Annotated in this window: 62 protein-coding genes and 1 riboswitch (2 of these 63 running past the window's edge); of the genes, 52 read left to right on the top strand and 10 right to left on the bottom strand. The window is 31.9% G+C overall.

Features of this window, described 5'->3' with window-relative positions:
• The 35 genes from DMR38_RS20210 to DMR38_RS20045 all read left to right on the top strand — a co-directional run.
• Positions 1-244 carry the final stretch of an adenylate kinase gene (locus DMR38_RS20210; RefSeq protein ID WP_127723391.1) on the top strand. The gene continues 410 nt to the left of window position 1, outside the view, so the window shows 244 of its 654 coding nt (coding positions 411-654); its start codon lies off the left edge, out of view; the stop codon is at positions 242-244.
• 308 nt (positions 245-552) lie between these two features.
• Positions 553-771, top strand: coding sequence for a translation initiation factor IF-1 (gene infA / locus DMR38_RS20205; protein ID WP_013240670.1), 219 nt, complete (start codon positions 553-555; stop codon positions 769-771).
• Between the two features lie 15 nt (positions 772-786).
• The gene (gene rpmJ / locus DMR38_RS20200) at positions 787-900 is read left to right on the top strand and encodes a 50S ribosomal protein L36 (protein ID WP_007062395.1); all 114 of its coding nucleotides are present in this window, start codon (positions 787-789) and stop codon (positions 898-900) included.
• A 188-nt stretch (positions 901-1,088) separates the two neighbouring features.
• Positions 1,089-1,466, top strand: a complete 378-nt coding sequence (rpsM, locus tag DMR38_RS20195) for a 30S ribosomal protein S13 (protein WP_127723389.1) — start codon at positions 1,089-1,091, stop codon at positions 1,464-1,466.
• A 17-nt stretch (positions 1,467-1,483) separates the two neighbouring features.
• Positions 1,484-1,882, top strand: a complete 399-nt coding sequence (gene rpsK / locus DMR38_RS20190; protein ID WP_013240668.1) for a 30S ribosomal protein S11 — start codon at positions 1,484-1,486, stop codon at positions 1,880-1,882.
• Between the two features lie 21 nt (positions 1,883-1,903).
• Positions 1,904-2,524, top strand: a complete 621-nt coding sequence (gene rpsD, locus DMR38_RS20185) for a 30S ribosomal protein S4 (RefSeq protein ID WP_063553720.1) — start codon at positions 1,904-1,906, stop codon at positions 2,522-2,524.
• 62 nt (positions 2,525-2,586) lie between these two features.
• The gene (locus tag DMR38_RS20180) at positions 2,587-3,534 is read left to right on the top strand and encodes a DNA-directed RNA polymerase subunit alpha (protein WP_127723387.1); all 948 of its coding nucleotides are present in this window, start codon (positions 2,587-2,589) and stop codon (positions 3,532-3,534) included.
• 56 nt (positions 3,535-3,590) lie between these two features.
• A complete protein-coding gene (rplQ, locus tag DMR38_RS20175) occupies positions 3,591-3,932 on the top strand; it encodes a 50S ribosomal protein L17 (RefSeq protein ID WP_127723385.1) in 342 nt (113 codons plus the stop codon).
• A 94-nt stretch (positions 3,933-4,026) separates the two neighbouring features.
• On the top strand, positions 4,027-4,872 hold the full coding sequence (locus DMR38_RS20170) for an energy-coupling factor transporter ATPase (protein ID WP_127723383.1): 846 nt from the start codon (positions 4,027-4,029) through the stop codon (positions 4,870-4,872).
• Complete coding sequence (locus tag DMR38_RS20165; protein WP_127723381.1) at positions 4,857-5,711, top strand: energy-coupling factor transporter ATPase; 855 nt, start codon at positions 4,857-4,859, stop codon at positions 5,709-5,711. Before DMR38_RS20170 ends, DMR38_RS20165 begins: the two co-directional genes overlap by 16 nt.
• A gap of 12 nt (positions 5,712-5,723) precedes the next feature.
• The gene (locus DMR38_RS20160) at positions 5,724-6,533 is read left to right on the top strand and encodes an energy-coupling factor transporter transmembrane component T (RefSeq protein ID WP_127723379.1); all 810 of its coding nucleotides are present in this window, start codon (positions 5,724-5,726) and stop codon (positions 6,531-6,533) included.
• Positions 6,533-7,267, top strand: a complete 735-nt coding sequence (gene truA, locus DMR38_RS20155) for a tRNA pseudouridine(38-40) synthase TruA (RefSeq protein WP_127723377.1) — start codon at positions 6,533-6,535, stop codon at positions 7,265-7,267. Before DMR38_RS20160 ends, truA begins: the two co-directional genes overlap by 1 nt.
• Positions 7,268-7,451: 184 nt before the next feature.
• Positions 7,452-7,886 (top strand): 50S ribosomal protein L13, encoded by a 435-nt coding sequence (gene rplM / locus DMR38_RS20150; protein WP_127723375.1) that lies wholly within the window; start codon positions 7,452-7,454, stop codon positions 7,884-7,886.
• Between the two features lie 25 nt (positions 7,887-7,911).
• Positions 7,912-8,304: a 30S ribosomal protein S9 gene (gene rpsI, locus DMR38_RS20145; RefSeq protein WP_127723373.1), complete on the top strand. Its 393-nt coding sequence runs from the start codon at positions 7,912-7,914 to the stop codon at positions 8,302-8,304.
• 196 nt (positions 8,305-8,500) lie between these two features.
• Positions 8,501-9,136, top strand: coding sequence for an N-acetylmuramoyl-L-alanine amidase CwlD (cwlD, locus tag DMR38_RS20140; RefSeq protein WP_243124614.1), 636 nt, complete (start codon positions 8,501-8,503; stop codon positions 9,134-9,136).
• A 503-nt stretch (positions 9,137-9,639) separates the two neighbouring features.
• On the top strand, positions 9,640-9,819 hold the full coding sequence (locus DMR38_RS22460) for a sigma 54-interacting transcriptional regulator (RefSeq protein WP_243124381.1): 180 nt from the start codon (positions 9,640-9,642) through the stop codon (positions 9,817-9,819).
• Positions 9,816-10,121 (top strand): hypothetical protein, encoded by a 306-nt coding sequence (locus DMR38_RS22455; protein ID WP_243124380.1) that lies wholly within the window; start codon positions 9,816-9,818, stop codon positions 10,119-10,121. The genes DMR38_RS22460 and DMR38_RS22455 overlap by 4 nt, the downstream gene beginning before the upstream one ends.
• 45 nt (positions 10,122-10,166) lie before the next feature.
• Positions 10,167-11,579 carry an amino acid permease gene (locus DMR38_RS20130; RefSeq protein ID WP_127723369.1) on the top strand — a complete coding sequence of 471 codons (1,413 nt, stop codon included), beginning with the start codon at positions 10,167-10,169 and terminating at the stop codon, positions 11,577-11,579.
• A gap of 397 nt (positions 11,580-11,976) precedes the next feature.
• Positions 11,977-12,954, top strand: coding sequence for a GntR family transcriptional regulator (locus DMR38_RS20125; protein ID WP_127723367.1), 978 nt, complete (start codon positions 11,977-11,979; stop codon positions 12,952-12,954).
• A gap of 105 nt (positions 12,955-13,059) precedes the next feature.
• The gene (gene glmS, locus DMR38_RS20120) at positions 13,060-13,464 is read left to right on the top strand and encodes a methylaspartate mutase subunit S (RefSeq protein WP_063553728.1); all 405 of its coding nucleotides are present in this window, start codon (positions 13,060-13,062) and stop codon (positions 13,462-13,464) included.
• A 60-nt stretch (positions 13,465-13,524) separates the two neighbouring features.
• A complete protein-coding gene (glmL, locus tag DMR38_RS20115; RefSeq protein WP_127723365.1) occupies positions 13,525-14,937 on the top strand; it encodes a methylaspartate mutase accessory protein GlmL in 1,413 nt (470 codons plus the stop codon).
• A 21-nt stretch (positions 14,938-14,958) separates the two neighbouring features.
• Positions 14,959-16,416 (top strand): methylaspartate mutase subunit E, encoded by a 1,458-nt coding sequence (locus DMR38_RS20110; protein ID WP_127723363.1) that lies wholly within the window; start codon positions 14,959-14,961, stop codon positions 16,414-16,416.
• Positions 16,417-16,450: 34 nt separating this feature from the next.
• Complete coding sequence (locus DMR38_RS20105; protein WP_127723361.1) at positions 16,451-17,692, top strand: methylaspartate ammonia-lyase; 1,242 nt, start codon at positions 16,451-16,453, stop codon at positions 17,690-17,692.
• A 160-nt stretch (positions 17,693-17,852) separates the two neighbouring features.
• Positions 17,853-18,695, top strand: coding sequence for a fumarate hydratase (locus DMR38_RS20100; RefSeq protein WP_127723359.1), 843 nt, complete (start codon positions 17,853-17,855; stop codon positions 18,693-18,695).
• A gap of 63 nt (positions 18,696-18,758) precedes the next feature.
• Complete coding sequence (locus tag DMR38_RS20095; protein ID WP_127723357.1) at positions 18,759-19,325, top strand: Fe-S-containing hydro-lyase; 567 nt, start codon at positions 18,759-18,761, stop codon at positions 19,323-19,325.
• 90 nt (positions 19,326-19,415) lie between these two features.
• The gene (gene citD / locus DMR38_RS20090; protein ID WP_127723355.1) at positions 19,416-19,679 is read left to right on the top strand and encodes a citrate lyase acyl carrier protein; all 264 of its coding nucleotides are present in this window, start codon (positions 19,416-19,418) and stop codon (positions 19,677-19,679) included.
• Positions 19,680-19,692: 13 nt separating this feature from the next.
• Positions 19,693-20,565 carry an aldolase/citrate lyase family protein gene (locus tag DMR38_RS20085; RefSeq protein ID WP_127723353.1) on the top strand — a complete coding sequence of 291 codons (873 nt, stop codon included), beginning with the start codon at positions 19,693-19,695 and terminating at the stop codon, positions 20,563-20,565.
• A 41-nt stretch (positions 20,566-20,606) separates the two neighbouring features.
• The gene (gene citF / locus DMR38_RS20080; RefSeq protein WP_127723351.1) at positions 20,607-22,148 is read left to right on the top strand and encodes a citrate lyase subunit alpha; all 1,542 of its coding nucleotides are present in this window, start codon (positions 20,607-20,609) and stop codon (positions 22,146-22,148) included.
• A 33-nt stretch (positions 22,149-22,181) separates the two neighbouring features.
• On the top strand, positions 22,182-23,222 hold the full coding sequence (citC, locus tag DMR38_RS20075) for a [citrate (pro-3S)-lyase] ligase (RefSeq protein ID WP_127723349.1): 1,041 nt from the start codon (positions 22,182-22,184) through the stop codon (positions 23,220-23,222).
• A 12-nt stretch (positions 23,223-23,234) separates the two neighbouring features.
• Positions 23,235-23,927, top strand: coding sequence for a tetratricopeptide repeat protein (locus DMR38_RS20070; RefSeq protein WP_127723347.1), 693 nt, complete (start codon positions 23,235-23,237; stop codon positions 23,925-23,927).
• A gap of 185 nt (positions 23,928-24,112) precedes the next feature.
• Positions 24,113-25,726 (top strand): phosphoenolpyruvate--protein phosphotransferase, encoded by a 1,614-nt coding sequence (ptsP, locus tag DMR38_RS20065; RefSeq protein WP_127723345.1) that lies wholly within the window; start codon positions 24,113-24,115, stop codon positions 25,724-25,726.
• Between the two features lie 195 nt (positions 25,727-25,921).
• Complete coding sequence (locus DMR38_RS20060) at positions 25,922-26,680, top strand: DUF4652 domain-containing protein (protein WP_127723343.1); 759 nt, start codon at positions 25,922-25,924, stop codon at positions 26,678-26,680.
• Complete coding sequence (locus tag DMR38_RS20055) at positions 26,673-27,905, top strand: tetratricopeptide repeat protein (protein WP_127723341.1); 1,233 nt, start codon at positions 26,673-26,675, stop codon at positions 27,903-27,905. Before DMR38_RS20060 ends, DMR38_RS20055 begins: the two co-directional genes overlap by 8 nt.
• A gap of 111 nt (positions 27,906-28,016) precedes the next feature.
• A complete protein-coding gene (gene trxA / locus DMR38_RS20050; RefSeq protein WP_127723339.1) occupies positions 28,017-28,334 on the top strand; it encodes a thioredoxin in 318 nt (105 codons plus the stop codon).
• Positions 28,335-28,595: 261 nt separating this feature from the next.
• Positions 28,596-29,453, top strand: coding sequence for an NAD(P)/FAD-dependent oxidoreductase (locus DMR38_RS20045; protein ID WP_127723337.1), 858 nt, complete (start codon positions 28,596-28,598; stop codon positions 29,451-29,453).
• 44 nt (positions 29,454-29,497) lie between these two features.
• Here DMR38_RS20045 and DMR38_RS20040 read toward each other — a convergent pair whose 3' ends face one another.
• Positions 29,498-30,022 (bottom strand): cell wall hydrolase, encoded by a 525-nt coding sequence (locus tag DMR38_RS20040; RefSeq protein ID WP_127723335.1) that lies wholly within the window; start codon positions 30,020-30,022, stop codon positions 29,498-29,500.
• Positions 30,023-30,024: 2 nt separating this feature from the next.
• Positions 30,025-30,152, bottom strand: a riboswitch (cyclic di-AMP (ydaO/yuaA leader).
• A gap of 134 nt (positions 30,153-30,286) precedes the next feature.
• Here DMR38_RS20040 and cdaA point away from each other — a divergent pair.
• From cdaA to DMR38_RS20005, 7 genes are all read left to right on the top strand, one after another.
• A complete protein-coding gene (gene cdaA, locus DMR38_RS20035) occupies positions 30,287-31,138 on the top strand; it encodes a diadenylate cyclase CdaA (protein ID WP_127723333.1) in 852 nt (283 codons plus the stop codon).
• Positions 31,105-32,361: a CdaR family protein gene (locus DMR38_RS20030; RefSeq protein ID WP_127723331.1), complete on the top strand. Its 1,257-nt coding sequence runs from the start codon at positions 31,105-31,107 to the stop codon at positions 32,359-32,361. The genes cdaA and DMR38_RS20030 overlap by 34 nt, the downstream gene beginning before the upstream one ends.
• Positions 32,351-33,949 (top strand): FAD-dependent protein, encoded by a 1,599-nt coding sequence (locus DMR38_RS20025; RefSeq protein ID WP_127723329.1) that lies wholly within the window; start codon positions 32,351-32,353, stop codon positions 33,947-33,949. Before DMR38_RS20030 ends, DMR38_RS20025 begins: the two co-directional genes overlap by 11 nt.
• Positions 33,950-34,178: 229 nt before the next feature.
• Positions 34,179-35,528 (top strand): phosphoglucosamine mutase, encoded by a 1,350-nt coding sequence (glmM, locus tag DMR38_RS20020; protein WP_127723327.1) that lies wholly within the window; start codon positions 34,179-34,181, stop codon positions 35,526-35,528.
• A 126-nt stretch (positions 35,529-35,654) separates the two neighbouring features.
• Positions 35,655-35,849, top strand: coding sequence for a DUF4177 domain-containing protein (locus tag DMR38_RS20015; protein WP_013240632.1), 195 nt, complete (start codon positions 35,655-35,657; stop codon positions 35,847-35,849).
• Positions 35,850-36,404: 555 nt separating this feature from the next.
• The gene (glmS, locus tag DMR38_RS20010) at positions 36,405-38,231 is read left to right on the top strand and encodes a glutamine--fructose-6-phosphate transaminase (isomerizing) (protein WP_127723325.1); all 1,827 of its coding nucleotides are present in this window, start codon (positions 36,405-36,407) and stop codon (positions 38,229-38,231) included.
• Positions 38,232-38,493: 262 nt separating this feature from the next.
• Entirely contained in the window at positions 38,494-38,790 is a 297-nt protein-coding gene (locus tag DMR38_RS20005; protein WP_243124378.1) for an MFS transporter, read from the top strand.
• 160 nt (positions 38,791-38,950) lie between these two features.
• On the opposite strand, the gene DMR38_RS20000 is transcribed toward DMR38_RS20005, so the two are convergent.
• From DMR38_RS20000 to DMR38_RS22035, 3 genes are all read right to left on the bottom strand, one after another.
• On the bottom strand, positions 38,951-39,535 hold the full coding sequence (locus DMR38_RS20000; RefSeq protein ID WP_127723323.1) for a DUF1062 domain-containing protein: 585 nt from the start codon (positions 39,533-39,535) through the stop codon (positions 38,951-38,953).
• A gap of 241 nt (positions 39,536-39,776) precedes the next feature.
• Positions 39,777-40,052: a CD3324 family protein gene (locus DMR38_RS19995; RefSeq protein ID WP_127723321.1), complete on the bottom strand. Its 276-nt coding sequence runs from the start codon at positions 40,050-40,052 to the stop codon at positions 39,777-39,779.
• Positions 40,053-40,288: 236 nt separating this feature from the next.
• Positions 40,289-40,441: a hypothetical protein gene (locus tag DMR38_RS22035; RefSeq protein WP_175413078.1), complete on the bottom strand. Its 153-nt coding sequence runs from the start codon at positions 40,439-40,441 to the stop codon at positions 40,289-40,291.
• A 168-nt stretch (positions 40,442-40,609) separates the two neighbouring features.
• Here DMR38_RS22035 and DMR38_RS19990 point away from each other — a divergent pair, with 168 nt between their 5' ends.
• From DMR38_RS19990 to DMR38_RS19965, 5 genes are all read left to right on the top strand, one after another.
• Complete coding sequence (locus tag DMR38_RS19990; RefSeq protein ID WP_127723319.1) at positions 40,610-41,305, top strand: response regulator transcription factor; 696 nt, start codon at positions 40,610-40,612, stop codon at positions 41,303-41,305.
• Positions 41,302-42,699, top strand: a complete 1,398-nt coding sequence (locus DMR38_RS19985; protein WP_127723317.1) for an ATP-binding protein — start codon at positions 41,302-41,304, stop codon at positions 42,697-42,699. Before DMR38_RS19990 ends, DMR38_RS19985 begins: the two co-directional genes overlap by 4 nt.
• A 132-nt stretch (positions 42,700-42,831) precedes the next feature.
• On the top strand, positions 42,832-43,293 hold the full coding sequence (locus tag DMR38_RS19980) for a DUF2680 domain-containing protein (RefSeq protein WP_127723315.1): 462 nt from the start codon (positions 42,832-42,834) through the stop codon (positions 43,291-43,293).
• Positions 43,294-43,400: 107 nt separating this feature from the next.
• Complete coding sequence (locus DMR38_RS19975; RefSeq protein WP_127723313.1) at positions 43,401-44,762, top strand: 4Fe-4S binding protein; 1,362 nt, start codon at positions 43,401-43,403, stop codon at positions 44,760-44,762.
• Positions 44,763-45,091: 329 nt separating this feature from the next.
• Positions 45,092-45,616: a flavoprotein gene (locus tag DMR38_RS19965; protein ID WP_127723311.1), complete on the top strand. Its 525-nt coding sequence runs from the start codon at positions 45,092-45,094 to the stop codon at positions 45,614-45,616.
• 157 nt (positions 45,617-45,773) lie between these two features.
• Here DMR38_RS19965 and DMR38_RS19960 read toward each other — a convergent pair whose 3' ends face one another.
• The 6 genes from DMR38_RS19960 to DMR38_RS22030 form a co-directional block, all read right to left on the bottom strand.
• Positions 45,774-46,889: a helix-turn-helix transcriptional regulator gene (locus DMR38_RS19960; RefSeq protein ID WP_127723309.1), complete on the bottom strand. Its 1,116-nt coding sequence runs from the start codon at positions 46,887-46,889 to the stop codon at positions 45,774-45,776.
• Between the two features lie 78 nt (positions 46,890-46,967).
• Positions 46,968-48,377 (bottom strand): MATE family efflux transporter, encoded by a 1,410-nt coding sequence (locus tag DMR38_RS19955; RefSeq protein WP_127723307.1) that lies wholly within the window; start codon positions 48,375-48,377, stop codon positions 46,968-46,970.
• A gap of 117 nt (positions 48,378-48,494) precedes the next feature.
• Entirely contained in the window at positions 48,495-49,331 is an 837-nt protein-coding gene (locus tag DMR38_RS19950) for a MerR family transcriptional regulator (RefSeq protein ID WP_127723305.1), read from the bottom strand.
• A gap of 125 nt (positions 49,332-49,456) precedes the next feature.
• On the bottom strand, positions 49,457-50,635 hold the full coding sequence (locus DMR38_RS19945) for a M28 family metallopeptidase (RefSeq protein WP_127723303.1): 1,179 nt from the start codon (positions 50,633-50,635) through the stop codon (positions 49,457-49,459).
• Positions 50,636-50,740: 105 nt separating this feature from the next.
• Positions 50,741-51,502, bottom strand: a complete 762-nt coding sequence (locus tag DMR38_RS19940) for a MerR family transcriptional regulator (RefSeq protein ID WP_127723301.1) — start codon at positions 51,500-51,502, stop codon at positions 50,741-50,743.
• A gap of 87 nt (positions 51,503-51,589) precedes the next feature.
• Positions 51,590-51,754, bottom strand: coding sequence for a hypothetical protein (locus DMR38_RS22030; protein ID WP_175413077.1), 165 nt, complete (start codon positions 51,752-51,754; stop codon positions 51,590-51,592).
• 322 nt (positions 51,755-52,076) lie between these two features.
• Here DMR38_RS22030 and DMR38_RS19935 point away from each other — a divergent pair, with 322 nt between their 5' ends.
• The 5 genes from DMR38_RS19935 to DMR38_RS19915 all read left to right on the top strand — a co-directional run.
• Positions 52,077-52,352 carry a CD3324 family protein gene (locus DMR38_RS19935; RefSeq protein ID WP_127723299.1) on the top strand — a complete coding sequence of 92 codons (276 nt, stop codon included), beginning with the start codon at positions 52,077-52,079 and terminating at the stop codon, positions 52,350-52,352.
• 172 nt (positions 52,353-52,524) lie between these two features.
• Positions 52,525-54,069, top strand: a complete 1,545-nt coding sequence (locus tag DMR38_RS19930; RefSeq protein WP_127724183.1) for an ABC-F family ATP-binding cassette domain-containing protein — start codon at positions 52,525-52,527, stop codon at positions 54,067-54,069.
• Positions 54,070-54,281: 212 nt separating this feature from the next.
• A complete protein-coding gene (locus DMR38_RS19925) occupies positions 54,282-55,436 on the top strand; it encodes an amidase domain-containing protein (RefSeq protein ID WP_243124377.1) in 1,155 nt (384 codons plus the stop codon).
• A 202-nt stretch (positions 55,437-55,638) separates the two neighbouring features.
• Entirely contained in the window at positions 55,639-56,406 is a 768-nt protein-coding gene (locus DMR38_RS19920; RefSeq protein ID WP_127723297.1) for an ABC transporter ATP-binding protein, read from the top strand.
• Positions 56,396-57,671, top strand: partial view of an ABC transporter permease gene (locus DMR38_RS19915; protein ID WP_127723295.1) — the 5' portion only. 716 nt of this gene lie beyond the right edge of the window; 1,276 of the gene's 1,992 nt are visible here — the first part of the coding sequence; its start codon is at positions 56,396-56,398; the stop codon falls past the right edge of the window. Before DMR38_RS19920 ends, DMR38_RS19915 begins: the two co-directional genes overlap by 11 nt.

The raw sequence follows: 57,671 nt of genomic DNA, 5'->3' as shown, positions 1-57,671 counted from the left end.
TCATGTAAAATTTAATCCTACTAAAACTGAGGGCAAGTGTGATGTGTGTAATAGTGATGTTATACAAAGAAAAGATGATACCGAGTCAACTGTTAAGGATAGGTTAGATGTATATGAGGAGCAAACTCAACCTCTGATTGGGTACTATAAAAAGCAGAAAGCACTTTCTATAGTAGATGGTACTGGAGAAATAAATGAGGTTTTTCAAAGAGTAAAAGAAAGTTTAAAATCTATTTGCAAATAATTTAGCACAAATAGAGATAGATATGCTGGAACCTGTAAGTTGAAAACCAAGCAAAAGCTGATGATACAGTAAAATCTAGAATAACTACTGAATAATTGGATAGAATTTCAGAGGAGTATATATTAAAACAATACTGTTTTAGAAAATACTTCGGAAATATTGACTTTAATTTGAAGTGTTAGTATTATGGATTAATATAGACTGTAAGTATATGAAGCATAATTTACTGGTACGTTGAAAGTGATTATAAGCTCGGTGCTAAACAGATTTTTGCAGTCAGCAATAACAAGGAGGTTTGATTATACCTTATGTCAAAAGATGATGTTATTGAAATTCAGGGTACTGTTTTAGAAGCTTTACCAAATGCTATGTTTCAGGTAGAATTAGAAAGCGGACATAAGATATTAGCACATATATCTGGTAAATTGAGAATGAATTTTATAAGAATATTACCAGGTGATAAAGTTACAGTAGAGCTTTCTCCTTACGATTTGACCCGTGGGAGAATAACTTGGAGAGCGAAGTAATAAGGAGGGTTAGCTATGAAAGTAAGGCCATCAGTTAAGCCTATGTGCGAAAAGTGCAAGATTATAAAGAGAAAAGGAAGAGTAATGGTTATCTGTGAAAATCCTAAGCACAAACAAAAGCAAGGCTAAACTAATAGAAAAGTAAGTATTAGTAAAACGCATTATTGATACTTAATGCATGATTTATGAGTTAATAATGTTTTAAGGTGCGGCTGCAGCAATGTAAAGTTATTTACTTTGCTGGCTTTAAAGCTTAATATAATATAAATAAAGTAAATTAATCCTTACCAATCAGATTTTAGGAGGTGTAAATTTTAATGGCAAGAATAGCAGGTATTGACCTACCAAAGGAAAAAAGAGTTGAAATAGGTCTAACTTATATATATGGCATAGGGTTATCAACTTCTCAAAAAATTCTAAAAGAAACTGGAGTAAATCCAGATACTAGAGTTAAAGACCTAACAGAAGAAGAAGTTAACTCTTTGAGAAATTGCATAAAGAATGTAACAATTGAGGGTGACTTGAGAAGAGAAATTGCTCTTAATATAAAGAGATTGATAGAGATAGGTTCATATAGAGGAATAAGACATAGAAAAGGTCTGCCAGTTAGAGGACAGAAAACAAAGACAAATGCAAGAACAAGAAAAGGACCTAAGAAAATGGTAGCAGGTAAGAAGAAAGTAGTAGGAAAATAATATAAGGAGGTAAAAAGATGGCAGCTGGAAAAGTTAGAAAGACAACTAAGAGAAAAAAAGAAAGAAAAAATGTTGAACATGGTTGTGCACATATAAGATCAACTTTTAATAATTCTATAGTTACAATTACCGATGCTGCGGGAAACACTTTGTCCTGGGCTAGTGCAGGTGGCTTAGGATTTAGAGGCTCTAGAAAGAGCACTCCATTTGCTGCACAAATGGCAGCTGAAACATCAGCTAAAGCAGCTATGGAACATGGATTAAAAAGCATCGAAGTATATGTTAAGGGACCTGGGGCTGGTAGAGAAGCCGCAATAAGGTCATTACAGGCAGCAGGACTTGAAGTTACATTGATCAAGGATGTTACTCCAATTCCACATAATGGATGCAGACCACCAAAAAGAAGAAGAGTTTAGTAACGGGAGGTGTAAGTTTTAATGGCAAGATATACTGGATCAGTATGCAGACTTTGCAGAAGAGAAGGCTTAAAATTATTCCTTAAAGGGGATAGATGTTATACAGATAAGTGTGCATTTTCAAGAAGAGGATATGCACCAGGACAACATGGTCAAAGAAGAAAAAAGGTATCAAACTATGGTTTACAGTTGAGAGAAAAGCAAAAGGCTAAGAGAATATATGGACTATTAGAAGGACAATTTAGAAAATATTATGAAACAGCTGATAGGAAAAAGGGAATAACAGGTGAAAATTTATTAGTTTTACTTGAAACAAGACTTGACAATGTAATTTATAGATTAGGATATGGACAGTCAAGAGCAGAAGCTAGACAATTGGTAACTCATGGCCATTTTTTAGTTAATGGTAGAAAAGTAGATATACCTTCTTTTAAGGTATCAATTAATGATAATATAACAGTAAGTGATAAGAGCAAGTCATCAGAGAAATTTAAAACTTTTGCAGAAAACCCAAAAACTTTACCAACTTGGTTAGAAGGAAATGTAGAAAATTTCCAAGCAAAAGTTCTTAGACAGCCAACAAGAGAGGATATAGATGTTCCTGTTAACGAAACATTAATCGTAGAGTTATACAGCAAGTAGTTAATATAGAATCAGTTGCCCTCAGAATACATTATTAGATAAATAGAAGGAGGGTTATATTCATGTTAGAAATAGAAAAACCCAAAATAGAATGTGTTGAAAATAGTGAAGATGGTAACTATGGAAAGTTTGTAGTGGAGCCCCTTGAAAGAGGCTATGGTATTACTCTTGGTAATGCACTTAGAAGGATTCTTCTTTCTTCCCTTCCAGGAGTTGCTGCTAATCATATAAAAATAGATGGTGTACTTCATGAATTTTCAACTATTCGTGGAGTAAAAGAGGATGTTGCAGAGCTAATTCTAAATATAAAAGAATTAGCTTTAAAGATGAATGGAGAAGGTCCTAAAACTATATATATAGATGCGCAAGGACCAGGAGAAGTTGTTGCAGGAGACATAAAAACAGATGGTGATGTTGAAATAATTAATAAAGACTTACATATAGCTACCTTAGATGATGATGGTAAACTCTATATGGAGATTGCTGTCAACGGAGGAAGAGGATATGTTTCTCAAAGAAAGAATAAGTCTGAAGACATGCCAATAGGTACTATTCCTGTAGATTCAATATATACTCCTATTAAAAGAGTTAATTTTGCTGTAGAGAATACAAGAGTTGGTCAAATAACTGATTATGATAAATTATCATTGGAAGTTTGGACTAATGGGACTATATTACCAGATGAAGCTGTAAGTTTATCAGCTAAAATTCTCATAGAACATTTTAAACTATTTATGACTCTTACTGATCATGCTAATAATGTAGAAATAATGGTTGAAAAGGAAGAGGATAAAAAGGAAAAAGTTCTTGAGATGACAATAGAAGAATTAGACCTTTCAGTGAGAAGTTATAATTGTCTAAAGAGGGCTGGAATAAATACAGTTCAAGAGTTAACAGAAAGAACAATGGATGATATGATGAAGGTAAGGAATTTGGGTAAAAAATCCTTAGAAGAAGTTGAGCAAAAGCTTGATGCCTTAGGATTATCATTAAAGCAAAGTGAAGACTAAAATTTGTTAAAATAACGAACGGATAAACTTATTACCTACAGTAAGGAGGGATATAAATGGCACAGTATCGTAAATTAGGACGTCCATCTGACCAAAGAAGAGCAATGCTTAGAAGTCTTGTTACTAACTTTTTAAAGCATGGCAAAATACAGACAACTGTAACTAGAGCAAAGGAAACAAGAAGTTTAGCAGAAAAGATGATTACTCTTGCAAAAAGAGGAGATCTTCATGCTAGAAGGCAAGTACTTTCTTTTGTGACTGAAGAAGAAGTTGTAAAAAATTTATTTGCAGATATAGCTCCTAAATATGCTGAAAGAAATGGTGGATACACTAGAATGTATAAAATGGGTCCAAGAAGAGGCGATGGAGCCGAATTAGTTATACTAGAGTTAGTATAAAATTAAAGGGATTAAGTAAAGACTAGCTTAATCCCTGTTTTTCTATAAAATGCTGTTTCAATTTTGTTGCTCATCAAATTAGTGAGGTGTTTCTATGGAAAAAAATATGGTAGTATGTGATAATGTAAGCTATAAATATAAGGACAATGATAATGAAAATGAAAAATTAGCTGTAGATCATGTGAATTTTCAGGTAAAAAAGGGAGAATTCCTTGTAGTGCTTGGAAGGAATGGATCTGGAAAATCTACTATGGCTAAACATATAAATGCTCTTTTAGTTCCAACTGATGGGAAAGTATATGTAGAAGATATAGATACATCAGATGAAAAAAATACCTGGAAGATAAGGAATAAAGCAGGAATGGTTTTCCAGAATCCAGATAACCAAATAGTTGCTACTATAGTAGAAGAAGATGTTGCTTTTGGTCCAGAAAACCTAGGGGTTCCATCAGAAGAAATAAGAGCAAGGGTTGATGAGTGCTTAAAAAGAGTAAATATGTATGAATATAGGAGACATGCACCTCATTTACTTTCAGGTGGACAAAAGCAAAGGGTAGCTATAGCAGGAGTACTTGCCATGAGACCTGATTGTATAATATTTGATGAATCAACTGCAATGCTTGATCCGTCTGGTAGGCGTGAAGTAATGAGTACAATAAAAGATATAAACAGCAAGTACAATATGACAGTAATTCTAATTACACATTATATGGAAGAAGCAGTAGAAGCAGATAGAATAATTGTTATGGATGAAGGTAAAATTATAATGGAAGGATCTCCTAGAAACATATTTAGTCAGGTATCTAAAATGAAAAAAATAGGACTTGATGTACCTCAAATGACAGAATTAGCCTATGAACTTAGGAATAGTGGTGTAGATATTAAACCTGATATACTAACTATAGATGAGATGGTGAGTGAATTATGTCGATTAAAATAGAAAATTTAACTCATATATATATGAAAGGTTCACCCTTTGAAAAAAAAGCACTAGATGACATAAATATTGAAATAGAAGATGGAGAATTTGTTGCTTTGATAGGACACACGGGTTCTGGAAAATCAACACTTATTCAACATATAAATGGACTTTTAAAACCAAGTGCAGGCAAGATAATAGTAGATGGAGTAGATATTACTGATAAAAAAATAAATTTAAATTTCATAAGAAAAAAAGTAGGACTTGTATTTCAGTATCCTGAATATCAGTTATTTGAGGAAACTATAGAAAAAGACATCGCTTTTGGTCCTAAAAATTTGGGCTTGAGTGATGATGATATAAATGAAAGAGTAAAGAGAGCCATGAATATGGTGGGATTAAAATATGAAGATTACAAGGATAAATCTCCTTTTGAATTAAGCGGAGGACAAAAGAGGAGAGTTGCTATAGCAGGAGTAGTTGCTATGGAACCTAAAGTACTCATATTAGATGAACCAACAGCAGGTCTTGATCCCAAGGGAAGAGATGACATCTTTTCAGAAATAAAAAATTTACATAGAGAATACAATATGACTATAATATTTGTATCTCATAGTATGGAAGATGTAGCTAAGCTGGCTGGCAGAATAATTGTAATGCATCAGGGAAAATGTATACTTGATGGCCCTCCTGAAAAAGTTTTTAATGAAGTTGACACTTTGGAAAGTGTAGGACTTGCAGTACCTCAAGTAACATATATGGTAAAAAAGCTTAGGGAAAAGGGTATAAATATATCAAAAGATGTATTTACAGTAAAGCAGGCAAAAGAAGAAATACTCAAAATATTAAGTAAAAGTTAGGAGAGCTAGTAAATGATTAAAGATATTACAATAGGTCAATATGTACCTGGGAATTCTTTTGTTCATAAGTTGGATCCAAGAGTTAAGATATTGATATCTTTAATATATATTGTAGATTTATTTATAGTAAACAGTTTTAAAGGCTATATATTTATAGTATTATTCACTATAATTTCAATACTTATATCTAAGATACAGTTTTCATACATTTATAAAGGACTTAAACCAATATTTATATTAGTTGTTATAACTGCAGTGCTGAATATATTTATGACAACGGGGATTAATCCACCTTTATTTAAGTGGAAGTTTTTAGTCGTCTATAAAGAAGGATTAGTTATGGCTGCATTTATGGCAATAAGACTTATATTTTTAATTATAGGAACTTCACTACTAACTTTGACTACATCTCCTATTGAACTCACAGATGCAATAGAAAAGCTTTTAAATCCAATGAAAAAAATAGGGGTACCTGCTCATGAACTTGCTATGATGATGACTATAGCACTTAGATTTATACCGACATTAATGGATGAAACAGATAAAATAATGAAAGCTCAGATGGCAAGAGGAGCGGATTTCCAATCTGGAAACATAATTCAGAGAGCTAAGAATCTTATCCCAATCCTAGTTCCACTTTTTATAAGCTCTTTTAGGCGTGCAGATGAACTGGCAATGGCAATGGAAGCTAGATGTTACACAGGTGGAGAAGGCAGAACTAGAATGAAGCAGCTTAAGTTAACTAATAAGGACTTTACGGCATCAGTGTGTACTTTTGCATTGGTGTGTGTGTCTATATTAAGTAGAATGTGGTGGCATTAATGAAAAATATAATGCTTACAATAGAATACGATGGTACAAATTATTCCGGATGGCAGAGACAGAATAATGCTATGACAATTCAGCAAAGATTAGAAGAAGCTATTAAAAAAATTACAGGGAACTTTTCTGAAGTTATAGGTGCAAGCAGAACTGATGCAGGAGTCCATGCGCGAGGGTTTGTGTGCAACTTTTTTACTAACAGTAAAATACCAAGTCCTAATTTTAAAATGGCACTAAATGGGGTATTACCTAAGGATATAGTTGTATTAAACGCCAGAAAAGTGGACGATAGTTTTCATTCTAGGTATTACAGTTTAGGTAAAAAATATGTTTATACAATAGTAACAGGAAATAATAGGCCTGTTATTGGAAGACAATATGTTTATTACTTTAGAAGAAAATTGGATATTGATAAAATGAAAAATGCATGTAAGTATTTTATAGGAACTCATGATTTTTCTGCTTTTAAGAAAAAGGGAAGTTCTGCTAAATCTTCTGTTAGGACAGTGAGAGAATTAACTATTATGCAAGAAGATAATTTGATTAAGTTTAGTATAGTTGGAGATGGATTCTTGTACAATATGGTAAGGATAATAGTAGGTACTTTATTAGAAGTAGGGTTAGGAAGGTTTACGCCAGAATATGTGAGAGATATTTTAGAGTCTAAGGATAGGTCAAAAGCCGGGAAGCCTGTACCAGCCTTAGGACTTTGTTTGGAAAAAATATTTTACTAGATTGACACACCAGGCACATTGTATTATAATATAAATTGTTTGTATTTTGGATATAAAGGATCCACCAGCCCCGGGTCTTTATATAGAGAATCGTTTATCAAAATTTAAAAATCTCTTTTTAGAGATTAAAAGAAACTAGAATGTGAGAGGAGTTGAAAACCGTTAGTAATATAACGGGAAAGCCATGAAATCATATATAGCAAAACCCCAAGAAATTGAAAGAAAATGGTATGTTATCGATGCTGCAGGAAAACCTCTTGGAAGAGTAGCAAGTCAAGTTGCTTCAATATTAAGAGGTAAAAATAAACCTATATATACACCGCATGTTGATACAGGAGATTTTGTAATAATAATAAATTCTGAAAAAGTAGTTCTAACTGGTAAAAAATTAGATCAAAAGATGTTGAGACATCATTCCTTATATCCAGGTGGATTAAAGGAAACTTCTTATAGAGATGCTTTAGCAAAGAAGCCAGAATTTGTATTCCAGGAAGCTGTAAGAAGAATGCTTCCAGATGGTCCACTAGGAAGACAAATGTTCAAAAAGTTAAAAGTATACAGAGGTTCTGAGCACAATCATGAAGCTCAAAAGCCAGAAGTATTAGAATTAAAATATTAGGTTAGAGCTGGAGGGAGGATAAAAAATGGCTAAGGTTCAGTATTTTGGAACAGGAAGAAGAAAAAAGTCAATAGCAAGAGTTAGACTTGTACCTGGAGAAGGTAAAGTAACTATAAATAAGAGAGATATGGATGATTACTTTGGATTGGATACTTTAAAGGTTATAGTTAACCAACCATTGGAATTGACTTCAACTAAAGGAAAATTTGATGTCCTTGTAAATGTTCATGGTGGAGGATTTACAGGTCAGGCTGGAGCTGTAAGACATGGAATATCAAGAGCTCTCTTAAAAGCAGATGAAAATTTAAGACCGGAACTTAAAAAAGCTGGTTTCTTAACAAGAGATCCAAGAATGAAAGAAAGAAAGAAATATGGTCTTAAAAAAGCAAGAAGAGCTCCACAATTTTCAAAGAGATAATATTAGAATTCAAAATAGTTTATACATACAAAATTTGTGTATGTATAAACTATTTTTTATTGAAAATAATTTAATAACTTTTTATGTTTTGGGTAAATATATATTAAGGCTCTAAATAATTATAAGGAGTTGGTGTATATTGAACATAAAAAAAGTAAAAGTTATATTGTTGATATTGATAATATGCAGCGTAAACATGGTATGTCCATATTTAGTATTAGGTAATGAAAATGTTACTAAAGAAAATAGCACTATACTTATAGATCCTGGTCATGGAGGAATAGACAGTGGAGCAATATCAAAAGATGGAATAATGGAAAAGGAAATAAATTTAAAAATAAGCAATAAACTTAAGGACAAGTTACTGAAAGAAAAATTTAAAGTTGTTATGACTAGAGAAAAAGATGAGGGACTGTATACAAATGATGGGAGAATAAGAAAAAAGAAAGTTGAAGATTTAAATAATAGATGTAAATTGAAGAAAAGTACAAATTGTAATATGTTTATAAGTATACACTTAAATATGTTTCCTCAGGCTAAATACTATGGAGCTCAGGTGTGGTACTCTAAAAATGATAATAGTAAAAAATTAGCTCATATTCTTCAAAAAAATTTAGTAAATGATCTAGACAAGAACAATAATAGAAAGGAAAAAGCAGCAAAAAATTGTTATAAGGTACTTAGATGTGAAGATACTATACCTTCTGTACTTGTAGAATGTGGATTCCTATCTAATGCTCAGGAAAAAAGTAAATTGATTACGGATGAGTATCAGAGTAAAATAGCGGATTCTATAGCTAGATCAGTGAAAGAATATTATTCTTCTAATTAAAAATCAACTAAAATGAAGTAGATTTTGCTGCAGCGGCAAAGTCTACTTCATTTTTGTGCAACTAGAGAAAACAAGATGTATAGAAAAAGTAAAGTTACTATGGCTTAATTGTATATTTTATGTATAAAGTATGTTTAAGTATAATTATATAGTTTTAGGTATATTTCAGTATAAAATGTAATTATGTCATATTGTAAAGCATTATGATAGGAGATATTTACTCATTACTATGTCATGCTAATTAATATAAAGTAGCATACAAGTTTAGGCAGGATAGTGAAATAATATGTATAGTTCAATGTATGAGATAAGAGAATTTATATAAAATTTAATAGAGACAACAAGTTCGGTTATTGAATTTGATATCTATGTTGTAGATAGCCATTTAGTAAGGGTTGCAGCAAGTGGATTATTCAAAAAATCAATTGGGCAAGCTCTTCCTAAGGGCTGTGCCAATGATTATGTTATTAAAAATGGTAAGCCATTAATCATTGACAGTCCTAATGGAAGTGAAATTTGTAAGACTTGCCCAATTACTGAATATGGGAAATGCTTCAATGAATATTCCATATATTATGAAAGATACAAAAGCTGCAGGATGTGAATCTAACATTTTAATTTTAGGTGAAAGTGGTACAGGAAAAGAGGTATTTGCTAGGGCGATTTGTAAGATGAGTAGATGAAAAATGGTGAATTTAGGGAAGATCTTTTCTATAGATTATGTGTGATACCGATAATGATACTACCTCTTAGAAAACGTCCCGAGGATATCATATTGTTAGCTGAATATTTCCTGGGGAAATATAACGAAAAATTTAAAAAAAATATTGTTAGTATATCAGAAGAAGTAAAAAAACATTTACTATTATATAATTGGCCGGGAAATGTAAGAGAATTAGAAAATGTTATCGAATACTCAGTTAATATGGCTAGTACTAATATATTGATACCAAAGTGTATTCCAGCAAAGCTTAACAATACTTAATGATAACAAGTTAAAAAACATACAAAATATAAGGAGGATTTTATAATGAATAATAAAAATTCTGATTTGCATGAAGATCTTGATCGTGGATTGGAAGAAAGGCATATTCAGTTAATAGCACTGGGTGGTGCTATTGGAGTTGGATTGTTTTTAGGATCTGCAAGTACAATTAGTATGGCAGGACCGTCGATTCTGCTGGATTATGCCATAGGCGGTACTATTTTATTTTTTATCATGCGTGCACTTGGTGAAATGTCAGTTGAACAGCCGCTTGCAGGCTCTTTTAGTGCTTATGCTAATGAGTATATAGGACCACTTGCTGGATATTTAACGGGATGGACTTATTGGCTGAATTGGATTTCATGTTGTATGGCAGAGATTACGGCTATTGGTATTTACATAAATTTTTGGTTTCCATCAGTTCCAAGGTGGGTATCTGCTTTTGCAGCACTTGCCTTAATGATAACTGTAAACTTAATTAATGTAAAAGCTTATGGAGAGTTTGAATTTTGGTTTGCAATAATAAAAGTTGTTGCTATTATTGTCATGATCATTTTAGGACTAATTGTTATATTTACTGGAATAGGAAATGGAGGAAAGATAGTAGGATTTACAAACTTGTGGAAAAATGGAGGATTTTTCCCTAATGGAATAAAAGGGTTACTAAAAGCATTACCACTAGTTACTTTTGCTTTTTTTGCTACTGAGCTTATAGGAATTACAGCAGGAGAAGCAAAAAATCCTGAAAAAACCATACCATCAGCTATTAATAAGGTTTTTTGGAGAATTTGCATATTTTATATTGGATCGTTAACAGTAATTATGTCGCTTTATCCCTGGAATAAAATAGGAGTTATAGGAAGCCCTTTTGTATTGACTTTTAATAAAATAGGAATTAAGGCTGCAGCTGGAATTATAAATTTTGTTGTACTTACTGCAGCACTGTCTTCATGTAATAGCGGTATTTATACGACAGGACGTATGGTATATAATTTATCGCTTCAAGGGGGAGCACCTAAAATATTTAGCAAGCTTAGTAGTACCAAAGTGCCTAAGAATGCAATAATAGGTTCTTCATCATGTATGCTTGTAGGTGTTATACTTAATTATTTTCTCCCAGCACGAGTATTTACATATATTGCATCTATTGCAACTTTTGCAGGACTTTTTGCCTGGTTTATGATTGTACTTGGACAAATGAAATTTAGAAAAACTCTCACACAAAAACAGATAGGAGAATTGAAATTTCCGACTAAAGGATATCCTTATGTAAGTTATATTAGTTTAGCATATTTAGTATTTGTATTTGTAATGATGGCATTTAACCCGGATACTGTAATAGCGGTTGTATTAGGACCTATTTGGATAGCAGCTTTAATTATCTGCTATTATGTATTTGGTGTTAATAAAAATGCAACTAAAAAAAAGAAAAGTGTTGTTCAGGAAAATCATAATTAAATAAAAAAATTTAACATATCTATACTGAAAAAATTGTATTCCCTAATATTTACATAAAAATAGTCCTTATAAGGGGGCAAATTTACGAATTGCATAGTAATATGCAATTCGTAAAGGGGAATTGTTCAAATCTTTTATTTTAGAAGACATTTCTCAAAATTGGACTTTAAGTTTGTGTTAAGTAAAATTGGACTAATTAATGGTAGCCATCCTTAAATTTAGGCTAATTGAAGAAGGAGTTTATTTAGTTCCTAACCCTTTAAAAGCACATTCTGAAAACAATTTCATAAGAATTTTCTGAAAATTGAAAGTTAACAAAAAGCTATTGATTTTAAACTTGCAATATGGTACCCTTTAGGTAAAGTAATGGATTAATCCATTAATCCAATGATTTGAGGTGATTGCCATAAACATTAAAATAAATAAAGATAGTGGAGTACCATTATATTTACAAGTAAAAAACCAAATAATGGATTTAGTTAAAGGTAACCTCATTAAGGTAGGCGAAAAAATGCCTACAGAAAGAGAATTATCTGAAAGACTTAATGTAAGTAGAAATACTATAAGCACAGCTTATAATGAATTAGAACAAGATGGCGTTTTAAAATCTTACCAGGGACGAGGAACTTTTGTAGCAGAAGAGGCAAATCCTTGGAAAGTTCAAAATACAAAGGAAAAAATAACAAAGTTTATAGATCTTGCGTTTGAAGAAGCTATTGAATCAGGCATAGATCCAGATGTGTTTTTAGAAATTGTAACTCAAAGAATAAGAGAAAAGAAAGAACTTATAAGTAAAATTAGTGGGGTATATGTGGAATGTAACATAGAGCAATCTAGAATGTTTAGCAAACAGCTTATGGAAAGCACGGACATGAATATAGTACCTTTTACTCTTGATGATATAAGAAATATAAGCAGTGAAACTAGGCAGATTATAGAAAAAAGCCAAGTTATAATAGCAACTTTTAACCATGTAAATGAAGTAATTAAACTAACGGAAGGATTACACAAAGAAGTAATAGGTGTAGCCATAAATGTAGATTTGGCAACAATAGTTAAAATTGCTAGATATCCTAGTGATACTAAATTTGCTTTTGTGTGCATTTCTAAGGAGTTTATGTTTAAAGCAAGAGGAGCACTTGAAAGAGCAGGATTAGGAGATATTGATATTGAGTTTAGTAATACGTTTAATGACCAGGAGCTTGAGAAAGTTATAAATAATGCAGATATATTGATAGTTTCACCAGGAAGATATAAAGATGTTGAATCACATAATGTGGACAAGAAACATATAATGAGATTCTTGTATAATCTCGATGATAGTTCAATTAAGGATTTAAAATCAAAAATAGTTGAACTCAACCAAAATAATTGAGCTAAAGTATGGAAATTGGAGTTAAATAAGATTGAAAATAAATAATATTATTTATTTTTTAATATATGATTAATTGGTATTTATGCAATTTGGAGGTGTTTTATAATGAAAACCATAGTTTTAGGAGTAATTGGCTCTGATTGTCATGCAGTTGGAAATAAAATATTAGATCATGCCATTACAGAAGCTGGATTTAACGTAATAAATATAGGAGTTCTTTCACCACAAGAAGATTTTATAAATGCTGCAATTGAAACTAAAGCAGATGCCATTTTAGTATCCTCACTTTATGGGCATGGAGAAATGGACTGCAGGGGACTTAGAGAAAAATGTGATGAGTCAGGTCTTAAAGGTATACTAATTTATGCAGGTGGAAATTTAGTGGTTGGAAAACAAAAGTGGGAAGATGTATATAATAAATTTAAGAGTATGGGATTTGATAGAATATATCCACCAGGAACATTACCTGAAATTACAATTGATGATTTGAAAAAAGATTTAAATGTATAAAAGTAATGGAAAAGTAATCTAATTATTGAATCCTCTTTATGAGAACAGAGGTGGTTAATTATGAAAGGATATTTGCTTATAGATTTTGGAAGTACCTATACAAAGTTGACAGCTGTGGATATAGAAAATGAAGAGATCTTAGGTACAGCTAAAGCTATAACTACAGTGGAAGATGACATAATGATAGGTTTTAACAAAGCCTATGCAGAACTACAAAGTAAATTAAGGAATAAAAAAGTTAATTTCATAAAGAAACTGGCTTGCTCATCTGCTGCAGGTGGACTAAAAATGGTTGCTATAGGCCTTGTACCAGAGCTTACTGCTGAAGCTGCTAAAAGAGCAGCACTTGGTGCTGGAGCAAGAGTTATGCATGTTTATAGTTATGATTTGAGTTCAAAGGAAATGGAAGAAATAAAAAATTCAAATCCAGACATGATACTTTTAGCCGGCGGAACAGATGGAGGAAATAAAGAGTGTATAATTGGCAATGCTAAGTTGCTAGCTAAAAGTGGAATGGATATTCCAATAGTTGTAGCAGGAAATAAAGTAGCAGAAGATGAAGTATCAAAAATATTAGAAGATGCAGGAATGTTTTATAAAGTAGCTGAAAATGTGATGCCTAAGCTAAATGTCTTAAATGTTGAACCAGCTAGGGAAGAAATAAGAAAAATATTCATGGAAAAAATAGTTGAAGCTAAGGGAATGAAAAATGCTGAAAAATATATAAATGGTATCCTTATGCCTACGCCAGCTGCTGTGTTAAAAGCTGCCAAAACTTTAAGTCTTGGAAGTGATAAAGAAGAGGGTATAGGTGATTTAGTAGTAGTAGATATAGGTGGAGCTACTACGGATGTACATTCTTTGGCTGATGGAGAGCCTACAAAACCAGCAGTAACTTTAAGAGGATTACAGGAGCCTTTTGCAAAGAGAACTGTAGAAGGAGATCTGGGAATGAGATATTCCGCAGTGTCCTTATGGGAAGCTGCCAGTACTAAAAGGGTACTCAAATATTTAGAAGATAAAAGCATAGATATAGAGGCTGGCTGTAAATATAGAAGTGAAAATATAAAAATGATTCCTGACAATGAAAGGGATATAAAATTTGATGAAGCAATGGCAAAGGTAGCTACGGAAATGGCTATGGAAAGACACGTTGGAGTTTTGACTAGTGTGTATACCCCTTGTGGAGTTGTATATTCTCAAATAGGAAAAGACCTTTTAAATACCAAATACCTCATAGGAACAGGTGGAGTATTGGTTCACAGTGAAGATCCTGAAGAAATATTAAAAGCAGGAATTTTTACTACAGAAGATCCTATGCATTTGAAACCAAAGGATCCAGAGTATTTAGTAGATAGAAGTTATATATTATCTGCTATGGGACTGCTTTCAGAAGAGTATCCGGACATAGCAGTTAGAATAATGAAAAAATATTTAGTTAACACTAAAAAAATATGTTGTATAACAAAATAGAAAATATAAGGGGGTAAAGATATGGAACTTAAAAATAAAAAATGGTCAGAAGAACAATTTTTTAAAGTTAGAGAAGAAGTTTTAAGTCAATGGCCAACAGGTAAGGAAGTTGATCTTAAGGAAGCAGTAGATTATTTAAAGAAGTTACCTGAGCATAAGAGTTTTCCTAAAAAGTTAATAAAGGCAAAAGAACAGGGAATTACTTTAGCCCAACCAAGAGCTGGAGTTGCACTTATAGATGATCATATTAAATTATTAAAACATTTACAAGATGAAGGTGGAGCTGATCTCCTTCCAACAACTATAGATAGTTATACGAGACAGAATAGATATGATGAATGTGAAGTAGGTATAAAAGAGAGTAAAGCTCAGGGAAGGTCACTTTTAAATGGATTTCCAGGAGTAAATCACGGAGTTAAGGGATGTAGACAAGTAGTAGAAGCATTGGATTTACCAGTACAGGCTAGACATGGTACTCCAGATTCAAGACTTTTAGCAGAAATAATTCATGCAGGTGGATTTACTTCAAATGAAGGAGGATGTATATCCTATAATGTACCTTATGCAAAGAATGTTTCAATAGCTAAGTCACTTGTAGATTGGCAGTATTGTGATAGATTAGTTGGATTTTATGAAGAAAATGGAGTATCTATAAATAGAGAACCGTTTGGACCGCTTACAGGAACATTAGTACCACCAAGTACTTCAAATGCAGTAGCTATAATAGAGGGGTTACTTGCAGCAGAACAGGGTGTTAAGAATATAACTGTAGGATATGGCGAGTGTGGTAATGTAGTTCAGGATGTAGCGGCTATGAGAGCATTAGAGCAGCAGATAGATGAATACTTGAAAAAGTATGGATACAATGATGTTTATATAACTACAGTATTTCATCAGTGGATGGGAGGATTCCCTGCAGATGAAGCAAAAGCTTTTGGAGTTATATCTACAGGAGCAGCTACAGCAGCCCTTGCAGGAGCAACAAAAGTTATAGTTAAGACACCTCATGAAGCTATAGGAATCCCTACTAAAGAAGCTAATGCAGCAGGAATAAAAGCAACAAAGATGGCTTTAAATATGTTAAGTGGACAGAGACTTCCTATGTCAAAAGATTTGGAAGATGAAATATCAGTAATTAAAGCAGAAGTAAAATGCATATTGGATAAAGTATTTGAACTTGGAAAGGGAGATTTAGCTGTAGGAACTGTAAAAGCATTTGAAACTGGAGTTATAGATGTACCATTTGCACCAAGTAAATATAATGCAGGCAAGATGATGCCAGCAAGAGATAATACAGGAGCAGTTAGATATTTGCACTTTGGCAACGTTCCTTTTAGCCAGGAATTAAAAGACTTTAATCAGAGAAAGTTACAGGAAAGAGGAAAATTTGAAAATAGAGAAGTAAGTTTTCAGATGACTATAGATGATATATTTGCAGTTGGACAGGGAGTACTTATAGGAAGACCAAAAGAAAAATAATTAAAAACAGTTTAATTTTCAAGGAGGACTTAAAATGAAAATAGTTGACGTAATTTGCTCAGAAGGAAAAACAGGATTTTATTTTGATGATCAGAGGGCTATAAAAAAAGGAGCTAAACATAATGGATTTACTTATGTAGGTGAACCTGTAACAGATGGATTTGCTAAAGTTAGACAGGCAGGGGAAGCTATATCCGTAATGCTAGTACTAGAAGATGGACAGGTAGCTTATGGTGATTGTGCCGCTGTTCAATATTCAGGTGCAGGTGGAAGAGATCCATTATTTTTAGCTAAAGATTTTATACCAGTTATAGAAAAGGAAATAGCTCCAAAATTAATAGGAAGAGAATTAAACGAGTTTAAGTCATTAGCAGAAGAATTTGATAGTATGAAGGTAAATGGTAAGAGACTTCATACAGCTATAAGATATGGTATAACACAAGCTATATTAGATGCTGTAGCAAAATCAAAGAAAATAACAATGGCAGAAGTTATAAGAAATGAATATAATCCAAAGGGTGAAATAAAGAGAGTCCCAATATTTGCACAATCCGGCGATGACAGATATGATAATGTAGATAAGATGATAATAAAAGGTGCAGATGTTATGCCACATGCCCTTATAAATAACGTAGAAGAAAAACTTGGAATGCATGGAGAAAAACTTTTAGAATATGTTAAGTGGCTTAGAAATAGAGTAATAGAACTTAGAACTTCTAAAGATTACAGCCCAATATTCCACATTGATGTATACGGAACTATAGGCATTGCCTTTAAATATGATACAAAAGCTATGGCTGACTATATAGCTTCACTTGCAGAAGCAGCAAATCCATTCCATTTGAGAATTGAAGGACCAATGGATGTAGAAGATAGACAAAAACAGATGGAAGCTCTGAGAGATTTGAGAGCAGAAATAGATAGTAGAAAAATAGATGCAGAATTAGTAGCAGATGAATGGTGTAATACAGTAGATGATGTTAAATTCTTTACAGACAATAAAGCAGGTCATATGGTTCAAATAAAAACTCCAGATTTAGGTGGAGTCAACAATATAGCTGATGCTATTATGTATTGTAAAGATCATGATATGGGAGCTTATTGTGGAGGAACTTGTAATGAAACAAACAGATCCGCAGAAGTTACAACCAATATAGGAATGGCCTGTGGTGCAAAACAAGTTCTTGCAAAACCAGGTATGGGTGTAGATGAAGGATATATGATAGTTAATAATGAAATGAATAGAGTAGTTGCATTAGTAAATAGAAGAAAATAGAAAATATATGAAAAGGCGGTTTTTTAAACTGCCTTTTCATATATGTATTTTAGTAATCAAAAATTAGTATGCGTAAAACGAGTTGATTTTTCGTTTTAAAACCTTATATAATGAGCTTGTTATACATTAAAAATACAATTGAGGAGAATGGTGTTAAATTATGAGAGAAGTAGATGTATCCACTATAACAAAAGCTGTTAGAAATCTCTGTATAGATGCCAATTATTATCTTTCGGAGGATGTTAAGAAAAAGATAAAAGAATGTGAAGAGAACGAAAAATGGCCTACTGCAAAAGACATTTTAGGTAAAATACTTGAAAATATAGATATATCTAAAAATGAAGATGTGCCTATGTGTCAGGATACAGGAATGGCTTGTGTATTTATAACAATTGGCCAGGATGTTCATATAGTAGGAGGAAGTTTAGAAGACGCAATAAATAAGGGAGTAAGCCAGGGATATGTAGAAGGGTATTTAAGAAAATCTGTAGTATCTGACCCTATAAATAGAGTTAATACTAAGGATAATACTCCTGCAGTAATATATTATGAAATAGTTCCAGGAGATAAACTTAACATAAAAGTGGCTCCTAAAGGATTTGGCTCAGAAAATATGAGCCAGATAAAAATGCTTAAACCAGCAGATGGGCTTAAGGGTGTTAAAGATTTTGTAATAAAAGTAGTAAAGGACGCAGGACCAAATCCATGTCCCCCTATGGTTGTAGGAGTAGGTATAGGAGGAACTTTTGACAAGGCTGCAAATCTTGCAAAAAAAGCTCTTGTAAGACCATTATCTGAAAGAAATAAAAATAAGTTTTATTCAGATTTAGAAAATGAACTTTTAGACAAAATAAATTGTCTTGGTATAGGACCTCAAGGACTAGGAGGAAAGACTACAGCTCTTGCAGTAAATATAGAAACTTACCCTACGCATATAGCAGGATTACCTGTAGCCGTAAATATAAATTGTCATGTTACAAGACATAAGGAAATAGAATTGTAATATTAAATTTCAAGTCGAAATTCAGAGAGGAGTTGAAAAGCCGTTTTATTTAACGGCATGTATATGGAAAAAAAGATAACTACTCCGTTAACGGAAGAAAAGGTTAAAACTTTAAAAGCAGGAGATAGTGTTTTAATATCAGGAACAATATATACTGCTAGAGATGCTGCTCATAAGAGATTGGTCGAGTTATTAGATGAAGGTAAATCTCTTCCTATAGATGTAAAAGATGCAATAATATATTACGCAGGACCAAGTCCTGCAAAACCAGGCCATGTAATAGGCTCAGCTGGACCAACAAGTAGTTATAGAATGGACCCATTTGCACCAAGACTGCTTGATATAGGGTTAAAGGGAATGATAGGAAAAGGCCTTCGTTCAAAAGAAGTTATAGAATCCATGAAGAAAAATGGAGCTGTTTACTTTGCTGCAATAGGCGGGGCTGCAGCACTTGTAGCAAAATCCATAAAAAAAGCAGAAGTAGTAGCTTATGAAGATTTGGATTCTGAAGCTATAAGAAAATTAGAAGTAAAAGACTTACCTGTAATTGTAGTAATAGATTCAGATGGCAATAATTTATATGAATCAGGACGAAAAGAGTACTTGGACTCTGTGGACCAGTCTAAGTAAGATTCATTGATAGATTTTAGAAGTAAACAATTAATGTGGATTATGTTGCAATTATGCAGGATAATCCATATTTTAAGGAGGTAGCATTTTATGAAAATAAATAAACCAGCAAAGGCAGGTACCCTTGAGTCAAATGATATACTCATCATGGTAATGCCAAATGATAAGGATGGTATAGAACTTGAACTTGAGAGTGTAGTTATGAAACAATTTGGAAAACAAATAAAGAAGACCATATTAGATAAAGTAGATGAGCTGGGAGTAAAAAGTGCAGTGATAAAAGCTCAGGATAAGGGAGCACTGGACTATACTATTAAAGCAAGAGTTGAAACAGCTTTGAGAAGAGCGTTATAGAGAGGTGATTGTAATGAAAAAATTGAGAAGAACAATGCTTTTTATGCCAGGAAATAATCCAGGTATGCTTCAAAATGCACCTATACTTGGAGCAGATTCTGTCATACTTGACTTGGAAGATGCAGTAAGTCTTACAGAAAAAGATAGTGCAAGATTGCTTGTAAAAGAAGCTATTTGCAATGTAGATTATTCTAAGGTAGAACTTGTAGTCAGGGTGAATCCTTTGGATACAGAATATGGGCCAAAGGACATAGATACTATAGCTAGAGTTAAACCTGATTCGCTAATGATTCCAAAGGCAACTGAGAAACAATTAGAGGAAATAGATAAAATATTAACTGGCATAGAAAAAGAAGAATCATTTGAAAAAGGTTCAATAAAGTTAATACCTATAGTTGAAACTGCCTATGGACTTGAAAATGTATATAACATAATAAACTCATCAAAAAGAGTGGCAGCTGTACTTTTAGGAGCAGAAGATTTGACTTCTGATTTTGGAATAAAGAGAACAAAGGAAGGTCAGGAAATATTCTATGCAAGAAACAAGGTTTCTACAGCTTGTAGGGCAGCTAGGGTAGATGCTATAGACACACCATTTACAGATACAAATGATTATGAAGGATTGGAAAAAGATACGACAACAGCGAAAAAGCTAGGATTTACAGGAAAGGCAGCTATAAATCCAAGACAAATTGACAGCATACATGAAGTATTTGCACCTGCAAAAGAAGAAATAGACCATGCTGTTAGAGTACTAAAAGCAAGAGATGAAGCACAACAAAAAGGACTTGGGGTATTTTCATTAGATGGAAAAATGGTAGATGCTCCAGTAATAAGCAGGGCAGTAACTACTGTAGAACTAGCAAAATTACTTGGATTTATCTGATTGGATAAATTAAGAATAATAAGTAGAAATGAGGGATTACAGTGAAAAATTCAGTCGGAAGAGAACTTCCTGATTACATAGAAGGTTATGGAAAGGTGAAGCCTTTTGAAGGTGCCTTTGCAAACTATGGAATAAGGGAAAAAGCAGGAGTAAAAATAAAGAGTGTAAAACCTGGAGAAAATAAAGTATTAAATAGTATAGATGAAGTACTAGATAAGATAGAATTAAAGGATGGAATGACTGTATCATTTCACCACCATTTGAGAAATGGAGATTTTGTACTTAACAATGTAATATATGCACTTGCCAAAAGAGGAATAAAGGATATAACTGTAGCAGCAAGTAGTATATTTCCAATACATGAACCGCTGGTAGAGCATATGAAAAATGGAGTAGTTACCCAGATTATAGCGGATTATATATCAGGACCAGTAGCAGAAGCAATATCAAAGGGATATTCAAAGAAACCTTCAATTATGATGACTCATGGTGGAAGACCAAGGGCAATTGAAAGTGGTGATCTTCATATAGATGTGGCATTTATTGGTGCCCCTACAGCAGATACCTATGGAAATGTAAATGGAGTATATGGTAAATCTGCTTGTGGATCTCTCGGATATGCAATAGCAGATGCCCAGTATGCGGATACAGTTGTGGCAGTTACAGATAACTTAGTACCTTATCCTGCATGTCCAATAGAAATAAGTCAGGAATATGTAGATTATATAGTAAAAATGGATTCTATAGGAAATCCTGAAGGAATAGTATCAGGAACTACTAAGATAACAAAAGATCCTGTAGGGCTTAAAATAGCAAAGATGGCTTCAAAGGTAATAGAATCATCAGGACTTGTAAAAGAAGGAATGTCTTTTCAGACAGGAGCAGGAGGAACTTCTCTTGCAGTAGCTATGGAATTAAAAGATATAATGAAGAAAAAAGAAGTTACAGGCAGTTTTGCAGCAGGAGGAATAACAGGATATATAGTTGATATGCTTCAAGAAAGACTGTTTAGAAACATTTTTGATGTACAGTGTTTTGACTTAAAAGCGGTGGAATCTTATAGAGACAATCCAAAACATCAGACAATGTCAGGTTCTATGTATGGTAACCCACATAACAGAGGATCAGTAGTAAATAATCTAGATGTGATGATATTAGGAGCTACAGAAATAGATACAGATTTTAATGTAAATGTAACAACAGGATCAGATGGTATGATAATGGGAGGATCAGGTGGACACAGTGATACTGCGGCAGGAGCAAAGCTTGCTATAGTTGTTACAAATCTTATAAAGGGTAGACTTCCGATAATAAAGGACAAGGTAACTACAGTAACCACACCGGGAGAAAGTATAGATGTGGTAGTAACAGATAGAGGAATAGCAGTAAATCCAAAAAGAGAAGATTTAATAGAAAAATTAAAGAAAGCCAATTTGCCAGTTATGACTATAGAAAAATTAAAGGAAACAGCTGAGAAGATGACAGGAAAACCAGAGGCTATAAAAACTTCTGATGAAATTGTAGCAGTAGTTGAATATAGAGATGGAACTGTAATTGATGTAGTTAGAAAAGTTATATCCTAATTTTATAAAAAGATGGGAAGGAAGGATGAAGTTATGTACGATTTATCCCTTGAAAGTATAGATTTGAGTTCGAATCAGGAAAAAGATGAGGTAATTTGTTTTTTACAAAAGTTTGATTTAACACTGGACGAAGATGTGGACTACACTGTAGTACTTAGAGACAATAATAGAAATATAAAGGCAACTTGTTCTAAGGCAGGAAGTATATTTAAGTGTTTTGCAGTGTCAAAAGACATGAGAGGGGAAAATTTAACTTCATCACTTATATCCCATTTAATTGACAAGAGTTTTAATGAGGGAATATTTCATAATTTTATATTTACAAAACCAGATAAAATCAATGTGTTTATTTCTTTGAACTTTAAACTTTTATATAGGGCAGAAAAAGCTGCCCTTTTAGAGTATGGTATATATAATATAGATAAATTTTTAGATAGTATAGATAAAAAATATTCTATAGACAATAATATAGAAAGTACTGCTTTAGTGATGAATTGCAATCCTTTTACAAAAGGACACAGGTATTTGATAGAAGAAGCTGCTAAAAACTGTAATCAGGTTTTATTGTTTTTGGTAGAGGAAGATAAATCTGACTTCCCATTTTCAGATAGATATACTATGGTGAAAACAGGAATACAAGATTTAAAAAACGTTAAAGTAATTCCAGCAGGAGAATACATTATATCTCAAGCTACATTCCCTAATTATTTCATAAAAAAAGCAGATGAAAGATTACAGGCTTATGAAGAAATAGACAGCGGCATATTTGGGAAGTATATTTGTAAGAGGTTTAATATAAAAAAAAGATTTGTAGGAAAAGAACCTTATTGTGATATTACTAGCACTTACAACGAAACTCTCAAAAAAATTATGCCTATCTATAATGTAGAGGTTGTAGAAATTGAAAGAGAAAAGTATAATGGAGAATATATAAGTGCTTCCAAGGTAAGGAAGCTTTTATGTGAAGGTAGAATGGATGTAATAGAGAAAATTGTTCCAGAATCTACCTGGCAATTTTTAAATTCTGATAGAGGAAGAGACATTATAAAGAATAAATTTTATAAGGATTTTTAGGGGGAGAAGTAAATGGCTCTTAAAAATAGAAAAAGAATAAGTTCCAGATTATTTGGGAAATTTTCTTTAAAGACTAAAGTCGTAATATTTTGTGTTCTTTGTATATTTTCCATAGCCCTTATAGGAAAAGACATCTATATGGATAAAAGGAATGAAAACGTTATACAAAAATCTAATAATATAACAGAAAATTCAGTTATAAAACCTGCAGACGGGAAAAAGGATGAAGATAAAAAATATGATGAAGCACAAAAGCTTTTTAGTAATAAAAAGTATTCTGATGCTATTGCCAAAGCAGATGAAATTATAAATAAGGATAAGGAATTTTATAAGGCCTATAATATAAAGGGTATAGCATTATGTTACAGTAATAACTATGAAGAAGGTATGAAAAATATAGATAAGGCACTTGAAATTAATCCTAATTTTGGATACGCTAGGTTCAATAAAGCCTTAGCTTATGAACTTTATGCCAAATATGATGATGCACTTAATTGGTATGATAAAGATTTAGAGATAGAAAATTATATTTGGAGTTATTATGGAAAGGCTAGTATATATGGCAGACGGGGAGACGTTGAAAATACGGTTAAATTTTTAAAGATAGCCGTAGATATGTCACCAGATATTAAGTCTATTGCTAGAGAAGAGAAGGATTTTGATCCTGTAAAAGATTCAAGTCAATTTCAGGATTTAATTAAATAGATACTATTTATGCATAACTTAGACAGTTATTTTCCAAATTGTAATATTTTATATTGAAATGATTAATTTATAGTACATATATTTAAAAATTTTTGAATATGAGATATAATTATGTAAAAAATAAATATTTATAGAAACATTTATATATAACTTTGTATAAATATACAGTTTTAGGAGGAAAATAAATGAAAAAAGGTATATCGGCTTCTAAAGGTTATGCAATAGGAAAAGTAGTTGTAAAAAGGAAAACTGAAATAAGTATAGAAAGAAAGCATATAGATGATGTAATACAAGAAAAGGAAAGATTTCAAAAAGCTCTTGAATTATCAAAAAGTCAATTAGAGAAAATTAAGGCAAAAGCTGAAAAAGAAGTAGGAAAAGATAAGGCAGAAGTATTTGAAAGTCATATCATGCTTTTAGATGATGTAGAATTTGCAGGTGCAGTGACAGTAAAGATAGTAAATGATCGTGTGAATGCAGAGAGTGCACTTTATGATATAGTAGATTTGTATATGAAAACTTTTCAGGCTATGGAAGATGAGTATATGAGAGAACGTGGAGCAGATATAAAAGATGTAGGTAGTAGAATACTTGCAAATCTTACAGGAAACAACTCCTCTATAATTGACATGGAAAACAATACGGTAGTTGTAGCTCATGACTTAACTCCTTCAGATACAGCACAGCTGGATAAGAGCAAAGTAATAGCCTTTGTTACAGATATTGGAGGAAGAACTTCCCATAGTGCAATTATGGCTAGAACTCTTGAGATACCAGCAGTAGTTGGACTAAACGATATAACAGATTCAGTTAAAAATGGAGATTTTATTATAGTAGATGGAGTAAAAGGTGAAGTTATAATAAACCCAGATAAAGATACTTTAGATGCTTATAAGATAAAAAAAGAAAATTATAATAAAGAAAAAGAAAAACTTAAAGCTCTAATAGATGTAGAAGTATTTACGAAATATGGAAAGAAAGTAGAAGTTTTTGGGAACATAGGTAAGCCAGAAGACGTAGATCAGGTGCTAAAAAATGGCGGTGAGGGCATAGGACTTTTTAGAACTGAGTTTTTATATATGGATAGGGAAAGTATGCCTGGAGAAGAGGAACAATTTAATGCTTATAAAACTGTAGTGGAGAAAATGGGTAAAAGGCCTGTAATTATAAGAACTTTAGATATAGGTGGAGATAAAAAGCTTTCCTATTTACCTGTACCTGAGGAAATGAATCCTTTCTTAGGGTACAGAGCTATAAGGCTTTGTTTGGACAGAACGGATATATTTAAAGTTCAGCTAAGAGCTCTTTTGAGGGCATCTGTTTTTGGAAATTTAAGAATAATGTTTCCAATGATAAGTTCTTTGGAAGAATTTTTAAAGGCTAAGGAAATATTAAAAGAGTGTATGGATGAACTTGCTAAAGAGGGAAAGAGTTTTAATAAAGATTTACAAACAGGAATAATGGTAGAAATACCTGCAGCGGCAGTAAATTCAGATGAACTTGCAAAGTATGTGGACTTTTTCAGTATTGGAACTAATGATTTAATACAATATACTTTAGCGGCAGATAGGATGAATGAAAAAGTAGCGTATCTCTACAATCCAATGCATCCAGCAGTTTTGAAACTTATAAAAATGACTATAGAGGCTGCACATAAGCAGGGAAAAATATGTGGAATGTGCGGAGAAATGGCTGGAGATGAAAATGCCGTTGAAACTTTAGTAGAATACGGATTGGATGAATTCTCTATGAGTGCTTCCTCTATATTAAAAGCAAAAGAACTTATAATGAAAAAGTAATATTAAAAACTACTGGTAGAATAGCATACCAGTAGTTTTTAGCATAGAATTATTATGGTATAATTTAATTAAATATTAAGTCAGTATGATAAAAAATAGGCTAGTATACTGACTGGTTATTAATTTGAAAATGACTAAGACTGCATAGCCCGAAAAATAACAATATAATTTTATACAAGGAGGAATATATTATACATGAAAAATAATAGATTGAGTTTTATAATGTGTTCATTATTAGTTATTTTTACTTTAGGACTTACAGCCTGTTTTGACAGCAAAGGCAATTCTACTTCCACTCAAAGTAGCGGTAGTACTAATAGTAAAAAAATAGACTCAACCAATGCAAATAATAATAAGGAAACTCAAAAACCAAAGGAGGAAATGAAAACTTCTTCTACTGCTGTTAAAAGTTCAAGCGGAATAAAATTTATAAAGAAAGAAATGGATGATAATTCTACAGTTAACTTTAATACTCCTTGGAAAAGTAACACAAGCGGAAGCTACAATGCTTGTATAGAGGGGAAAGGCAATGAAGCTTTAGAAGAAGGTACAGGGAAAATAATCATAAAAGGTCCTCAGAAAGTTTATAATTTTCAAATTGAAAACAACGCTAAATTATCTCCGAAATACTTGGAATGGGCTGATGATAAAAATTTATTGGTGGTTATAGGATATTCAAGTGGATCCATTTCAAAAGGTGGAGACCTTTATATGCTAAATGTAGATACAGGGGATAATGAAATCTTAATAAAGATGCCAAGTAAAAAGCAACAGATAATGTCTGCAGAGAAAAATGGAAATATTGTAAACTTAAAAGTCAATGTATATGAAGATGATGTATATAATAAATGTCATGTAGAAGATTGGACTATAAATTCTTTTAGCACAAATTCAAATAATAAGATGGAAGTTAAAAATTCTAATGGGAAAGTGGTATATACGATAAATGGATAAGTCTCAGAAAATATACAATAAGGCTCTAAAAAAATATAATGATGGGTATATAGATAAAGCAATAGAACTTTGTGAAGAAAGTATATCTTTAAATATAAAAAATAGGGCATCTATTAATCTTAAGGGACTTTTATTTTATCTTAAGGGTGATTTAGACAAAGCTCAAAAACTTTGGAAGATGAACCATCAAGTTAATGGAGATGGGGTTTCAGAAAAATATCTCGGTTCTTTAAAGGAAGATGATGTTCGATTCAGTTTGTATGTAAAGGCTTTAAGGTTAATTAGAGAATTAAAAATAAATGAAGCACTTAAGTTACTTAAGCAGTGTGCTGAAAGTGATTTTAATTATATTAAAGTAAATAATTATAGTGCCCTTTGTTATATAAAAAAGGGAGAGTATAAAAATGCACTGGAAAAATTAAATAATGTATTAAAAGTTGATGTAAACAATGATGAAGCTAAAAAGACCATGAAGATGCTTGAAGATTTAAATATAGTAAAGAAAAAGTTCCCACTTAAAAAGGTAGCTTTTATTTCAGCAAGTGTAATATGTTCGGTAATTTTAATTGTGTTGATTTTTAATGGTGTCAAAAATAAAAATTTGCTTAATAAAAATTTGGCAAAAGTAAAAACTTCTACTGTTAAAAATAGTGGACAAAAGGTTTCAGATGTAAGCAATAAGGCTAAACCGAAAGTTGAAACTATTAAAGAAGTTTTTCCACAGGAAAAATTTAAAGGTTATATACAAAATAAAGATTATGATTCTATATACATAGAGGTTAAAAAGTGGAAAGATAAACAATTAAGTGCTGATGAAGGAGCACTTCTTTCAGAAGGTACCAATCTCTTAAAGGAAGAAGGTTCTGCTTATTTTTATAAGTTAGGAACTAATTATTTAAATAGTAAAGATTATAATAATGCCAAAGCTTATCTCACAAAAGCTTACGAGTTTGGAAGTGAAAATTATCTTTATGCTGACATAGTATATATGCTTGCCACAACTTTAGATTCATCAGGAGATACAAAAAATGCTATAAATTATTATATTCAATATGATAAAAGCTTTTCTAATGGGGATTATGAAGAAACTGTACTGTATAGGCTTGCCATTATATATAAAGATAGAGATAAGTCACAAGCAAAAAAATATGCTCAAGTATTGGTAGATAAGTATCCTAATTCTATTTACAATAATTCTATAATAAGTAATTTGATAAATGACTAAAACTTTTGTTTTTTTATTAAATTTACGGATTAAAAACATTGACCTAGTAGATAATATATTATAAAATATAATTAAAAATAATACCCCTATGGGGTATAAGGAGGGCAAATAATGGTAGAGGAAATAAAAGATCAAAATTTTTCACAATCAATTGAAAATGCACCTACTCCTGTAGTTGTAGATTTCTGGGCTTCATGGTGTGGACCATGTAAAATGCTTTCTCCTGTAATAGAAGAAGTTTCAGATGAGTTGTCGGGAAAAGCAAAATTCTTTAAGTTAAATGTAGATGAGAATCCTGTTACAGCAGCGCAATTTAAAATTGCAAGTATTCCAACTGTAATGGTATTTAAAGATGGAAATATGGTAGATAAATTTGTTGGATTCAGACCAAAAGATGCAATAAAAGATGCTTTGAAAAAACATATATAGTTTAAATTCTGTTTAGGCATTTTCAAAGAAATAACTAGTCAGTATGCTAGCCTATTTTTTATCATACTGCGTTGGTAGAACCCTTAGATAGGATTCACTATCTGCGGAACCTGCCTCCTTGTCTGATAAAAAATATTCGTCGCATCTTTGACTTGTTATTTTCTTTCAAATGCCTTATTTCTTAAAATGACAAATTGACAATTTAGTTGATTTGTCATTTTAACTATGAAATTAGAAAATAAAAACTGGAGGTGATAGTATATGGATACTAGATATGATATTGCTATAGTAGGCAGCGGTCCTGCGGGACTGTCAGCAGCAATTAATGCAAAAATAAGAAATAAGAATATAATTGTTTTTGGAAGCAGTGAGCTCAGTGGTAAATTGATAAAAGCACCTAAAATAGATAATTACCTGGGGTTTCCTGGTATAACAGGAGTACAGTTAAAACATAGATTTCAGCAGCACGTAACAAACATGGGGATAAATATAACTTATGAAAGAATAAATACTATATATGCTATGGGACAATATTTTGGCGTTGCTGTAAATGAAAAAATGTATGAAGCAAGTGCAGTTATATTGGCAACTGGCATTGAATATACAAAACCATTAAAAGGAGAAGAAGAATTCCTTGGCAAGGGAGTTGGATATTGTGCTACCTGTGACGCACCCCTTTATAAAGGAAAGATCGTTACTATAATAGGGTATAATAAAGAAGCTGAAGCAGAAGCCAATTATGTAAATGAACTTGCTAAAAAAATATACTATATACCAATGTATAAAGAAAGCTTAGACTTAAATGAAAATATAGAAATAGTAAGAGATAAGGTCGTAGAGATATCTGGAGGAAATAAAGTAGAAAAGGTAATTTTGAAAAGCAAGGAAATAGTTACAGATGGAGTGTTTGTTTTAAAGGATAGCATAGCACCAGATAAATTGGTGCCGGGACTTATTATGGAAAATGGACACATAAAAGTAGATATGAATATGAAGACAAATATTGAAGGTTGTTTTGCAGCAGGAGATTGTGTGGGGAAACCTTATCAGTATATGAAAGCCGCAGGACAGGGACAGGTAGCAGCATTAAATGCTGTTTCTTATATTGACAAAAATTAATTAAAAAAGCCACCTCATCTTTAAAAAAAGATGAGGTGGCTTTTTTAGTTAGCTACAAAAAATACATGATGCCCTATAGTTTTCATATTTCTTTTATCTATGTTTTTCATCCATTGAGATGTGGCTATTTGGGGATTATAAAAGAAAATGGATTTACCTGAAGGATCTATACCCTTTAGAGCCTGAGAAACTGCACTATAACTACTTTCATTTGGAGATACATTTACAGTACCGTTTTTGACGCAGGAAAAAGCACCCCTTTGTTTTATAACGCCTTCTACTGTCTTTGGAAACTCAGGGTATTTTAATCTGTTTAGTATTACGGAAGCTACTGCTACCTGGCCTTCAAAAGGTTCTGAATTGCTCTCAGCATAAACAACTTTGGCCATTAAATCAACATCATTCTGAGTTATATATATCTTTTGATCAGAACAATTAAATACTTGCACGACTTCTTCCTGTCCGTTAAATGAATCGGAACTGGCACTGGTAAAATTCTTTGCAGTTACGTTAGAAAAAGGAATAAGTAACAGCAAAGAAAAAAGTATTAAACAAAAAATTTTTTTCAATCTAATCCTCTCCTTATTACCGACGGGGTTAGCTGACGGGTTCGGTAAAGGCATAACCTACGTAAATACGATTCACCCCAATGTTACTGGTTTCCCCGCGTTTTTAGTAAAACTTAGGCTAATGATATTGTACCCATATAAAAAAATAAAATACGATAAAAATGCATTTTATTAAAATTTTATAAAATAATTTATTACGTGATATAAACAATATCAAATAGTGTATAATTTAAATATATATTTATTGACAGGGTGGTGAGATGGGTGGAATTATTGCAAATGACAGCTAATTCAATAAGGAATATAAGTGTATCCTCCGTTATGGATATATTAGTAGTATCATATATACTCTATAAGGGATATATGCTTATAAAAGAAACTAGAGCTGAACAGCTTTTAAAGGGAATTATACTAATAATATTTCTTATACCGATAAGCAGCTTTTTCAATTTAACTATGCTCAATTGGATACTTACCAAGACTTTGACCATAGGTGTCCTTTCTATTGTTATTATATTTCAACCGGAAATTCGTCGGGCATTGGAACAGTTAGGAAGAACCGCTTTTAATGATAAGCACATTTTAGAGGATGAAGAGACTATGGAAAAGGTTATAACAGAAATTGCAAATTCAGTAGGGAATTTATCTGAAAGCAAAACAGGGGCACTCATTGTAATAGAACAAGTTACTGGACTTGGAGATATAATAAATACTGGGACTAAGATAGATGCTTTGGTATCATCTGCACTTCTAGAAAATATATTTGTAGTAAATACTCCACTGCATGATGGGGCAGCTGTAATAAGAAATAATAGAATAGTTTCAGCAGGATGTTTTTTGCCGCTTACTAGTAATAACGATTTAAACAAAAAGTTAGGTACAAGACATAGGGCTGCAATTGGTATATCAGAGAATTCTGATGCACTTATCATAGTGGTTTCAGAAGAGACTGGTACTATCTCTCTTGCCATGAATGGAAAGATTACAAGAAATTATACAAAGGATAGGTTGAAAAAAGTTCTTATAAATATAATGAAAAATAGGTTTCAGAAAAAGGATACATGGAGAGAGAGGGTGATTGGGTGGAAAGAAAAAATAAAAGGAACCAAATCCTAGTAAAAATATGCTGTGTAATAGCATCATTTATTCTATGGCTGTACATATTCAATGTAGAAGATCCTATGAGGGAAAGAAAGATTGTGGTACCTGTTACCATAGTGAATAAAGATGCGCTTGCTCAATCAAAACTTGTACAGGTAGATAATCAGCCTGCTAGTATATCTCTTTTAATAAAGGGTAATGCCTCCAATGTATACTCGGTAAAACCATCAGACTTTAAATTACAATCAGATTTAAATGCCTATGTTATGAAAAAAGGGGAAAATAATATACCTGTAGAGATAAAGAAAAGTCCTGATAGCATAAGTATACTAAATAATGAAAATTTATGGATAAAAGTACAACTTGATGAATTAAAACAGAAAAATGTGCCTGTAAGAATAGGAGTATTAGGTAAACCCAAAGAAGGATATTATGCACTAGATCCTGTCTTAAGTACAGACAAAGTGGAAATAAGCGGAGCGCAAGATGCGGTAAATAGTGTAAAGTATGCTGCAGCGGCATGTGATGTGAAATATGCTACAAATGATGTAAATACATTTGTTAAGCTTCAGGCTCAGGACTCATTTGGAAATGTGGTAAAGGATGTTACAATAAATCCATCTCCTATTAAAGTTACTGTACCAATAGGAAAAGTAAAGACTGTACCTGTAAACGTAAAAATTCAAGGAAATATGGGAAATGGATCAGTGCCTAATTCAATAGTAAGCAATCCAGATAAAGTAGATGTATCTGGAGATGAAGATGTAATAAAGAAAATAAGTAGTTTAGATACAGAGCCAGTTGACTTAAGTAAAATTGGTAGTTCAGGTAGTATAGAAGTTAAGCTAGTAGTACCTAAAGGGGTAAAATTAGTTAATAACTCAGGTAAGGTAGAATTAAATATAAATATAAACAATGATGCGGCAGCTTCTTCCGATAAAAGTGGTCAAAAAACAATAAACCTTAATATACAGGTTAGAAATTTAAATACCGGGTATACGGCTAGCTTAGGCAGCAACAGTGTATCTGCAGTATTTAATGGACCTACTAATAATATAAATAGTCTAAATCGAAATAATATAAGTTGTTTTGTGGATGCAAGTTCTCTCTCAGAAGGCACTCATACGGTAAATGTAGTTGTATCTATGCCTCAGGGGGTATCTTTGGTATCACAAGACCCACAAAAAATTAGCATAGAAATTAAGAAAAAAACGTCGGAGGTACAAAATGGCAATTAGGATAAATAATTTAAGCATAAACATAGATGAAAGTATAGAAGAATTAAAAAATAAAGCTGCAAAAAAGCTTAAAATAAATGAGAAAGATATTAAAGATTTTAAAATACTTCGAGAGTCTCTGGATGCCAGAAGAAAAAACAATATAAGGTTTAACTATTCTGTTGAATTAACCTGTGATGGAGAAAGAAAAATTGTATCAAAAATCAGAGATGGGAATATAAAGATAGAAGAAGAGGTAGCAGAAGAAAAATTAGTTTCAGGTACAAAAAAAATGAAATATCGACCTATAGTTGTTGGCATGGGACCTGCAGGTATGTTTGCGGGCCTCTTGCTAGCGGAAAATGGTTATAGGCCGATTGTAATAGAACGGGGACAAAAAGTTGAAGATAGAACAAAAACTGTAGATGAGTTCTGGAAAAGTGGAAAGTTAAATTTAGAATCCAATATACAGTTTGGAGAAGGTGGGGCAGGGACATTTTCAGATGGAAAATTAACTACTAGGATAAAAGATGAGAGATGTCAATTTATATTGAAAGCTTTTGTAAAATATGGAGCTCCAGAAGAGATTATTCATAATGGAAAGCCCCATTTGGGAACGGATAATTTGAAAATAATCGTAAAAAATATAAGAAATAGAATACTTGAATTAGGCGGAGATATACTATTTGATAGTAAATTGGATAATTTAATAATAGAGCATAAAAAATTAAAGGCAGTATTAGTAAATGGAAATGAGATAGGCTGCGACAATTTAATATTGGCTATAGGGCATAGTGCAAGAGACACCTATGAAATGATATTAAGAAAAGATGTTGTAGTAGAACCTAAGGCATTTGCTATAGGAGTTAGAGTAGAACATTCCCAGCATATGATAAATGTAAATCAATATGGGAAATTCGCAGATCATCCTAAATTAAAAGCTGCAGATTATAGGCTAGCTTATAATAGTAAAGATGGAAGAGGAGTCTACAGTTTTTGTATGTGCCCCGGAGGGGAAGTAATTGCGGCAGCTTCAGAGGAAAATAGGCTCGTAACAAATGGAATGAGTTACTATAAAAGAGACTTTGAAAATGCAAATTCTGCAGTAGTTGTAACTGTGGGAGAAAAGGATTTTGAAGGAAATTCCCCTCTAAAAGGAATGGAATTTCAGAGGCATTATGAAAATTTGGCTTATAAATTAGGAGGAGGTAATTATGCTGCTCCAGTACAGTTAATTAAAGACTTTTTAAATGACACGGTTTCAAATAAAGCTGGAGAAGTAAAACCTACTTACAAGCCCGGATATGAATTTAGAGATCTTAGAAAGTGTTTGCCATCCGCTGTTTCATCTGCATTAAAAGAGGGATTTATTGATTTTGAAAAAAAGATAAAAGGATTTTCTGAAGGAAATGGTGTAATGACAGCCATTGAAAGTAGAACTTCATCTCCAATAAGAATGATGAGAAACAGTAACTTTGAGAGTATATCTTTAGAAGGATTATATCCTTGTGGAGAAGGTGCAGGTTTTGCAGGAGGTATAATATCAGCGGCAGTAGATGGATTAAAAACTGCAGAGAGTATAATACAAAAATACAGTCCACTTTTATAAATATAATTAAAAATTAATAGTTATGGAGGATTTTCTTTCATTTAAATATTAAAGAAAATCTTCATTACAGGTGTTTAAATTTAGCTTGCTAAAAATTGCGTTGTGGAAAAATTTTTAATGTAATATAATAAAAGATGAATATCTTTAAAGTAAGAGAGGAACACCGATTTTAGATTTAGTGTGATAACCTATAGAAAAATTAACTTTTAATAAGAGAGGTATTAATAATATGCAGAGAATGTTTGGAACTGATGGAGTAAGAGGAATTGCAAACAAGGAGTTAACTGCAGAACTAGCATATAAATTAGGACGGGCAGGAGCATATGTGCTTACAGAAACGGCACATAAACCCAAGATATTAGTTGGAATGGATACAAGAATATCTGGAGATATGCTAGAAAGTGCCCTGGTTTCGGGTATACTTTCTGTAGGAGCAGAAGCTGTTTGTGTAGGGGTAATACCAACTCCAGCAGTTGCTTATTTGACTAGAAAATACAAAATGGATGCAGGAGTAGTTATATCTGCTTCCCATAACCCTGTAGAATATAATGGAATAAAATTTTTTAACAGTGAAGGATATAAGCTTTCAGATGAATTAGAAGATAGGATACAGGAAGTAATTGAAAGCAATTTTAAAGATGTATCTATGCCTATTGGAGCTGAAATTGGAAGAAAAGTAGTGGAAACGGGAGAAGCACTAAAAGACTATGTAGAATTTGCAAAATCCACTATAGATATAGATTTGAAGGGCTTAAAAGTAGTTTTAGATTGTGCAAATGGAGCATCTTATGTAACCTCTGTAAAAGCTTTTGAGGAATTGGGAGCGGAAGTGAAAGTTATAAATAATGATCCTGATGGAATAAATATAAATAGAAAATGTGGTTCAACTCACCCTGAAGAACTTATGCAAACTGTAGTAAAAGAAGGTTATGATTTAGGACTTGCTTTTGATGGAGATGCAGATAGATGTCTTGCAGTGGATGAAAAGGGAAATCTCATAAATGGAGATTTTATAATGGCTATAATAGGAAAGCATTTAAAAGATGAAGGAAAACTTTATAAAAATGTGGTAGTAGTTACTGTAATGAGTAATCTTGGACTTGATATAGCACTCAAAAAAGAGCAAATGAGTACTGTAAAGACTAAAGTTGGAGACAGGTATGTGCTTGAAGAGATGAAAAAACAAGGCTATAAATTAGGTGGAGAACAGTCAGGCCATATAATTATGCTGGATTATAATACTACAGGAGATGGACTTGTAACAGCACTGCAAATAGCTTCTATAGTAAAAAAGACTGGAAAGAAGTTATCTGAATGTGCTTCTATGATGAAAAATTTACCTCAAGTACTTGCAAATGCTAATGTTCCAAATGATAAAAAGAATATATATGCAGAAGATGAAGAAATAATATCTGAGATAAAGAAAATAGAAGAAAAATTAGATGGTTGTGGAAGAGTGCTTATAAGACCTTCGGGAACGGAACCATTAGTAAGAGTCATGTTGGAAGGTCAAAATCAAAGTGAAATAGATAAAATTGCGCATAAATTGGCTGAACTTATTGAATCAAAAGTGAATTAAAAATATAAAAGAGTACTGTAATTGAATTTAAAAGTGTATTTTACTTGTAAAAATTAAATGTTTTAAATATATTAAAAATTGGACACTCTAATAATTAAGATATAAATTATTAGAGGAGTGAGTCCAATGTCGTGGCAATATAGAATATTTACAGTGGAGCGTTTTTTAAATTCAACTGATAATTTAAACTTAGAAGAAAAATTAAATAAGTATGGTAAGGAAGATTGGGAACTTACAGGAGTTTTACAAAGACATTATGCTACACTTGGAAATCAAGATAAATTAGAAGATGATTTAATAGTGTTTAAAAAACACAGTTAAAAAAAACCGCCTTTAAAGAAAAATTTGAAGGCGGTTTATTTATAAATTTACAATTTTCAGAGTATATAGCACATTCCAATCTAAATTCCATAATATAAAAATAAGAACAAAAAGTTAATTTTATCTATCTAGTTGACATAAAATAAGATTAAAGAATATAATAGATTGACAGGTTTTTAATACTGTTATATTTAAAAAAGAAGGTGGTTGAATTTAAGAAAAATATGAATATAAAGCGCCAGAGCTCAAGGTTTAATTTAAACAACACTTTGAGCTGACGAGGATGGGGAGTATCGAATCTTCGGCGGGTGCCCCACGGTATCGCACTACCGTTAACAACTGATAAAACCAGGAAGTGATTTCTGATACAACATCAGTTTGGTGTTAAAACCTTTAATAGGAATCAAAATTTATGATTCCAAAAATATATTTACCTGTAAAATTTTAATAACAATGCAGGTTTTATTTGCTTAACAATTTTTTATTGATAAAGCCGCAGTGTTTTGTAGGTAAATTATGATTTATTATATTAAAATGTGAAAGGAAGAATTGATTATGTGCGGAATTGTTGGATTTGTTGGAAAGAAACAAGCATCATCTATTTTGGTTGAAGGACTAAGTAAACTTGAATACAGAGGTTATGACTCTGCAGGTGTTGCCATAATAGATAATGATCATATCAATGTAGTAAAATGTAAAGGAAGGCTTAAAAACCTTGAAAATAAATTGTCAGAACATCCTCTAAAAGGAATAGTAGGTATAGGACATACAAGGTGGGCAACTCATGGAAAACCGTCTGATCTAAATGCTCATCCGCATAACAGCCAGGACGGAACTATAAGTGTAGTTCATAATGGTATAATAGAAAATTATGTACAACTTAGAGAATGGCTCACTTCAAAGGGATATAAGTTCGTATCTGAAACTGATACTGAAGTTATTCCACAGCTCATAGAATATTTTTACAAAGGTGATATAGTTGAAGCAGTTATGCGTGCAATATCTAAGATAAAGGGAAGCTATGCTGTAGGAGTTATCTGCTCAAAAGAACCTGGAAAATTAGTAGCAGTAAGAAAGGACAGCCCTCTTATAGTAGGACTTGGAAAAGATGAGTATTATATAGCATCAGATATACCTGCTGTATTAAATCATACTAGAGACATATATCTTTTAAATGACAATGAATTTGTTGTCATAACTAAAGATGGTGTAAAACTTTTATCAGAAGATAAAAAGGAAATAAAGAGAGATGTATACCATGTTACCTGGAGTGCAAATGCAGCTGAAAAAGGTGGATTTGATCATTTCATGATGAAGGAAATACACGAACAGCCAAAGGCAATCAAAGATACAATGACATCAAGAATTATGCCAGGGAAACCTATAACGTTAGATGACATAAAGATAACTAAAGAGCAAATTGAGAATATAAATAAAATATATATAGTAGCTTGTGGAACTGCCTATCATGCAGGAATAGTTGGGAAATATGTAATAGAAAAATTGGTTAGGATGCCTGTAGAAGTAGATATTGCTTCAGAGTTTAGATATAGAAATCCTATAATAGACGAAAAAACACTTATGATAATTATAAGCCAGTCTGGAGAAACAGCAGATACTTTAGCAGCTTTGAGGGAAGCAAAGGCACAAGGTGCTAGAGTAATAGCTGTAACAAATGTAGTAGGAAGCTCTGTGTCCAGAGAAGCAGATGATGTGCTTTATACTTGGGCTGGACCTGAAATAGCAGTTGCATCTACAAAAGCTTATGTAACACAGCTTATATCAATGTATATAATTGCATTATTCTTTGCACAGCACAAGGGAACTATAAGCGAAGAAAAGATGGAAGAATTAAAAAATGAGATGCTTACACTTCCTATTAAGGCAGAAAAAGTTCTTTCAAATAAGGACATTATACAAGAATTTGCAGAAGAGATTTATAAAGAACAGGATGTATTTTTCCTTGGAAGAGGATTGGATTATGCCGTTGCATTAGAAGGTTCTTTAAAGCTTAAGGAAATATCTTATATTCATTCTGAAGCTTATGCTGGCGGAGAATTAAAGCATGGACCTATAGCTCTTATTGAGGATGGAACTGTAGTAATTGCAGGAGCTACTCAAGGATATTTAGTTGAGAAGATGATAAGTAATATTAAGGAAGTGACTACAAGGGGAGCTAATGTATTGGCTTTTGCTTTTGAAGGCAGTGACGAAGTTAGCAAGGCAGTTGATTCTGTAATGTATCTTCCAAAAGTAAATGATATATTTGCACCAGTACTTTCCGTAATTCCTCTGCAGCTTTTAGCATATTATATTTCTATAAAGAAAGGCTGCGATGTGGATAAGCCTAGGAACTTGGCCAAGTCAGTTACGGTAGAATAGATAGTAAAAAATATATTTAGGTTTTTTTAAATACAGAACTTGATATACTTAGAAATTGAGTATATCAAGTTCTTATTTTATATAAGAAAAGAAAAAACGTAATAATGCTGCTGGAAAGGGAGCAGGAACAACTAATAAAGAGCGTAAGAAACCTAGAAAACAGAATCTTCGAATTGTAGAAGATAGCACAATAGATAAACAAAATTTGGCACAAAGAATGGACAATATAACTACTGAGATAGACCTGTAATCCAAATGTAGGTTGCAGATACTAAAAGAATTGGAAAGTAATGATTCAGTAAACATACCATATGAAGTTGTAAAAGATTCATTCAGTAATTTCCATAAACTACTAGAAATCATAGAGCTACACTATGATGAAAAGGTACAAAAATATTTCATAAGTAATAATGAAGGGGTATCACTTGATCAAATACAGTGGGTGATAAGTGCGTATACATTGACATTGGGAGTTACTATACCGTCAACAGGATATTTAAGTGATAGATTTGGATTTAAAAAAGTATTTGTTATTGCCCATGGACACAAAATTATATGAAAAATAATAGTGTTAAGTAAAGTGGGTGTAATGTGCAATTGATTTATTAATTAGCATTTTTCTTAAAAACATATCAAGTACTGTTACTTTACTACAGTAAGTCCTTGATATGTTTTTAAGTCTTTATAAATATTACTCTAAATTTCAATTCTTGCAATGCTTATGCAGAAACGGCTTGGTTTTCAATTGTCCATTTATCAATAATCAATATAACATCTTCTTGCAATCTGCATTTTTTTAAATCAAGTCTGCTAGTGCTTCGAATTGATCCGCTAGTTATCATCTGTTCAAAAGCATTTTTAGATAAATTAAATTTTTCCCGAAGCAAAGCAGCTACTTTAATTCGAGATGGGAAGTAGTTTTTTATATGCAATTCTGTAGGAGTGTTGAAGTTAATATTGGGCCCTAGTATTTTATACTTTGGAAGTCCAACTTCGGCTCCATTCTTCCGTATTAACTCTGTATCCATAGCATATCTTTTGGCAAGATCTCCATTGTTACTATAAAAACCATCTAATATTTCGGGTGCAATCCTTTTAGGATTTATACGAGAGTAGATAGTCATATTCCAGGTAGAATCGCAATCTGAACATTTATAGATTAACCATATATCTAAATATTTGCGTTGTGCATTTATCCGGAATGAACCGGAGCAAAGATGATCTGTCTTTTTACCACACTTCTTACAATACCTAATTGCAGGTGGTTGGGATAAATACTGTATATCCCAGGTTATCTTTTGCATGAAAATTTCTCCTTCCTATTAGCAATTAATAGGGAAGATAACAGGTGGATTGTCACAAAACTTTTTCATCATAAGTCCTCCTTGTATAATAAGTTTATAATCAGCTAAATGACTGCTAAAAACTTGGTTATTTTTATACTTCAATTTTACCATCTGGTCACATAAAGCTAAACCTTAAAGACAGTTAGTAAAAGAAAATGAGCCAATACAGTAACAAAACTGTATTGGCTCATTCTGAAAGTTAATTACTATTTTTTTGTTCCCGTATTATCCTTTCTATACTTTTCAAGGATAAAAAATATTTTTCAGATAAATCTTGTGAACTGTGACCTGCCAAATAATCTTCATAAATCTGTGTATTTCGCTGCTGTAATTCTTTGCGGGTAGAGGTTCTGGCTCCCCATTCTTTTTTATTGCATGATTTTCTGGGAATATATATAAACTCACCATCTACATATTTCTGCACCTGTTTAAGCAAATCATCAGGGAGTATATAAATTGCTTTCTTATAGCTCATTTTGCCCTCCTAAAGGTTTTCTTTTGATTAGGAATAGCAAAGGCTATATTCACATCTTAGTTTTGCTTTTTAACTGATTGTTGCAATAACCTTTGCTATGCAACAATAACGATGGGATTAAGCATACGCTTTCAATCCTCCTTTTATATAATCTTGTTAAGTTATAACATTATACTTAATATTACCACAAATTGTCCACAACTGCCAAAACAAGTTATTTTCGTTTGTGTCAAGTTCTAATGGGAAATTTCTTTGTTAAAATTTTCCATTATAAATTCAGTTAAAATAACCCCACAGCAAACTTCATCTATTACCTTATATATTCTTTTGCTTGCTTTTTCAGCTAGTATCTTAGCCAGATTATTTGCACCTTTAATAGACCAGCTCATTTTTCTTCCCTTAAGTGATATATCTTTTCTCTAGATGCTTAACCAGATTCCATCCATTTCTTATTTTATATAGTGAAATCATCTAAGCTACCATTTCAATTACAGAATGATGCTAATATTACTAATAAGTTTATATAAAGGATATATTAACTTATAGAGGTGTTGTTAATGACTGATGAAAGAATTTTGATAGTAGATGATGAAGAACGTATTAGGGAGATGATTAAAGAATATATTAGCCTAGAAGGTTACATTATTGATGAAGCTTCAGATGGAACGGATGCTATAAATCTTTTTAAACAAAATGAATATTCTCTTATAATACTTGATGTTATGATGCCTAAAATGGATGGCTGGAGTGTATGCCGTGAAATCAGAAAATCATCCCATGTTCCTGTGATTATGCTTACAGCAAGAGGGGAAGAGTATGACAAATTGTTTGGCTTTGAATTAGGAGTAGATGATTACATAGTAAAGCCATTTAGCCCCAAGGAGCTGCTGGCTAGAATGAAAGCCATTATAAGAAGAAGTGCTGCACATCAAATTGAAACACAGAAAGAAAATAAAGCAGTCTTTGAAGGACTTATAATAGAGTACGATTCAAGAAATGTATATGTAGATGGAGAAATAATAGGTCTAACACCAAAAGAATATGAACTTTTAAACTTCTTCTCTAAAAATACCAATAGAGTATTTTCAAGAGAACAGCTTCTTACAGAAGTATGGGGATATGATTTTACTGGTGATGATAGGACAGTTGATAGTCATGTTAAGATGCTTCGTGAAAGCTTGAAACAGTATAGGAAATTTATTGTTACCGTTTGGGGAACAGGTTATAAATTTGAGGTAGGTGTCAAGAAATGAAAAGTATTGGTCTTAAGCTTTGGGCTGGAATGATGATGCTTGTAATGACTGTTTTGATACTTTTATGGTTTTTTCAAATTGTGTTTCTTGGAAGCTTTTACTCAAGTATAAGAATATCAGATGTAAAACAAGAAGGGGCATCAATTATTAGATTACTTGCTGATGGAAACAAAAATGAATTTAAAAATAGGGCTGATGCTTTTGCATTTAAGAATAATATTAGCATTGAGCTTATTGATTTACAAGGAAACATTTTATATATGTCGGGTGTCACTGGCTCAAGCGGACAAATGCCAATGATGAGAAATAGTGCTAGAATTGAGGCATTTCAGCAAATCAAGAGTGGCAAAGAAGTTACTATTCCCTTATCTCATCCACGGTTTGGAAATAAGTTTATGCTAATTGGAATTCCTTATAAAGTAAATGGACAATTGGCAGGTGCTTTTTTTATCAATATGCCGATGGCTCCTGTGGAAGATACTGTCTCAATATTGAAAAGACAGCTAATGTATATATCTGTAATACTTCTTGCAGCAGCAATTATTATTTCGTTTATTATATCGAAAACATTTACCAAACCAATTCTTGAAATTAAGAAGGTGTCCGAAAAAATGGCGTCCGGTGATTTTTCTGACAGAATCAAGTCAAAGAGCAAAGATGAAATAGGCAGACTTGCAGAGACTATCAATTTCATGGGGCAGGAGCTTTCAAAAATTGATCAACTTCGTAAAGACCTGATTGCAAATGTATCTCATGAATTAAGAACCCCTCTGAGTCTTATTAGAGGATATGCTGAAACAATAAAGGATGTGAGTGGAAATTTTCCAGAAAAGCGTAATAAGCAGCTTCAAATCATCATTGAGGAATCTGAACGCTTGGGTGGAATTGTAGATGATATTCTAAATTTATCACAACTGCAAGCAGGATATTTGTCCTTAAACAAGAAGTGTTTTCTAATAAATAGAACAATAAAAGATGTAACTAAACGATATGATATTATAGCGGAAAAAACTGGGGTTAAAATTGAAACCCAATATGATAATAATATGATGGTATTAGCGGATGAACCACGAATAGAACAGGTATTACATAATCTCATAAATAATGCAATTAATCATACACAAGAAGGTGGCTTAATAATTGTTAAGGCCCTTGATGTCAAAGATTTTATTAGAATAGAGATTTCGGATACAGGCCATGGTATTCCAGAAGAGGATATCAATCATATTTGGGATAGGTACTATAAAGCTGAGAAGACAAGTGGAAGAAAGATGGTTGGAACAGGACTGGGGCTTGCTATTGTTAAAAGTATACTTGAAGCTCATCAAGAGCAGTATGGTGTTTATAGCAAACTAGGTGTTGGAACTACTTTTTGGTTTGAACTTAAGAAATAACTACTGACTATTTTGTATTAGTCAATTTTCATTCTTCTTTTAACTTTCTATCACAATTTTATCACAATTGCCCCTTATAATAAAAACATAAGATAACGAAAACAAAATTAAATTATAAGGAGTGTATATATTATGAAAAATTTTAAAAAATTTGTAGCAGCATTAACTATAGTAGGTGCGATAGGTTCAGCAAGTGCTGTTTATGCGGCAACATCAAAAACACCAGCAGAAGTTGTGTCTGGGCTTACAGGAAAAACAGTGGAAGACCTTTATAAAGAGCATACAGCTGGAAAGACTTTTGGTACAATTGCAAATGAAGCTGGAAAGTTAGAAGAATTTAAAACACAGATGTTGGATCAGAAGAAAGCGGTCCTTGACCAGCGTGTAAAGGATGGCAATATTACTCAGGAAAAGGCTGATGAAATTTACAATGCTGTAAAGACTAACCAAGCTGCTTGTGATGGTACTGGAAGTGAACAAGTTGGTAAAAAATATGGTGCAGGATTTGGTCAAGGAAGTGGTATGGGTCACGGCATGGGCAAAGGTGCAGGAATGGGAAATGGAATGGGAGCAGGAAGAGGCATGAACAAATAAGTATCCTCTCTATAAGATGTCCGATACTAGGGAAGAAACTCTTAGTTTATTCTTCTAGTATTGGATATAAATAAATTAAAATATTATATAATAAAGGGGTGCCTTACATGAATTGGAATAAAGTTGCAAAATGGTCTAGACTTTTTGTGATAATAGGATTGCTTGTTTGGGTGACTTATGAATCATATCTGCATCAGGTCTTAGGTGGAGGTAAGTCTCCCTCTATACATGCGCTTTGTCCTTTTGGAGCTCTCGAAAGTTTGTATACTTTGCTCTTTATGGGTAGTTTTATTAAGAAAATATATTTGGGTACAGTAATTTTGCTAAGTTTGACTATAGTCATTGCAGTACTATTTAGAAGAAGCTTTTGTGGTTTACTTTGTCCTTTTGGTGCTTTACAAGAGGTATTTGGAAGGATAGGACAAAAAATATTTAAAAGAAGGTATGTTATACCACAGAAAATTGATAGACCATTAAGATATTTGAAGTATGTAATTTTACTTGTTACTGTGGGAATGGCATGGTACATGGGTACTCTCTGGATGTCACCATATGATCCATACTCAGCATATTCTCATCTATCATCCTTTACTGATACAATTAAGGAAGACCCTACTGCTATTATTGGATTTATACTTTTAGCAATAACAATAATTGGATCATTAATATATGACAGATTCTTTTGTAAATACCTATGTCCTGTTGGGGCCTTCTATGGAATAATTGGTAAGATAAGCCCTACAAAAGTTGAACGAAATGATAATCTTTGTATTCATTGTAAAGCATGTAATAAGGCTTGCCCTGTCAATATTGACATAGAGAAAGCAGTTAAAGTTACTAGTGCAGAATGTATAAATTGTAATGAATGTGTTATAGCATGTCCTAAAAGGGGAGCACTTGAGGTGAAGACAGCTAAAAAAACTCTTCATCCTTTAGCAATAATTTCAATTGTGGTTGGTTTGTTCTTTGGAACTATACTAATAGCTCAGGCAACTGGGAATTATCAAATAATGCCAGAGACTTTGAAAAAGGGACAAACTGTATCCATTTCAGAGGTCAAAGGATATTACTCTATAGAAGAAACAGCAGTGGCAGCAGGTATATCTCTTAAGGAAGTGTACGAAAAACTTGATATACCAGAAAGTGTATCTAAAGGGACTAAACTAAAAGAAATTTCAAAGCAAGTACCAAGTTATGATTTTGATGCAGCCAAAGCAAAAGCTGGTGGAACTGAAACTACGGTAAAAGAAACATCTAAAATTGAAAATGACTCAAATAAAATTGATATAAGTGGTATTAAAGGTTCTATGACTATTCAGGAGGCAGCTAAATCTTTAAAAATGGAACTAAAAGATTTCTATAAGTTGTTTAAAATCCCGGAAGATGTTCCAGCTCAAACTCAAATGAAAGGTATCTCATCTATCTCACCAGATTATGATTTTGAAAAAGTAAAAGAGATGTTGAAATAAACTTATTAAAATGTAAACTAGTTTAGAAATATGAAAAAGTGGCATTCGCCACTTTTTTTTATTGACATTAGTAAATAATATCAATAATATGTGCCTTAGTTTTAAGATATTTCCACAATACACCTATTGAAACTATTTTTCTTGCGTGAGTACCAACAAAAGGCTTTAAAGTTTTCTGACAATATGTAATAAAAGGATACATTTCGTTTAGAGTAATAGATTTTACAAATTTGGTTATTCGTAGAGGAGTTTGGGTTAATTTGTAGAATTTATATTATTGTGTAAGTAATTGATGAAATAATAAATTATAAGAAAATGGAGGAGTAAATATGTTATCAGGAAAAATAATAACTTTAGGGATCACAGCATGCAGCCCGGCAAACCAGTCACTTACGTTAATTAAAGAATTGAAAAAGGGTGGAGCACAGGTGCATGTAATTATGACGACAAATGCAGCTAATTTTGTTACACCGCTTATGGTACAGAGAGAGGCAGGAACGCCTATCCAGATTGAGCAATTTGAACTCCCAAAGGCCTATGATATGAATCATCAGTCGCTGTCCTTTAAATCTGACTTAATGCTTGTTGCACCAATTTCTGCTAATACTGTTGGAAAAGCAGCAAATGGAATAGCAGATAATCTTCTTACTACAAATCTATTGTCAACAAGTGCACCTATTATTTTTGCAACTCATATTAATCCGAAAATGTACAGCAAACCAAGTGTACAAAGAAATGTGAAAACACTTAAAGAAGATGGGGTAATATTTGTTGAAAATAAAGAGGCTAAATTTCCAAGTCTATTTCCAAGCATAGAGGCTATTATTAAAACAGTTGAAAAAGTAATTGGTTAAAAATGATTTTAACCAAAATGGAGCTATAACTTAATATAGTTCCATTTTAGCTGAAGCAAAAGATTTTTTTAGTTTTAGATAAAAGTATTTATTTGATTAAGTCGACTTATCTGTGAAGTAGGAACTTTGGAGACTATAACAGTGTCAAATAAACCCTTTATAGGTTTCCTAATTTTGATTTCACTGCTTCAAGGATACTCTTAAATTTGGGATTATCCTTAAATGCTGCAAATGCAGGATTTTCTGTGATTGCCTGGAGTATGCTTCTTTTAATGACCTTTTCATCTCTTGGTGCCTGGTTACCTAAATCAAATTCTGCAAACCAATCATCAACACTGTCAAAAAACTCATCTCCGTGTAGTTTAAATGAGAGTGACTCCGATGTGCATATATCCCCATATTTTCTTATCATATCAACTGCCTTATCCTGATTATTTTGCACTGCATAGCACTGTGCTGCTGTTAAATATATCTTTAGCATAACTCCGGGATTAAGCCCGTTTAAGTTGAAAAGCTCAGCTGTGGAAATTGTGCGCTGGAGTATATTTTCAAACTGTTTTGGAACATCCTGATTCAGTATAAAATAACTTGGCAATATACCCATCATATTAATTAAATGATGATATATACCAACCTGTAAAATTTCTTTTGCCTTTTGTATATTTCCTGTCATCTGATATGCGCTTGCCAGTATTACTTCATCTGATGGTTTAGGTTTCATTGTTCCATTTAATAATTCCTGAACTTCTTCAGGATGCTGTAACATGAGAGAGCAGGTAGCTTCAAGTGAGTTTGCCTCATTTGTTACATACACATCCTCCTCTTCCGTTCTAATTCTCTGGCATAAATCAATTACTTCATGAAGGACGGATTCCTGTGCTTCCTTGCCCTTTGCCATCATATAATGGTTCGTAAGAAGTACAGCCATCTGCACTAAAAGTGGAAAACAAGAATAATATTTTTTTATAACCTCATGACACTCATCTAGAACCTCTTCAAAAGGTTTGCTGCTAAATTCACCAGCTAACTTATTATAGAGTCTTTTTATATCATATTTTGTCATCTGCGGCTCATATCCTATAAGCTCATCTATACTGATATTAAAATATGCTGCAAGCTGTGGAAGAAATGTAATATCAGGGTAACTTTGACCTGTTTCCCATTTGGAAACTGACGCCTTGGATACACCTATATATTCAGCCAATTTATCCTGCGTAATGGCTTTTTCTTTACGTTTTGTAACAAGTGTTTTTGCAATATTAATCTCTTTCATAATTATCACCCCATAATGTAATTATACGGTTTTAATATATGATAACAATGGATTAAAAGTTGATTTTAGTTGATAAAATCAGCTTACAGTTAACTTTGAATATTTCTTAAATTCTGAAGTAATAAGAATAGTGGTCACTATAACTGATAATGTTTCTGCACATGGTCCTGCATATAAAACTCCTAAAACTCCCATGAATTTAGGTAAAATTATCATAAGGGGAACTATAAAGAAGGTCTGTTTACACAGTGTAAGAAGCATTGCTTTTCCAGGTTTACCTACAGCCTGGAAGAAAATACAACTTGTAAGTTCAAAACCTATAAACATACAGAGCATCAAAAATATCTTAAAAGATTTTAGTGCAAATTCATTATACAATGTACTATTTTGACCAAATAGATTTACTATACCTTGTGTAAAAAACTGAAATATAATAAAGCCTATTATTGATACAACAGTTGCTATTTTTATAAGCATAAAATAGGTATCTTTAACACGTTTAAAATTTTTAGCACCGTAATTGTATCCAAGTATTGGCTGGCCTCCTATGGCTATGCCTATTACCACTCCTAATAAAAGATCATTTACTTTCATTACAATACCTATTGCTGATATGGGAATATCACTGCCATAAATTGATTGTGCTCCATAAATTTTAAGCATATTATTGCTTACTACTATTATTATTGTTACCGCTGCCTGTGTAATTAAACTGGAGATTCCTAGAAGCATTACTGTCTTACTCACCTTTACATCAAGCTTCAAATATTCTTTTTTAAACTTTATATTTTTAAACTTTTTAAGGTAACTTAGAGAAATTGTGCAGGATAAAATTTGTCCTATTATTGTGGCTATGGCAGAACCTTTAACCCCCATACCAAAATGAAATATAAGTATAGGATTTAAAACAATATTTATAACTGCACCTACTATCATCGCAAGCATTGAATATTCAGGGCTGCCATCTGCACGTATTATTGAATTTAGACCTGCTGCCAAAATCATGAAAGGGAATCCTATTAAGATTATTCTCATATAATCCAGTGCTGTAGAAATATTAGTGCTTGTAGCCCCACAGCCCCACAGCAGTTTTTCCATAAAAACATATCCAACTGCTAAAAATATCAAACCTAAAATCACCATCAAAACAATTGCATTACCTATTGCCTTAGCACCTTCTTCTTTGTTTTTCTCTCCCAATTTTATACTGTAAAAAGCAGCTGCTCCATCTCCTAAAAGTAGTGAAAAACCTAAGGCTAAAACTACAAGTGGAAAGGTTATATTCGTAGCTGCATTACCAATATAGCCTACTCCCTGACCGATGAAAATCTGGTCCACAATACTGTAAAGAGCATTGACCACCATTGCAAGTACGCAGGGAATAGAAAACTTCATAATAAGCTTGCCAAGCTTTTCATTTTCAATATAGCTTTCACTAATTTTTGTACTCTTTTCGCTCAACTTACATACACCTCTTTCAAATTTCATATAGATATCCACTGAAGTTAGTTAATAAATTTATCTACAGATATATATTTCTGATGTGAATATCTACAACTGAAAGAATAATGCATACAGTAACGGGAGAGTCAACACTTATTTTAATTATCTTATTGGAACTATAAGTTCAGTCACATAATTTTCTTCATCTACTGTGTTCATTATGTCTACAAGATAATTATCTACAGGCTCACCGCAAATTTCATATCCATTTTCATAAATGTATTTATACAACTTCCTATAAGTCTGTATCATATTGTTATAACTTCCATAATGAACAGCAGTAACAGCTTTAAAACCTCCAAATTTTCTAACTAAACCATCTATTTCTCTTTCCTCAGATACAGCTATACAAACTTCTATATCATAATCTTCCTTTTCTTTTTCTTCAAAATCAATACAGTTATCATAATACACTGCCATAGCATTCTTTATAATATGAAAATTGTTTCTTTCAACCAATGAAATCAGCTTACAGTACCTAACTGTAAATTCTTCAATAGTACAGGGTCCTTTGCTCCTGAGATAAGCAACATAAGAAACTGGTATTTCTTTTATCTCAATTTTAAAATCCTTATTTTTTTTCTTTTCCTTTTTGCTTTCTTTTATGAAAAACTGTAATTTTTGTTTTAGCATCTTTAAATCGTTAATTTTATTATCAATCTCTATACATTTTTCATTAATTTTTCTTGTGTTATACTCTAAATTTTCTCTTCCCAAAAGCACTTTTATTTCCTTTAATGAAAAACCTGCTTCCTTAAAATGCTTGATTACAAGCACTAAAGCCAATTGGTCATTTGAATAATATCTATAATTACTGTCTGGATCAATCTTTCTTGGTATCAACAGTTCTATTTCATCATAGTATCTCAGTGTTTTTATTGGAATATTACATATTTTAGATACTTTTCCTATTTGATAAAGTTTTTTACTTTCGTCCATTGTATTAATCAACTCCTCATGTAAACACAGTCAACTATATTTTACCATAACGGACATATGCTAAAAAAGATTCTAAGATTAAGCTGATTATTTGTGTAGTTCAAATTTATTCATTCTAGAAATGCTTAAACAGAAAGAGTTGAGATAATTTCAATTATATACCGGACTATATGTCCAATCATGTCAAAATCAATAGTATCCAACGTATCTTTTGAGGTATGGGTGTATTCTAAGCCACCACTAAAAAGATCTGATGATGTTACTACTAAACAAGGGATACCACGAAATATGAAAGGAACATGATCTCCAGCATACCATTCCTTACCTTTAACAATTTTTTCACTCTTACCTATAGTACAGTTTATAATTTCACTTATATTATCACTTAGATTGTGAAAGGAAATGGCAGCTTCAGCTCCCTTATGGCATGGTGAATCTATATTAATCATGAGCTTAATTCTATCTTTTTCATTATCGATTAATTTTAAATATTCCATTTCACCACACGCACCGTAGAATTCTTCACTATTAAATGGTACAATCTCTATATCGTATGCTGTAGATTTCAATACTTCAGCTATCTGCAGCAATATTGCAACTCCTGCTGCATTATCTAAAGCTCCAGGTGTATTATATTTTGTGTCCATATGAGCACCTATAACAATTTTGCCCATTGATTTTTCAGCTTTCTTTAATGCTACAATCTGTCGACTTTTAGATAACCTCTTATGGGAATCTATTGTCAAATGCACAACTTCACTTAAAAGTCCCGCGTCCTTAATTTTTGATAAGATTTGATCATTAATATTTGCTGATGGTATTAAAAAATTTCCATCTTCAAAAAGTGGAAATGGATTTTTACCACTTAATGGATTTTTACCTGTTACAGCAATAATTGCCTTTGGCTTCTTCCTTTCAAGTAGAGAAATAATATATTTATGCTCTTTGGGATAATAAAATGGATAGTCTTTGGGCTGCAAAGGACTTTCTGTAAGTTTTCCTGACAATACTAAGATAACATTATTACAGTCAATTTCCTCTAATTTCTCCACAGTTCTAACCATAATCAATTTTCCACTTCCCCTAAATGAATTAGAAAAAGGACTTGGCTCAACCTCGAACAAATGATTGTCAGTCATAAGAGTTGATTTCCCTTTTTCCCAAATAGTACATTCAAATGGCAGAGACTTTATTGAATAGTTCATATGTTTGAACCTATTTTCTAAAAAATTTAATATTTCATCATTTGCAGCTGTTCCTACTGCACGTTCTTTTGTAATCACTTCAAAAACCTTACTTATCATTATTTTACCTCCAGTTTTTATAGTTTAGGATGAAAAAACAACATACCATTCTTCTATAAAAAAATAACATAGAAAATATAGGGTGGTGTGCAAGTGTAAGGTTTTTTATAAATTTTTCATCTCTTCAATAATTGAAGGTATTTTTTGAGCTGCTTCTAGTAGTTTATTTAATTCATAAAGCCATCTATCTCCAACTGAAATAAAATCATCATACTCTTGACAGTCCAGTGCTGATGCCACTAATTCGGCATGTCCTTTATCATACATTGAAATACTACGGTGGATCGAAGACATACTATATCCGGACTGTAATAACATATATATAATGTGCATTCTTCCTAAATCAGTACTTGAATAAAGTTTTTCACCTTTTTCACCTACTTTTTCTGGAAGAATTAACCCGTTCCTTTCCCAATTTCGTACGGCCTCAGCAGTGACTCCTAGATAATCAGCGATGTCTTTACGTGACAACATTTTTTCTTCTAAAAAAATTTCATTATTCTTAGCTGAGTTTGCCCAATTCTGCAGCATTTCACAGGCTTTTTGAGCCTTCTTAATTTCCTGTTCAATTATTCCTGTATATAAATCTGTATTTTGTTCTGCTTTATCCCACTGTTTTTTTGCTATTGACCACATGATTTTATTACCGGCATTTCTTATGTGCCTGTTTGCAAAAGGATAACCAAAAATGCACCTACAGACTTTTATTTGTAATATATGTAATTCTTCAAATATGCGGTAGTTATTCATATTTCTTTTTGCTTTAGATATAAAGCCTAGCTTTTCATATAGTCTTACGGTATTTGGGTGAATACCATATATTCTAGCTAAATCAATAACCTTATATATTTTTACCTTTTTATCCATAATATATCACCATACCAACTGTTCCTAAATATAAGATTTCAACTTCTGAAGTTAAAAATCAATAGTTGTTTCTTCAGCTATTGATTTTTATAACAGGGTTTTACTTAAATCTTTTCTTATCAGTGGTTCATCTATAAATGTAGTCTCATTTTTTATTATATCCTCTAAAGCATTTAAAATAAAAGCTTTGAAAATGTTGGAGTTTATATTATACTTAATTTGATTGTATTTCGAAGCTTCAATAGTTTTCATGATGTATGAGTTCATAGAATAATTATTGTAAATATACAATTAGTACGATTAGAGAAAAAGGGGGAAAATTCATAATGCTTTTAGTTATAAGATTTAGCTCCATGCAAAGATTGTAAAAACATGGGAAAATTTTGTTTGGAGCTGCAGGGAAAACAATGTTAAACTTAATTTATGTATGTTTCAAAATGACATTTTTAAATCATTATGAGTAGTGTATAAGTTAATTAGCGACCCTATAAATTTATCAATTTAGTTTTTACATGTTTTGTTCAGTCTTTGCTTCATTATTTACAAAGTAGATGTAGATTGGAGCAGATGATTTATGAAATATGAAAAGGCACAGAATGTATTACCACAATGTATAATTCAAGCAATTCAAAAATATACCGATGGCGCATATATTTATATTCCTAGAAAAAATGAAAATAAAAAATCCTGGGGAGAAAATACTGAAACCAAAAGGTATCTTTATATAAGGAATAAAGAAATTTTTAATAGGTATTGTACAGGTATATCTGTTAAAAGCTTATCTAAGCAGTATTATTTAACAGAAAATAGTATTAGAAGAATAATCAGAAAACAAAAAAAACATGATTAATGTAAAACGGTATATTAGCATAAAAAAGCATGCTAATATACCGTTGTTTTATATAGTCACATATAATACAGAAATATTTATGAACTTGAGTATTTATAGCATGAGATGGTATGCTTTAAAAGCGGATAATATATTAATTTGGAAATACATAGATAAAGGAAGTAAACAGATAATGAGTATTTTAACAGTTGAAAATATGAGCCATTCATTTGGCGAAAGGGTATTATTTAAAAATACATCTTTTAGATTATTAAGAGGAGAGCATATTGGTCTTATTGGTGCTAATGGGGAAGGCAAGTCAACCTTTATGAAAATTATTACGGGAGAGCTTCTACCAGATGAGGGCACAATTGAATGGAATCGCAAATTTAGCATAGGCTATATGGATCAGCATGTTGATCTAAAAAAAGGGAATACCACACTAGACACTTTAAAGGGTGCATTTTCAAAGTTATTTGATATAGAGAAAAAAATAAGTGACTTATGCAATGAGCTTGGTACTATGAATGAAAAGGAATTATCCAGAGCCCTCCATAAGCTATCAAATATGCAGGAAACTTTAGACAAAAACAACTTTTACAACATTAATTCAAGAATACAATCTACAGCAGCAGGTCTTGGAATTAGGGAACTTTTAGATAAAGACGTTTCATCTTTAAGCGGTGGACAAAGGACAAAGGTTTTACTTGCTAAGCTTTTACTTGAAGCACCAGACATTTTGTTATTAGATGAGCCTACTAATCACCTGGATGAAGAACACATAGAATGGTTAAAAAGCTATTTAATAAATTACGAAAATGCGTTCATATTGATATCCCATGATAACAGCTTTTTAAACAGCGTTGTCAATGTAATATATCACCTTGAACACAAAATCTTAACTAGATATCACGGAAATTATGATTATTTTGTAAAACTTTACGAAATGAGAAAACAGCAGCTGCAAATTGAATACAAAGAGCAGCAAAATGAAATTGCAAAGCTTGAAAATTATGTGAGAAAAAATAAAGCAAGAGCTGCAACGGCAAAACAAGCAAAGGCAAGAGAAAAAAAGCTAAATAAAATTGAAAGAATAGAAATTAAAAAGAACCTTATAAAACCTCGCTTTAATTTTAAAAGTGTAAAGATGCCGGAAAGTGTAATTTTTAAAGCTAGCAATTTGGTTATTGGATATGACGAGCCTCTAAGCAGACCTCTAAATCTAAAAATGGAAAGAGGAGAAAAAATTGCAATAACTGGAGCCAATGGTTTAGGGAAAACAACTCTATTAAAAAGTTTGCTTGGATTATTAAAACCTATAAATGGTGAAGTAGTTTTAAGTGACTATAAAAAAATAGGCTACTTTGAGCAGGAAGTTGCAGAAAGTAATACTCATACGGTTTTATATGATGTTTGGAAGACTTTTTCTGATTTGACCCAAACTGAGGTTAGAAGTGACCTTGCTAAATGTGGACTTACAAGACAGCATATAGACAGCCCCATTAATATATTGAGTGGAGGGGAACAGGCCAAAGTTAGATTGTGCAAGCTTATCAATAAACCAACCAATATATTAGTTTTGGATGAACCAACTAATCACTTAGATATCTATGCTAAAGAGGAACTTAAGCGTGCTTTAAAGGAATATAACGGTAGCATAATTTTAGTGTGCCATGAACCAGAGTTTTATGAAGATATTGCGACGAATGTGTGGAATTGTGAAGATTGGAAAGTGTAAGTATTAGAGCCGGTTAAAATAACCAGATTTTTTATAATTCTTATTTCTAATTTTATGAAAAGGAGTGATATGTATAATGAGGTATAAAATTTAACATGAAATTTGGAAATATATTTATCACATGATTTTATGATAAATTCCTAATCATATAATATGAAGGTTTTTATTAAAATAATAGGCAAATTGTTAGGCCATCTTTTAGGAGGAGACTAATGGTGGGATTAAATCATGTGATGAACAAAATTAAAATTATGTCATTGTTAAAATACATAACTTTAATATTTGTATTCTTAACGATCCCTATACTTAAATGTTCAATATGCAAGTCGAGGGAAAGTATAAATAAGGAAGAAATAAGTGCAGAAATTGAAAAAATATATAATTTTCGGTGCAATGCTCTTAAAACTGGGGATTATTCAACATTGAATAATTACTATGATACATCTAGACCAAGTGGTAAATATGCATTAGAGCATGAAGTAAAAAGAGCTAAATACTTGAAAGATTGGTGCAGTAAAAGAAATATAGAATTTAAAGATATTAAATCTACGATAAATTTAAGAAAAGCTATACCTCGCGGCAATGCAGTAAAATTAGTTATTGCAGAAAGTTATAAGTTTGATTATAAATATAAAAATGATGAAGCTAGTCCATTAAATTCATTTGGAGTAGGTATACGCCATACGGCAAGTGTAGTAAAAAAAGATGGAAAATGGCTTGTACTTAGTGACTGGTATACTGATTGCTTTGAAGATTCTCTTCAACTTTATACGGCAGCATTAAATAGTAACTTAAGTTTTTCAAAAAAATATTTCAATAATTTAATTAGTAAAAGAAAAATGGTTTATGACAGGAAAAATGCAGTGGCTTATGCTGACAAGTATTGTGGCATAGCTTGGGGAAATAGCAATAACTTTAAATACAATAGGAAGTATGATGATTATAATGGAGCAGGGGGAGACTGTACTAATTTTATATCTCAAGTATTGGGAGATAAGGAAGGAGGTGCCATGCATACCAACGGTGAATGGCACCCAGGTACAAGAGCTTGGTCAAATGCAGATGGATTAAAAAACTATTTGTTACACAGTGGAAGGGGAAGTGTTATAAAGATTGGAACTTTTGATCAGTTGACTGCTACTATATCAAATACATCTAATGGAGTATTTAGTAAGTTAAAAACAGGTGATTTGATAGCTTATGAGAAAGGCAGAGGTAATATAGATCATTTTGCAATAGTAACAGGATTTGATTCTCACAATTACCCTTTGATTAATTCCCATACTACAGATAGGTATCATGTACCCTGGGATTTAGGATGGGGAAATAAAAATATAAGATTTTTTCTCATACACATGAGGGATTAACAATATTACATTTGTAACATGGGGCTGCTGCAATAAAAAGTCTATAATGCAGCAGCCCTATAATTAAGGAAAATAATATAACAAAAATGTAATGTTAATTATATATAGTTCAATTGATGATATAAATAGAATCATATAAAATAAGTTCATCAGATGAAGTTAAAAAATTCTAGCTGGAATAAGGAAAAAGGGAGAATTGGGAATGCAAAATATATTAAGTGTAGAAAAAATTGAAAAGTATTATGGTAGTAAAGATAATGTAACAAAGGCTATAGATAATATCAGTTTTAAGGTAGATGAAGGGGAGTTTGTTGGAATAATGGGACCTTCAGGAAGTGGTAAAACTACATTACTTAACTGTATATCAACCATTGATAATGTTACTGTGGGAAAGATAATAATAAATGGTAGTGACATTACAAGGTTAAAATCAAAAGCATTGGACAAGTTTAGACAAAATGAGTTAGGGTTTATATTTCAAGATTTTAATTTATTAGATACTCTTACAGCTTATGAGAATATAGCCTTAGCATTGACAATAAAAGGTGAGAAAATTTCAGCAATAGATGAAAAAATAAAATCAGTAGCACAGTATCTAGAAATAGGACAAGTATTAAATAAATATCCTTATCAGATGTCAGGAGGACAAAAACAAAGAGTTGCTTCAGCAAGAGCAATAGTAACTAATCCATCCTTGGTACTTGCAGATGAACCAACAGGGGCACTTGATTCAAAATCAGCTAGATTATTACTTGAAAGATTTGAAAGTTTAAACAAGGAGCTGAATACTACCATACTTATGGTTACTCATGATTCCTTTACAGCAAGCTATGCTCATAGAATACTTTTTATTAAAGATGGAAGAATTTTTAGCGAGCTTATAAGAGGCAGTGATACTAGAAAAGAATTCTTTAATAAAATTATAGAAGTTATAACTCTCCTTGGAGGTGATGACAGCAATGTATTTTAAGCTAGCTGCTGGAAATATAAAAAAGAGTTACAAAGATTATACTATATACTTTTTAACGCTAATACTGGCTGTTTGTGTATTTTACAGCTTTAATTCTATAGATTCACAAAAGGCACTTATTGATGTAAAATCCTCAAATGCAAAATATATATCCAGGTTAATGGAAATGATGTCTGGTGTATCAGTATTTGTATCAATTATATTAGGGAGTTTAATATTATATGCAAATAATTTTTTAATAAAGAAACGGAAAAAAGAATTAGGAATATACATGTGTTTAGGTATGGAAAAGGGAAAAGTATCCAGAATATTAGTAACAGAGACATTTATAGTTGGAGTTATATCTTTAATTGCTGGTCTTATATTAGGAATGGGAACATCACAGGTTTTATCCATTTTTACATTAAAATTATTTGAAATTTCTATAAATGAATACAGATTTTCTGTTTCAACAAGTGCTATAGGTAAGACTATATTATACTTTGGAATAATGTTTTTGCTTGTTATGATACTTAATGTATTTGTTATTTCTAAGTATAAGATAATTGATTTACTAACATCAGGTAGGAAAAATGAAAATATAAAATTTAAAAATTCATTTACATATTTATTAGCTTTTATTCTATGTGTGGCATTACTTGAATTTACGTATAAATCTATACTAAAGATAGGTTTGGATACAAGAAATCCTATGTTTAAGCCATTAATAGTCTTTTTGGTAGTAGGTACAGTATTATTTTTCTTTAGTTTATCTGGAGTCATATTATATATAGTAAATAGAAATAAGAATATATATTTAAAAGGATTGAATATATTTGTAGTAAAACAAATAAATAGTAAAGTTAATACAAATTTTATATCGATGTCAGTAATATGCTTAATGTTATTTATTACAATACTTATATTATCTACGGGAATAAGCCTTAAGAAGGACTTCGAAACAGGGCTTGAAAAAGAAGCACCTTTTGATGCCAGTGTAACAGTATACAATAATAGTAAAGAGAACAATTTAGAAGATGTATTAGCTAAGATTAATTTTAAAACAAGTAAAAATGAAAAGTACGCATCTTACAATGAATATATTTCAGGAGTAAAAGTAGGTGGTTTATTATCAATTACAGATGAAAATCATAAGGATGATGAGGTATCCTTTGTTAAAATATCCGATTATAATAAAATGTTGGAACTTAGAGGGAAAAAAGAAATAAGTTTAAACAAGGATGAGGTTTTACTTATGTCCAACTATAATGAGATGGTTAAATTAG

Origin of the sequence: Clostridium sp. AWRP, assembly GCF_004006395.2 — a bacterium.
GTDB lineage: Bacteria > Bacillota > Clostridia > Clostridiales > Clostridiaceae > Clostridium_B.
The sequence above is the reverse complement of the archived record's forward strand: the minus strand, read 5'-3'. Positions and strand labels throughout refer to the sequence as shown.

Coding starts and splice junctions, on each gene's coding strand:
- trxA (WP_127723339.1), top strand. CDS start 28,017: ATGGTAGAGGAAATAAAAGATCAAAATTTTTCACAATCAATTGAAAAT.
- truA (WP_127723377.1), top strand. CDS start 6,533: ATGAAAAATATAATGCTTACAATAGAATACGATGGTACAAATTATTCC.
- citD (WP_127723355.1), top strand. CDS start 19,416: ATGAAAATAAATAAACCAGCAAAGGCAGGTACCCTTGAGTCAAATGAT.
- DMR38_RS19945 (WP_127723303.1), bottom strand. CDS start 50,635: ATGATAAGTAAGGTTTTTGAAGTGATTACAAAAGAACGTGCAGTAGGA.
- DMR38_RS20015 (WP_013240632.1), top strand. CDS start 35,655: ATGTCGTGGCAATATAGAATATTTACAGTGGAGCGTTTTTTAAATTCA.
- DMR38_RS20110 (WP_127723363.1), top strand. CDS start 14,959: ATGGAACTTAAAAATAAAAAATGGTCAGAAGAACAATTTTTTAAAGTT.
- DMR38_RS20170 (WP_127723383.1), top strand. CDS start 4,027: ATGGAAAAAAATATGGTAGTATGTGATAATGTAAGCTATAAATATAAG.
- DMR38_RS19985 (WP_127723317.1), top strand. CDS start 41,302: ATGAAAAGTATTGGTCTTAAGCTTTGGGCTGGAATGATGATGCTTGTA.
- DMR38_RS20045 (WP_127723337.1), top strand. CDS start 28,596: ATGGATACTAGATATGATATTGCTATAGTAGGCAGCGGTCCTGCGGGA.
- DMR38_RS20055 (WP_127723341.1), top strand. CDS start 26,673: ATGGATAAGTCTCAGAAAATATACAATAAGGCTCTAAAAAAATATAAT.
- DMR38_RS22030 (WP_175413077.1), bottom strand. CDS start 51,754: ATGAAAACTATTGAAGCTTCGAAATACAATCAAATTAAGTATAATATA.
- glmL (WP_127723365.1), top strand. CDS start 13,525: ATGAAAGGATATTTGCTTATAGATTTTGGAAGTACCTATACAAAGTTG.
- DMR38_RS19995 (WP_127723321.1), bottom strand. CDS start 40,052: ATGAGCTATAAGAAAGCAATTTATATACTCCCTGATGATTTGCTTAAA.
- ptsP (WP_127723345.1), top strand. CDS start 24,113: ATGAAAAAAGGTATATCGGCTTCTAAAGGTTATGCAATAGGAAAAGTA.
- DMR38_RS19965 (WP_127723311.1), top strand. CDS start 45,092: ATGTTATCAGGAAAAATAATAACTTTAGGGATCACAGCATGCAGCCCG.
- DMR38_RS22460 (WP_243124381.1), top strand. CDS start 9,640: ATGGAAGTGAAATTTGTAAGACTTGCCCAATTACTGAATATGGGAAAT.
- DMR38_RS20000 (WP_127723323.1), bottom strand. CDS start 39,535: ATGCAAAAGATAACCTGGGATATACAGTATTTATCCCAACCACCTGCA.
- cwlD (WP_243124614.1), top strand. CDS start 8,501: ATGGTATGTCCATATTTAGTATTAGGTAATGAAAATGTTACTAAAGAA.
- citC (WP_127723349.1), top strand. CDS start 22,182: ATGTACGATTTATCCCTTGAAAGTATAGATTTGAGTTCGAATCAGGAA.
- DMR38_RS20105 (WP_127723361.1), top strand. CDS start 16,451: ATGAAAATAGTTGACGTAATTTGCTCAGAAGGAAAAACAGGATTTTAT.
- glmS (WP_063553728.1), top strand. CDS start 13,060: ATGAAAACCATAGTTTTAGGAGTAATTGGCTCTGATTGTCATGCAGTT.
- rplM (WP_127723375.1), top strand. CDS start 7,452: ATGAAATCATATATAGCAAAACCCCAAGAAATTGAAAGAAAATGGTAT.
- DMR38_RS20085 (WP_127723353.1), top strand. CDS start 19,693: ATGAAAAAATTGAGAAGAACAATGCTTTTTATGCCAGGAAATAATCCA.
- rpsD (WP_063553720.1), top strand. CDS start 1,904: ATGGCAAGATATACTGGATCAGTATGCAGACTTTGCAGAAGAGAAGGC.
- DMR38_RS19955 (WP_127723307.1), bottom strand. CDS start 48,377: ATGAAATTTGAAAGAGGTGTATGTAAGTTGAGCGAAAAGAGTACAAAA.
- DMR38_RS20095 (WP_127723357.1), top strand. CDS start 18,759: ATGGAAAAAAAGATAACTACTCCGTTAACGGAAGAAAAGGTTAAAACT.
- DMR38_RS22035 (WP_175413078.1), bottom strand. CDS start 40,441: ATGAGCTGGTCTATTAAAGGTGCAAATAATCTGGCTAAGATACTAGCT.
- glmS (WP_127723325.1), top strand. CDS start 36,405: ATGTGCGGAATTGTTGGATTTGTTGGAAAGAAACAAGCATCATCTATT.
- rpsI (WP_127723373.1), top strand. CDS start 7,912: ATGGCTAAGGTTCAGTATTTTGGAACAGGAAGAAGAAAAAAGTCAATA.
- DMR38_RS20180 (WP_127723387.1), top strand. CDS start 2,587: ATGTTAGAAATAGAAAAACCCAAAATAGAATGTGTTGAAAATAGTGAA.
- DMR38_RS19975 (WP_127723313.1), top strand. CDS start 43,401: ATGAATTGGAATAAAGTTGCAAAATGGTCTAGACTTTTTGTGATAATA.
- DMR38_RS20060 (WP_127723343.1), top strand. CDS start 25,922: ATGAAAAATAATAGATTGAGTTTTATAATGTGTTCATTATTAGTTATT.
- DMR38_RS20025 (WP_127723329.1), top strand. CDS start 32,351: ATGGCAATTAGGATAAATAATTTAAGCATAAACATAGATGAAAGTATA.
- DMR38_RS20100 (WP_127723359.1), top strand. CDS start 17,853: ATGAGAGAAGTAGATGTATCCACTATAACAAAAGCTGTTAGAAATCTC.
- DMR38_RS19980 (WP_127723315.1), top strand. CDS start 42,832: ATGAAAAATTTTAAAAAATTTGTAGCAGCATTAACTATAGTAGGTGCG.
- DMR38_RS22455 (WP_243124380.1), top strand. CDS start 9,816: ATGAAAAATGGTGAATTTAGGGAAGATCTTTTCTATAGATTATGTGTG.
- DMR38_RS19960 (WP_127723309.1), bottom strand. CDS start 46,889: ATGAAAGAGATTAATATTGCAAAAACACTTGTTACAAAACGTAAAGAA.
- DMR38_RS19950 (WP_127723305.1), bottom strand. CDS start 49,331: ATGGACGAAAGTAAAAAACTTTATCAAATAGGAAAAGTATCTAAAATA.
- DMR38_RS20130 (WP_127723369.1), top strand. CDS start 10,167: ATGAATAATAAAAATTCTGATTTGCATGAAGATCTTGATCGTGGATTG.
- DMR38_RS19940 (WP_127723301.1), bottom strand. CDS start 51,502: ATGGATAAAAAGGTAAAAATATATAAGGTTATTGATTTAGCTAGAATA.
- rplQ (WP_127723385.1), top strand. CDS start 3,591: ATGGCACAGTATCGTAAATTAGGACGTCCATCTGACCAAAGAAGAGCA.
- rpsM (WP_127723389.1), top strand. CDS start 1,089: ATGGCAAGAATAGCAGGTATTGACCTACCAAAGGAAAAAAGAGTTGAA.
- rpmJ (WP_007062395.1), top strand. CDS start 787: ATGAAAGTAAGGCCATCAGTTAAGCCTATGTGCGAAAAGTGCAAGATT.
- infA (WP_013240670.1), top strand. CDS start 553: ATGTCAAAAGATGATGTTATTGAAATTCAGGGTACTGTTTTAGAAGCT.
- DMR38_RS20070 (WP_127723347.1), top strand. CDS start 23,235: ATGGCTCTTAAAAATAGAAAAAGAATAAGTTCCAGATTATTTGGGAAA.
- DMR38_RS19920 (WP_127723297.1), top strand. CDS start 55,639: ATGCAAAATATATTAAGTGTAGAAAAAATTGAAAAGTATTATGGTAGT.
- DMR38_RS20165 (WP_127723381.1), top strand. CDS start 4,857: ATGTCGATTAAAATAGAAAATTTAACTCATATATATATGAAAGGTTCA.
- DMR38_RS20160 (WP_127723379.1), top strand. CDS start 5,724: ATGATTAAAGATATTACAATAGGTCAATATGTACCTGGGAATTCTTTT.
- rpsK (WP_013240668.1), top strand. CDS start 1,484: ATGGCAGCTGGAAAAGTTAGAAAGACAACTAAGAGAAAAAAAGAAAGA.
- DMR38_RS19930 (WP_127724183.1), top strand. CDS start 52,525: ATGAGTATTTTAACAGTTGAAAATATGAGCCATTCATTTGGCGAAAGG.
- glmM (WP_127723327.1), top strand. CDS start 34,179: ATGCAGAGAATGTTTGGAACTGATGGAGTAAGAGGAATTGCAAACAAG.
- DMR38_RS19990 (WP_127723319.1), top strand. CDS start 40,610: ATGACTGATGAAAGAATTTTGATAGTAGATGATGAAGAACGTATTAGG.
- DMR38_RS19935 (WP_127723299.1), top strand. CDS start 52,077: ATGAAATATGAAAAGGCACAGAATGTATTACCACAATGTATAATTCAA.
- DMR38_RS19925 (WP_243124377.1), top strand. CDS start 54,282: ATGGTGGGATTAAATCATGTGATGAACAAAATTAAAATTATGTCATTG.